The 55,959-nt window shown below is 71.8% G+C and carries 53 protein-coding genes, 1 pseudogene and 1 riboswitch (1 of these 55 cut by a window edge); of the genes and pseudogenes, 31 read left to right on the forward strand and 23 right to left on the reverse strand.

Annotated elements, in window-relative coordinates; all coding sequences use genetic code 11:
- The first annotated feature begins 111 nt into the window (after positions 1 to 111).
- Positions 112 to 1,515 carry an aminotransferase class V-fold PLP-dependent enzyme gene (locus tag ACIBJC_RS24210; protein ID WP_399295748.1) on the forward strand — a complete coding sequence of 468 codons (1,404 nt, stop codon included), beginning with the start codon at positions 112 to 114 and terminating at the stop codon, positions 1,513 to 1,515.
- A 23-nt stretch (positions 1,516 to 1,538) separates the two neighbouring features.
- Here the strand turns inward: ACIBJC_RS24210 and ACIBJC_RS24215 are convergent, their stop codons facing one another.
- Positions 1,539 to 1,820, reverse strand: coding sequence for an Lrp/AsnC family transcriptional regulator (locus tag ACIBJC_RS24215; protein WP_399295750.1), 282 nt, complete (start codon positions 1,818 to 1,820; stop codon positions 1,539 to 1,541).
- Entirely contained in the window at positions 1,817 to 2,491 is a 675-nt protein-coding gene (locus ACIBJC_RS24220) for a rhomboid family intramembrane serine protease (protein ID WP_399296042.1), read from the reverse strand. The genes ACIBJC_RS24215 and ACIBJC_RS24220 overlap by 4 nt, the downstream gene beginning before the upstream one ends.
- Positions 2,492 to 2,678: 187 nt before the next feature.
- Here ACIBJC_RS24220 and ACIBJC_RS24225 point away from each other — a divergent pair, with 187 nt between their 5' ends.
- The 5 genes from ACIBJC_RS24225 to ACIBJC_RS24245 all read left to right on the forward strand — a co-directional run bounded on the left by ACIBJC_RS24225 (position 2,679) and on the right by ACIBJC_RS24245 (position 8,475).
- On the forward strand, positions 2,679 to 2,930 hold the full coding sequence (locus tag ACIBJC_RS24225) for a hypothetical protein (RefSeq protein ID WP_329825984.1): 252 nt from the start codon (positions 2,679 to 2,681) through the stop codon (positions 2,928 to 2,930).
- 37 nt (positions 2,931 to 2,967) lie between these two features.
- A complete protein-coding gene (locus ACIBJC_RS24230; RefSeq protein WP_399295752.1) occupies positions 2,968 to 4,332 on the forward strand; it encodes an NYN domain-containing protein in 1,365 nt (454 codons plus the stop codon).
- Positions 4,333 to 4,794: 462 nt separating this feature from the next.
- Positions 4,795 to 5,841: an NlpC/P60 family protein gene (locus ACIBJC_RS24235; RefSeq protein WP_399295754.1), complete on the forward strand. Its 1,047-nt coding sequence runs from the start codon at positions 4,795 to 4,797 to the stop codon at positions 5,839 to 5,841.
- Between the two features lie 277 nt (positions 5,842 to 6,118).
- Entirely contained in the window at positions 6,119 to 7,171 is a 1,053-nt protein-coding gene (locus ACIBJC_RS24240; protein WP_399295756.1) for an NlpC/P60 family protein, read from the forward strand.
- A 32-nt stretch (positions 7,172 to 7,203) separates the two neighbouring features.
- The gene (locus ACIBJC_RS24245; protein ID WP_399295758.1) at positions 7,204 to 8,475 is read left to right on the forward strand and encodes a hypothetical protein; all 1,272 of its coding nucleotides are present in this window, start codon (positions 7,204 to 7,206) and stop codon (positions 8,473 to 8,475) included.
- Here ACIBJC_RS24245 and ACIBJC_RS24250 read toward each other — a convergent pair.
- Positions 8,432 to 9,679: a glycosyltransferase 87 family protein gene (locus ACIBJC_RS24250; RefSeq protein WP_399295761.1), complete on the reverse strand. Its 1,248-nt coding sequence runs from the start codon at positions 9,677 to 9,679 to the stop codon at positions 8,432 to 8,434. The two genes, ACIBJC_RS24245 and ACIBJC_RS24250, sit on opposite strands and share 44 nt — an antisense overlap.
- Before the next feature lie 144 nt (positions 9,680 to 9,823).
- Between ACIBJC_RS24250 and ACIBJC_RS24255 the strand changes: the two genes are divergently transcribed.
- Positions 9,824 to 10,978 carry a glycosyltransferase family 4 protein gene (locus tag ACIBJC_RS24255; protein ID WP_399295763.1) on the forward strand — a complete coding sequence of 385 codons (1,155 nt, stop codon included), beginning with the start codon at positions 9,824 to 9,826 and terminating at the stop codon, positions 10,976 to 10,978.
- A 61-nt stretch (positions 10,979 to 11,039) separates the two neighbouring features.
- Here ACIBJC_RS24255 and ribD read toward each other — a convergent pair whose 3' ends face one another.
- The gene (gene ribD / locus ACIBJC_RS24260) at positions 11,040 to 11,945 is read right to left on the reverse strand and encodes a bifunctional diaminohydroxyphosphoribosylaminopyrimidine deaminase/5-amino-6-(5-phosphoribosylamino)uracil reductase RibD (protein ID WP_399295765.1); all 906 of its coding nucleotides are present in this window, start codon (positions 11,943 to 11,945) and stop codon (positions 11,040 to 11,042) included.
- A 2-nt stretch (positions 11,946 to 11,947) separates the two neighbouring features.
- Positions 11,948 to 13,420 carry a hypothetical protein gene (locus tag ACIBJC_RS24265; RefSeq protein WP_399295767.1) on the reverse strand — a complete coding sequence of 491 codons (1,473 nt, stop codon included), beginning with the start codon at positions 13,418 to 13,420 and terminating at the stop codon, positions 11,948 to 11,950.
- Positions 13,421 to 13,612: 192 nt separating this feature from the next.
- Between ACIBJC_RS24265 and ACIBJC_RS24270 the strand changes: the two genes are divergently transcribed.
- The gene (locus ACIBJC_RS24270) at positions 13,613 to 13,864 is read left to right on the forward strand and encodes a hypothetical protein (protein ID WP_399295769.1); all 252 of its coding nucleotides are present in this window, start codon (positions 13,613 to 13,615) and stop codon (positions 13,862 to 13,864) included.
- Positions 13,865 to 14,019: 155 nt separating this feature from the next.
- Positions 14,020 to 14,199, forward strand: coding sequence for a hypothetical protein (locus ACIBJC_RS24275; protein ID WP_399295771.1), 180 nt, complete (start codon positions 14,020 to 14,022; stop codon positions 14,197 to 14,199).
- 316 nt (positions 14,200 to 14,515) lie between these two features.
- Here the strand turns inward: ACIBJC_RS24275 and ACIBJC_RS24280 are convergent, their stop codons facing one another.
- Positions 14,516 to 14,689: a hypothetical protein gene (locus ACIBJC_RS24280; RefSeq protein ID WP_399295773.1), complete on the reverse strand. Its 174-nt coding sequence runs from the start codon at positions 14,687 to 14,689 to the stop codon at positions 14,516 to 14,518.
- Positions 14,690 to 15,064: 375 nt separating this feature from the next.
- Complete coding sequence (locus tag ACIBJC_RS24285; RefSeq protein WP_399295775.1) at positions 15,065 to 16,861, reverse strand: AMP-dependent synthetase/ligase; 1,797 nt, start codon at positions 16,859 to 16,861, stop codon at positions 15,065 to 15,067.
- Positions 16,862 to 17,191: 330 nt separating this feature from the next.
- Between ACIBJC_RS24285 and ACIBJC_RS24290 the strand changes: the two genes are divergently transcribed.
- The 6 genes from ACIBJC_RS24290 (at position 17,192) to ACIBJC_RS24315 (ending at position 22,409) form a co-directional block, all read left to right on the forward strand.
- Entirely contained in the window at positions 17,192 to 17,959 is a 768-nt protein-coding gene (locus tag ACIBJC_RS24290; RefSeq protein WP_399296044.1) for a metallophosphoesterase, read from the forward strand.
- 73 nt (positions 17,960 to 18,032) lie between these two features.
- The gene (locus tag ACIBJC_RS24295; protein ID WP_399295777.1) at positions 18,033 to 18,479 is read left to right on the forward strand and encodes an SRPBCC family protein; all 447 of its coding nucleotides are present in this window, start codon (positions 18,033 to 18,035) and stop codon (positions 18,477 to 18,479) included.
- 6 nt (positions 18,480 to 18,485) lie between these two features.
- Positions 18,486 to 19,724: an ArsA family ATPase gene (locus tag ACIBJC_RS24300; RefSeq protein WP_399295779.1), complete on the forward strand. Its 1,239-nt coding sequence runs from the start codon at positions 18,486 to 18,488 to the stop codon at positions 19,722 to 19,724.
- A gap of 89 nt (positions 19,725 to 19,813) precedes the next feature.
- Positions 19,814 to 20,383, forward strand: coding sequence for a DUF5304 domain-containing protein (locus tag ACIBJC_RS24305; RefSeq protein ID WP_399295781.1), 570 nt, complete (start codon positions 19,814 to 19,816; stop codon positions 20,381 to 20,383).
- A 66-nt stretch (positions 20,384 to 20,449) separates the two neighbouring features.
- Positions 20,450 to 21,391: an ROK family glucokinase gene (locus ACIBJC_RS24310; RefSeq protein ID WP_399295783.1), complete on the forward strand. Its 942-nt coding sequence runs from the start codon at positions 20,450 to 20,452 to the stop codon at positions 21,389 to 21,391.
- Positions 21,392 to 21,647: 256 nt separating this feature from the next.
- On the forward strand, positions 21,648 to 22,409 hold the full coding sequence (locus ACIBJC_RS24315) for an endonuclease/exonuclease/phosphatase family protein (protein WP_399295785.1): 762 nt from the start codon (positions 21,648 to 21,650) through the stop codon (positions 22,407 to 22,409).
- A gap of 55 nt (positions 22,410 to 22,464) precedes the next feature.
- On the opposite strand, the gene ACIBJC_RS24320 is transcribed toward ACIBJC_RS24315, so the two are convergent.
- On the reverse strand, positions 22,465 to 23,319 hold the full coding sequence (locus ACIBJC_RS24320; RefSeq protein ID WP_399295787.1) for a hypothetical protein: 855 nt from the start codon (positions 23,317 to 23,319) through the stop codon (positions 22,465 to 22,467).
- Entirely contained in the window at positions 23,312 to 24,091 is a 780-nt protein-coding gene (locus ACIBJC_RS24325) for an alpha/beta hydrolase (protein WP_399295789.1), read from the reverse strand. Before ACIBJC_RS24325 ends, ACIBJC_RS24320 begins: the two co-directional genes overlap by 8 nt.
- Positions 24,092 to 24,276: 185 nt before the next feature.
- Here ACIBJC_RS24325 and ACIBJC_RS24330 point away from each other — a divergent pair, with 185 nt between their 5' ends.
- The 4 genes from ACIBJC_RS24330 to ACIBJC_RS24345 all read left to right on the forward strand — a co-directional run bounded on the left by ACIBJC_RS24330 (position 24,277) and on the right by ACIBJC_RS24345 (position 28,206).
- Positions 24,277 to 24,990 carry a lysophospholipid acyltransferase family protein gene (locus ACIBJC_RS24330; RefSeq protein WP_399295791.1) on the forward strand — a complete coding sequence of 238 codons (714 nt, stop codon included), beginning with the start codon at positions 24,277 to 24,279 and terminating at the stop codon, positions 24,988 to 24,990.
- 75 nt (positions 24,991 to 25,065) lie between these two features.
- Positions 25,066 to 26,313, forward strand: coding sequence for a MacS family sensor histidine kinase (gene macS / locus ACIBJC_RS24335; protein WP_399295793.1), 1,248 nt, complete (start codon positions 25,066 to 25,068; stop codon positions 26,311 to 26,313).
- A 74-nt stretch (positions 26,314 to 26,387) separates the two neighbouring features.
- Entirely contained in the window at positions 26,388 to 27,032 is a 645-nt protein-coding gene (locus tag ACIBJC_RS24340; protein WP_399296046.1) for a response regulator, read from the forward strand.
- 145 nt (positions 27,033 to 27,177) lie between these two features.
- Positions 27,178 to 28,206: a 6-phosphofructokinase gene (locus ACIBJC_RS24345; RefSeq protein ID WP_399295795.1), complete on the forward strand. Its 1,029-nt coding sequence runs from the start codon at positions 27,178 to 27,180 to the stop codon at positions 28,204 to 28,206.
- Positions 28,207 to 28,289: 83 nt separating this feature from the next.
- Here ACIBJC_RS24345 and ACIBJC_RS24350 read toward each other — a convergent pair whose 3' ends face one another.
- Positions 28,290 to 30,191, reverse strand: coding sequence for an anthranilate synthase family protein (locus tag ACIBJC_RS24350; protein WP_399296048.1), 1,902 nt, complete (start codon positions 30,189 to 30,191; stop codon positions 28,290 to 28,292).
- A 356-nt stretch (positions 30,192 to 30,547) separates the two neighbouring features.
- On the opposite strand from ACIBJC_RS24350, the gene ACIBJC_RS24355 reads away from it, so the two are divergent.
- Positions 30,548 to 31,900 carry a class II 3-deoxy-7-phosphoheptulonate synthase gene (locus ACIBJC_RS24355; protein WP_399295797.1) on the forward strand — a complete coding sequence of 451 codons (1,353 nt, stop codon included), beginning with the start codon at positions 30,548 to 30,550 and terminating at the stop codon, positions 31,898 to 31,900.
- Positions 31,901 to 32,064: 164 nt separating this feature from the next.
- The gene (locus tag ACIBJC_RS24360) at positions 32,065 to 32,334 is read left to right on the forward strand and encodes a bacterioferritin-associated ferredoxin (protein WP_399295799.1); all 270 of its coding nucleotides are present in this window, start codon (positions 32,065 to 32,067) and stop codon (positions 32,332 to 32,334) included.
- Between the two features lie 25 nt (positions 32,335 to 32,359).
- On the opposite strand, the gene bfr is transcribed toward ACIBJC_RS24360, so the two are convergent.
- Positions 32,360 to 32,839, reverse strand: coding sequence for a bacterioferritin (gene bfr, locus ACIBJC_RS24365; protein WP_382888602.1), 480 nt, complete (start codon positions 32,837 to 32,839; stop codon positions 32,360 to 32,362).
- A 156-nt stretch (positions 32,840 to 32,995) separates the two neighbouring features.
- Here bfr and ACIBJC_RS24370 point away from each other — a divergent pair, with 156 nt between their 5' ends.
- Positions 32,996 to 33,628 (forward strand): sulfite oxidase-like oxidoreductase, encoded by a 633-nt coding sequence (locus tag ACIBJC_RS24370; protein WP_399295802.1) that lies wholly within the window; start codon positions 32,996 to 32,998, stop codon positions 33,626 to 33,628.
- 111 nt (positions 33,629 to 33,739) lie between these two features.
- Here ACIBJC_RS24370 and ACIBJC_RS24375 read toward each other — a convergent pair whose 3' ends face one another.
- From ACIBJC_RS24375 to thiO, 5 genes are all read right to left on the reverse strand, one after another.
- A complete protein-coding gene (locus ACIBJC_RS24375; protein ID WP_329826007.1) occupies positions 33,740 to 34,594 on the reverse strand; it encodes a deoxyribonuclease IV in 855 nt (284 codons plus the stop codon).
- A 6-nt stretch (positions 34,595 to 34,600) separates the two neighbouring features.
- Positions 34,601 to 36,544, reverse strand: a complete 1,944-nt coding sequence (gene pknB / locus ACIBJC_RS24380) for a Stk1 family PASTA domain-containing Ser/Thr kinase (protein WP_399295804.1) — start codon at positions 36,542 to 36,544, stop codon at positions 34,601 to 34,603.
- Between the two features lie 131 nt (positions 36,545 to 36,675).
- Positions 36,676 to 37,470, reverse strand: a complete 795-nt coding sequence (locus ACIBJC_RS24385; protein ID WP_329826009.1) for a thiazole synthase — start codon at positions 37,468 to 37,470, stop codon at positions 36,676 to 36,678.
- Between the two features lie 5 nt (positions 37,471 to 37,475).
- Positions 37,476 to 37,676, reverse strand: a complete 201-nt coding sequence (gene thiS / locus ACIBJC_RS24390) for a sulfur carrier protein ThiS (RefSeq protein ID WP_399296050.1) — start codon at positions 37,674 to 37,676, stop codon at positions 37,476 to 37,478.
- 11 nt (positions 37,677 to 37,687) lie between these two features.
- On the reverse strand, positions 37,688 to 38,944 hold the full coding sequence (thiO, locus tag ACIBJC_RS24395) for a glycine oxidase ThiO (protein ID WP_399295807.1): 1,257 nt from the start codon (positions 38,942 to 38,944) through the stop codon (positions 37,688 to 37,690).
- Positions 38,942 to 39,055, reverse strand: a riboswitch (TPP riboswitch). Its footprint overlaps the gene before it by 3 nt.
- Positions 39,056 to 39,149: 94 nt before the next feature.
- On the opposite strand from thiO, the gene ACIBJC_RS24400 reads away from it, so the two are divergent.
- From ACIBJC_RS24400 to ACIBJC_RS24420, 5 genes are all read left to right on the forward strand, one after another.
- Positions 39,150 to 40,397, forward strand: coding sequence for an NAD(P)/FAD-dependent oxidoreductase (locus ACIBJC_RS24400; RefSeq protein WP_399295809.1), 1,248 nt, complete (start codon positions 39,150 to 39,152; stop codon positions 40,395 to 40,397).
- 191 nt (positions 40,398 to 40,588) lie between these two features.
- On the forward strand, positions 40,589 to 40,954 hold the full coding sequence (locus ACIBJC_RS24405; RefSeq protein WP_399295811.1) for an Rv2175c family DNA-binding protein: 366 nt from the start codon (positions 40,589 to 40,591) through the stop codon (positions 40,952 to 40,954).
- A 105-nt stretch (positions 40,955 to 41,059) separates the two neighbouring features.
- Positions 41,060 to 41,710 carry a thiamine phosphate synthase gene (gene thiE / locus ACIBJC_RS24410; RefSeq protein WP_399295813.1) on the forward strand — a complete coding sequence of 217 codons (651 nt, stop codon included), beginning with the start codon at positions 41,060 to 41,062 and terminating at the stop codon, positions 41,708 to 41,710.
- Between the two features lie 112 nt (positions 41,711 to 41,822).
- On the forward strand, positions 41,823 to 42,740 hold the full coding sequence (gene metF / locus ACIBJC_RS24415) for a methylenetetrahydrofolate reductase [NAD(P)H] (protein ID WP_329826014.1): 918 nt from the start codon (positions 41,823 to 41,825) through the stop codon (positions 42,738 to 42,740).
- Between the two features lie 12 nt (positions 42,741 to 42,752).
- Complete coding sequence (locus ACIBJC_RS24420; RefSeq protein WP_399295816.1) at positions 42,753 to 43,736, forward strand: hypothetical protein; 984 nt, start codon at positions 42,753 to 42,755, stop codon at positions 43,734 to 43,736.
- 78 nt (positions 43,737 to 43,814) lie between these two features.
- Here ACIBJC_RS24420 and ACIBJC_RS24425 read toward each other — a convergent pair whose 3' ends face one another.
- From ACIBJC_RS24425 to ACIBJC_RS24435, 3 genes and pseudogenes are all read right to left on the reverse strand, one after another.
- Positions 43,815 to 45,308, reverse strand: a complete 1,494-nt coding sequence (locus ACIBJC_RS24425; RefSeq protein ID WP_399296052.1) for a phytoene desaturase family protein — start codon at positions 45,306 to 45,308, stop codon at positions 43,815 to 43,817.
- A 25-nt stretch (positions 45,309 to 45,333) separates the two neighbouring features.
- Positions 45,334 to 45,924, reverse strand: a complete 591-nt coding sequence (locus ACIBJC_RS24430) for a DUF4126 domain-containing protein (RefSeq protein ID WP_399295818.1) — start codon at positions 45,922 to 45,924, stop codon at positions 45,334 to 45,336.
- Between the two features lie 522 nt (positions 45,925 to 46,446).
- Positions 46,447 to 47,055, reverse strand: a pseudogene (locus ACIBJC_RS24435) (TetR/AcrR family transcriptional regulator).
- Between the two features lie 156 nt (positions 47,056 to 47,211).
- On the opposite strand from ACIBJC_RS24435, the gene ACIBJC_RS24440 reads away from it, so the two are divergent.
- From ACIBJC_RS24440 to ACIBJC_RS24450, 3 genes are all read left to right on the forward strand, one after another.
- On the forward strand, positions 47,212 to 47,751 hold the full coding sequence (locus ACIBJC_RS24440; RefSeq protein ID WP_399295820.1) for an SAV_6107 family HEPN domain-containing protein: 540 nt from the start codon (positions 47,212 to 47,214) through the stop codon (positions 47,749 to 47,751).
- A 94-nt stretch (positions 47,752 to 47,845) separates the two neighbouring features.
- On the forward strand, positions 47,846 to 48,631 hold the full coding sequence (locus ACIBJC_RS24445; protein WP_399295822.1) for a methyltransferase: 786 nt from the start codon (positions 47,846 to 47,848) through the stop codon (positions 48,629 to 48,631).
- 308 nt (positions 48,632 to 48,939) lie between these two features.
- Entirely contained in the window at positions 48,940 to 49,338 is a 399-nt protein-coding gene (locus tag ACIBJC_RS24450; protein ID WP_329826021.1) for a DUF3040 domain-containing protein, read from the forward strand.
- Positions 49,339 to 49,466: 128 nt separating this feature from the next.
- Here ACIBJC_RS24450 and ACIBJC_RS24455 read toward each other — a convergent pair whose 3' ends face one another.
- The 4 genes from ACIBJC_RS24455 to ACIBJC_RS24470 form a co-directional block, all read right to left on the reverse strand.
- Complete coding sequence (locus tag ACIBJC_RS24455; RefSeq protein WP_399295825.1) at positions 49,467 to 51,893, reverse strand: DUF3488 and DUF4129 domain-containing transglutaminase family protein; 2,427 nt, start codon at positions 51,891 to 51,893, stop codon at positions 49,467 to 49,469.
- Positions 51,890 to 53,248, reverse strand: a complete 1,359-nt coding sequence (locus ACIBJC_RS24460) for a DUF58 domain-containing protein (RefSeq protein WP_399295827.1) — start codon at positions 53,246 to 53,248, stop codon at positions 51,890 to 51,892. Before ACIBJC_RS24460 ends, ACIBJC_RS24455 begins: the two co-directional genes overlap by 4 nt.
- Positions 53,248 to 54,309 (reverse strand): AAA family ATPase, encoded by a 1,062-nt coding sequence (locus ACIBJC_RS24465; protein WP_399295829.1) that lies wholly within the window; start codon positions 54,307 to 54,309, stop codon positions 53,248 to 53,250. The genes ACIBJC_RS24460 and ACIBJC_RS24465 overlap by 1 nt, the downstream gene beginning before the upstream one ends.
- A gap of 233 nt (positions 54,310 to 54,542) precedes the next feature.
- Entirely contained in the window at positions 54,543 to 55,169 is a 627-nt protein-coding gene (locus ACIBJC_RS24470; protein WP_399295831.1) for a beta-class carbonic anhydrase, read from the reverse strand.
- A 282-nt stretch (positions 55,170 to 55,451) separates the two neighbouring features.
- On the opposite strand from ACIBJC_RS24470, the gene rsmH reads away from it, so the two are divergent.
- On the forward strand, positions 55,452 to 55,959 hold the 5' portion of the coding sequence (gene rsmH / locus ACIBJC_RS24475; RefSeq protein ID WP_399295833.1) for a 16S rRNA (cytosine(1402)-N(4))-methyltransferase RsmH. It continues 449 nt past the right edge of the window; the window shows 508 of its 957 coding nt (coding positions 1-508); its start codon is at positions 55,452 to 55,454; its stop codon lies off the right edge, out of view.

Consider the following 55,959-nt stretch of genomic DNA (forward strand, 5'->3'; position numbering starts at 1 on the left):
TCCGTTCCGTGCGTCGAGGCATCCCCCGCATCCGGCGCCGCTCCGTCATGGAGTCGTGGAGCCGTGCGGGTCCTGAAGCCGTTCCGACTTTCCTCGCCGGGAGACAACGCCATGTCCGCACGCCCGAACGCCGCCGCCCCCACTGCCACCGCCGTCGCCGACGACCCCGCCTGTGGAGCGCCGCTCCCCGTGCTCGGCGCCGATGTGACCGTCCCCCTCGTCACCGGCGGCGAGGTGACGTACGCGGCCCTCGACTACGCGGCCAGCGCCCCGGCCCTCCAGCGGGTGTGGGACGACGTCGCCGCGTACGCCCCGTACTACGGCAGCGTCCACCGCGGCGCCGGCTACCTCTCGCAGCTCTCCACGGACCTCTTCGAGAGCAGCCGCCGCACGGTCGCGGAGTTCCTCGGCTGCCGCGCCGGCGACCAGGTCGTCTTCACCCGCTCGACCACCGACTCGCTCAACCTGCTGGCCGCCGCGCTGCCCGCCGACTGCCAGGTCTTCGTCTTCGAGACCGAGCACCACGCGTCCCTGCTGCCCTGGCGCGACGCCCGGGTCACCTACCTCGACGCCCCGCGCACCACGGACGAGGCCGTCGCCACCCTGGAGCGCGCGCTCGCCTCGCGCGACCCGCAGGGCCCGGCGCTGGTCTGTGTGACGGGTGCGTCCAACGTGACCGGTGAGCTGTGGCCCGTACGAGAGCTGGCCGCCGCCGCACACGCCCACGGCGCCCGGATCGTGCTCGACGCCGCGCAGCTCGTACCGCACCACGCCGTGGACATCGCGGATCTCGGCGTCGACTGGATCGCTTTCTCCGGCCACAAGCTGTACGCGCCGTTCGGCTCCGGGGTGCTCGCTGGTCGCGCCGACTGGCTCCAGGCGGCCGAGCCGTACCTCGCGGGCGGCGGCGCCAGCCGCAAGGTGGCGCGCCGTGCCGACGGCGGCGTGGACGTCGACTGGCACACCACGGCCGCCCGGCACGAGGCGGGCTCGCCCAACGTCATCGGCGTCTACGCGATCGCCGCCGCCTGCAAGGCGCTCACCGAGGCCGGCTTCGACGCGCTGGCCGCGCGGGAGCAGCGGCTGGTCGCCGAGGTGCGCGCCGGTCTGGCGGAGGTGCCCGAGGTCAAGGTGCTCTCGCTCTTCGGCGACGACGCGGCGCGGGTCGGCGTGCTGTCGTTCGTGGTCGAGGGGTGGAACAGCTCGCACTTCGCCGCCGCGCTCTCCGCGGAGTACGGCATCGGCGTACGGGACGGTCTGTTCTGCGCCCACCCGCTGGTCAGGACCCTGCTGGGCAGCGACCCGCAGGACCCGGGGGAGTGCGGCGCCCCGGAGGCGGAGCCGGGCGAGCGCTCGCTCAACGCGATCCGGGTCAGCTTCGGCGCGGGGACGCCGGACGAGCACGTGGAGCGCTTCGTGCGGGCGGTGCGGGAGCTGGTGAGCGACGGCGCGCGGTGGAACTACCGTACGGAGGAAGGCCGTTGCGTCCCGGACCGGGACGGCGCCGCCGCGTAACCCTGTACCTGCCGGAGGCGGTCCTACGCGTCGAGTCCGATCGCGAAGGCCGCCTCCAGGTCGTGCTGGGAGTACGTACGGAACGCGACGTGGGTGTCCGTGCCCTCGACGCCCTCGATCTTGCTGATCCGGCCGGGGATCACATCCGCCAGATCGTCGTGCCGGGCGACCCGGACCATGGCGATCAGGTCGTACGTACCGGTCACCGAGAAGACCTCGCTGACGCTGTCCAGCGCCGCGATCGACTCCGCGATCTCGGGGATCCGGTCCACGCTGGTCTTGATGAGCACGATCGCGGTGATCACGGTTGGCGTTCTCCCTCGGTGGCCGCTGGCTGGGCTCTCACTCTATCGGTACGCCAGTACCGTCCCCAGGCGTAGAGGAAGCCCGCGCCGAAGCCCACGAGGTGCGCCAGATAGGCGATGCCGGGGCCCTCTCCGGCGCCGTGCGCGGCCAGCCACTGGAGCACGAACCAGAAGATCAGCACGATCCAGGCGGGGAAGCGCAGCGGCAGGAAGAAGAGGAACGGGAAGAGGCTGGTGACCCGTGCCCGGGGGAAGAGGTACAGGAACGCGCCGAGCACCCCGGAGATCGCGCCCGACGCCCCGACCAGGGTCTGGGAGGAGGCGGCGTTCGCGAGCGCGTACACGAGGAGCGCGAGGGCGCCGGTGGCGAGGTAGAAGAGCAGGAACGCGGCGCGGCCCATCCGCTCCTCGGCCATCGCGCCGAAGACATGCAGGAAGAGCATGTTCCCCAGCAGGTGCAGCCAGCTCCCGTGGACGAAGAGCGCGGTGAACGGGGTGAGCAGGGCCCGCGGCTCGCCGTGCGTCAGCTCGCTCGGGATGACGCCCCACCGCTCGAAATAGGCGCTCTGCGCGGCCAGCAGCGCGTCGCCCTTTCCGTACGCGGGAGTGAATCCCGAGAGCGGGCTGAGGAGGAAGGCCAGACAGCACAGGGCGATCAGCCCGTAGGTCACCAGGGGCGCTCCGTACGCCGTACGCCTTTTGCTCACGGACAGAGCATGGCGTACCGGTCCCTAACGGTGCAGAGCGCCTCGCCGGGGCGCGGGGGAGCCGCGAGGCCGTAGGGTTGCCGGGTGCCATCCGCGGTTCGACGCCGCACCGCGGGGCACCGCATAGGGACGAAGAAAAGAGGACGGCACGATGGCAGCAACTCCGACGGTTCCGCAGCCCACGGCCTCCACCCGGTGGCGCTGCACCTTGTGCGGCAATCTGACCCGGTTCGATGTGACGCGCTCGTCGAAGGTCGTCGAGTACGTCCATCTGGACCTGGCCGGGGAGCCGAAGGTCGAGGAGCGTGAGGTGGTCAGTGAGACCATCGAGTCGGTGCGGTGCCGTTGGTGCAACGCGGTGGATCAGATCGAGCTGGTGGACAGGCCGGGTGCCGGTTCCTGAGGGAGCCGCCCGTAAGGGGTGGATGGGGTGACGGATCGTGGAGCAGCCCGCGAGTGGCGCTGAGCCGGCCGGTGCGGCCGGCGGTGACGCCGCGGAAACGCTCGACCGCCCGCTCCCCGACGGGGTACGGCGCCGGGTCGTCGCGCTCGTCTCGGACGCCTTCGGCGGGCTGACGGTCACGGAGCTGCCCGCCCAGCTCCGGCAGTACGCGCGCTTCGCCCCGAACAGGCGTGCGAAGTTCGCGGGTAACGCGATGGCCGCCGCGCTGGAGAGCGACCCCGTCTTCCGGCAGCGGATCGGCGAGCGGATCGGCCAGGCCCAGCCGGAGCTGGCCGCCGCCCTGGAGTCCGGATCGCCCCCCGCCGCAGCTGATCCCGTCGATGTGGCCGCCGCCGCGTACGTGCTCAGGCCCCCCGGATGGGTGAAACTGGTCGCCGCCGCCGGCGAGGAGGCGCAGCGCGCCGACGCCGAGCGCGCCGACGAGGAGAACCGGCGCGAGCTGGAGCGGCTGCGCGAGGAGCTGGCCGCAGCCAGGTCCCTCACCAAGACCGAGACGGAGCGGCTGCGCACGGAGCTGGACACCGCGCGCAAGGAGACCGAGACGCTCCACCGCAAGCTGCGCAGCGCGCTGAGCGATGTGAAGCGCGGCGAGGCCGCCCTGCGCCGTACGCACGCGGAGTCCGAGGCCCTCCGGGCGGAGAGCGCGGCCCAGGTGTCGGCGGCGGAGAGCGAGACGCGCCGGATCAGGGCGCGGCTCGCGGAGGCGGAGTCGGCGGTCGAGTCGAGCCGCAGGGCCGCCCGCGAGGGGCGCTCGGTCGAGGACATGCGGCTGCGGCTGCTGCTGGACACGGTGCTGGAGTCGGCCCAGGGGCTGCGGCGCGAGCTGGCGCTGCCGCCCGCCGCGAGCCGGCCCGCGGACACGGTCGACGCGGTGGAGCCCGGCCGGATGTCCCCCAAGGATGTGGCGGCGCGCGCGCTCTCCGATATGGATCCGGCGCTGCTCGATCAGCTTCTGGCGCTTCCGCAGGCGCATCTGATCGTCGACGGCTACAACGTGACCAAGACCGGTTATCCCACCATGCCGCTGGAGAAGCAGCGGCTGCGGCTGCTGGGCGGGCTCGCCATGCTCGCCGCGCAGTCGGGCGCCGAGATGACCTGTGTCTTCGACGGCGCGGAGCTGGTCGCGCCGGTGCTGCTCGCACCGCCGCGCGGGGTGCGGGTGCTCTTCTCCAAGCCGGGGGTGACCGCGGACGAGCTGATCCGTCAGCTCGTCAGGGCGGAGCCGCCGGGCCGGCCCGTGGTGGTGGCCTCCACCGACCGTGAGGTCGCGGACGGGGTCGCGAAGGCCGGCGCCAGACCGGTCGCGTCCGCCCTGCTGCTGAAGCGGCTTTCGCGCGTCTAGCTGACGTCCGGTCAGCTCTGGTCATCTCTGGTCATCCCTGGTCGGATCTGTCCTGACCGGGTCCGCTCTGGCGGTCTCTGCCTGCCTCTGACTACCTCTGGCTGTCTCTGGCTATCTCTGGTCAATCAACAGTGGCAATGACCGAATTGGGCGCTACTTGTATGGGCGTGGCGTCAAATGTCCGCTACTGCATGTGTATTGCCGCTCTGCTGTCTGTAGGGCGCTTGTAAATAATGTGCTTCGTGACAGAGTTTTTCCTTGCAAGGATTTGAACTGATCACAAGAAGGTCACTAGGGTCAGGCCTCGAACCTTCGCACGGTTGATCACCCATCCGGGGTGGCAGTGAAGGAACCGCCGTTTTCGCGCAGTTCGGCCCAGTTCGCGGGGGAGCCGTGCGCGCGAAGCCGGGACTGACGTCCCCAAGGACCGGCAGGCGGCTGAGGAAGAAGGAGCTCGCCTCCGTGGCGTCCCACCGTCGTCCCAAGCCCCCGAGCCGTACCCGGGTGACCGTGCTCACCGCGACCGCCGCCGCTGCCGTCGCGCTCTCCTCCCAGGCCGCCAACGCCGCGCCGACGCCGAGCAAGGCCGACGTCAAGGAGAAGGTCGACAAGCTCTACGAGGACGCCGAGAAGGCCACGGAGAAGGCCAACGGGGCCGAAGAGGCGCAGGACAAGCTGGAGAAGCAGGTCGGCGCCCTCCAGGACAAGGTCGCCCGTGGCCAGGACGAGCTCAACGAGATGCGCGACGGCCTCGGCCTGATGGCCAGCAGTCAGTACCGCACCGGCGGTATCGACCCCGCGCTCCAGCTCTTCCTCTCCTCCGACCCGGACAGCTACCTGGAGAAGGCGTCCACGCTCGACCAGGTCAGCGGCAAGCAGGCCGAGTCGCTCAAGCGGATCCAGGACAAGCAGCGGACCCTCGCGCAGCAGCGCCAGGAGGCCCAGGGCAAGGTCAAGGACCTCGCGGACACCCGCAAGGTGCTCACCGAGAAGAAGAAGGAAGTCCAGGGCAAGCTCGCCTCCGCGCAGAAGCTGCTCAACTCGCTCACCGAGAAGGAGCGGGCCGACCTCGCCAAGGCCGAGGAGGAGCGCGCCAGCCGGGGCAGCGGCGGCGGCTCGACGTCCTCCCGCACCGACCTCGGGGACACCCCGGCCTCCTCGTCCCGCGCCGCCGCGGCGTTCGCCGCCGCGCAGGGCAAGATCGGCACGCCGTACGTCTACGGCGCCTCCGGCCCCAGCTCCTTCGACTGCTCCGGGCTCACCTCCTGGGCGTACGCGCAGGCCGGTGTCTCCATCCCCCGGACCTCCGAGTCGCAGGCCAACGCCGGTACGCGGCTCTCGCAGAGCCAGCTCCAGAAGGGTGACCTGGTCATCTTCTACGGCGACCTGCACCACGTCGGCTTCTACGCGGGCAACGGCCAGGTGCTGCACGCGCCCAAGCCGGGCGCCAGCGTCCGCTACGAGGCCATCGGGAACATGCCGTTCCAGTTCGGTGTGCGCATCGCCTGACCGCCGGGCGAGCGTGGGCCGGCTGTTGACGTCCTGACCGTCATCTCCGGCTCGACACCCGCCCATTCGGGGGAATTCCCACCCCACACGCTGACACCCGCGCCCCGCCGATGACCTTGAGGTCTACGGCGGGGCGTCACTTTGTGTGCGCGGGGCGGTCGTTGGCCGCTCCGTGATCGCCCGGCTACTGTCTGCTCCGCGCAGCACCGGCCAGCGGTCCGCCCACCGGGCGGCAGGGCTGCGCCTGCGCGTACAGCGGAAGGGAGTTCGGCTTCCCGTGGTGTCCCATCGCCGTCCCTCACAGTCCGGCCATGCTGCTCTGCGTTCCGGCACCCGTGGCAGCGCCGTCGCCGCCGTGTCCCTCGCGGCGGCCACGACGGCGGTGGCGCTCGGCGCCGCCCCGGCGGGCGCCGACCCACAGGCGACGCCCGACGCGACCCGGGCCCAGGTCGACCGGCTCTTCGAGCAGGCCGAGCGGGCCACCGAGCGGTACAACAAGGCGGGCGAACGCGTCACGGAGCTGCGGACCCTGCTGGACACGGCGCAGGACAGCGCCGCGCGCGGCCAGGAGCGCGTCAACGCGATGCGCGGCGCGCTCGGTTCGCTCGCCGGCGCCCAGTACCGCTCCGGCGGCGTCGACCCCACCCTCGCGCTGCTGCTCTCCTCCGACCCGGACGGCTATCTGGAGAAGGCCGCCGTCCTCGACCGGGTCGGCGCCCGCCAGTCCGGCGCCCTGAAGGAACTCGGCCTGGCCCAGCGCGGCCTCGGGCAGGTACGCAGCGAGGCCGCCCGCGACCTCGCCGAGCTGGAGCGCAGCCGGGCCGCCGTCGCCCGCCACAAGCGCACCGTCGAGGGCAGGCTCGCCGAGGCCCGCCGCCTGCTCAACACCCTGACCGAGGCCGATCGCGTCTCCTACGACCGGGCCTCGCGCTCCGACCGGGGCGACCTGCCCGGCGCGCTCTCGGGACCCGGGGCGCCCGCCACCGGGCGGGCCGCCGCGGCCGTCCAGGCCGCCCAGCGCGCCGTCGGGCGGCCCTACGTGTGGGGCGCCAACGGGCCCTCGGGCTTCGACTGTTCCGGGCTCACCCAGTGGGCGTACGGACAGGCGGGCGTCGGCCTGCCGCGCACCTCCCAGGCGCAGCGGTACGCCGGAGCCCGCGTACCGCTCTCCCAGGCGCGTCCCGGCGACCTGGTGGCGTACCGCGACGACGCCAGCCACATCGGGATGTACGTGGGCAACGGCCAGGTGATCCACGCCCCGTACCCCGGCGCCTCCGTGCGCTACGACCCGGTCGGCATGATGCCGGTCTCCTCCGTCACACGCGTCTGAGGCAGGGGCAACGGCCCCGTACGATCGGCGGCGTGGCAGGTCAGGAGCGCAGGGGCGGTGCCGCCGCCGGCAGTGGCGGCACCGGTGGCGGGGTGGGGCGGCGCGCCGTTCTGCCGCTGCTGGCCGGAGTGCTCCTGGCGCCCGGCTGTACGGCCCCGGCGCGTGCCCCCGACCCGGCCGCGACGGCCACGGACGGGATCCGCCGGACCCTGGACCGCCGGGCCGCCGCCGTCCTGGACCGCGACGAGGCCGCCTACCTGGCCGCCGTCGACCCCGCCGCGTACGCCCTGCGCGCCACCGCGCGCGCCGAGTTCAGGAATCTCGCCGAGGTGCCCCTCGGCTCGTGGGCGTACCACCTCACCGAGGTACGGCGCTCCGGCGCCCGCGCGACCGTACGCGCCGAACTGCGCCACCGGCTCACCGGTCACGACAGCGCGCCCGTCACCGCGCCCCGCGCAATGGAGCTGACCGAGCGCGCGGGCCGCTGGTACGTGAGCGCCGACCGCCCCGGCGACGGGGGCGGCGCCCAGCTCTGGGAACAGGGCGCGGTACGGGCCGTGCACGGCGCCCGCGGCCTCGTCCTGGGCGTCGGGCAGGACCGGGCGCGGCTGCGGGAGATCGCGGCCGTCGCCGACCGCGCCGTACCGGCCGTCGACGCCGCCTGGCCGGGCCGCTGGGCGCGCCGGGTGGTGCTGCTGGTGCCGGAGGACCTGACGGCCATGGGAGGGCTCCTGGGGGCGCCCGCCGCCGGTTACCGGGGCATCGCCGCGGTCACCACGGGCGAGACCGACGGCGCGGGCGCCTCGCCGGCCGACCGGGTCGTCGTCAACCCGGAGGCGTACGGGGAACTCGGCGCCCACGGCCGGGAGATCGTACTGACCCACGAGACCACCCACGTGGCGACCAGGAAGGCCACCTCCGCCGCCACCCCGTCCTGGCTCTCCGAGGGCTTCGCGGACTGGGTCGCGTACCGGACCACCGGCCTGACCGCCGGGCGGATCGCCCCCGAACTCCAGCGCGCCGTACGCCGCGGCGACGCGCCCGCCGCGCTCCCCTCCGACGAGGACTTCGCGTTCGCCGGAGACGCGGACCGGCTGGCCCGCGCGTACGAGAGCGGCTGGCTGGCCTGCGACCTGATCGCCGCACAGTGGGGCGAGGAGAAGCTGACCGCCTTCTACCGCGCGGTAGGGACTCATCCGGGCCGCGGGGGCGCCGTGGAGAAGGCCGCGCACGATGTCCTGGCCACCACCCCGGAGCGGCTCACGGAGCTGTGGCGCGATCGGGTGCGGCGGCGTCTGGGCTGACGTCCGGCGCCGCGGCGGCGCGCCGGGGCCCGGAGACCGTCTCCCGCCACAGCCGCAGACAGGCCAGCAGCGTCGCGGCGACGAGCAGACCGTTGCGTACGAACAGCAGCAGCACCCCGAGCGGGTCCCCGGACACGACATGGGCGAACCCCAGCGGGAATTCGAGCAGGGTCACCGCCGACGCGACCACGACCAGCGAGGCGGGCAGCGCCATCCGGCTCGCCCGCAGCGTCAGACACACCGCGGCGAGCCCGACCAGCCAGAGCAGGTACTGCGGGCTGATCACCCGGCTCGTGGTGGTGAACAGCAGCACCGCAGCGAACGCCGCGTCCGGCGCCGTACGGGCCGAGTACGTACGGGCGCGCAGCCGCCACACCAGCAGCCAGCCCAGGGCCAGCACGGACAGGGCCAGCGCCACGGAGCTGACCAGCGGGACGTACGGTCCGACGAACTCCACGGACCCGTAACTGAGCTGCACGCCCCCCTCCCAGCCGAAGTGCCGCCACACCTGGAACACCAGCGCGCCCAGCGACTCCACCTCCGTGCCCCGGTCGCGCTGGAAGGTGAGGAACGCCAGCGCCCCGGGGAGCGCCGCGCAGGCGACCGCGACCAGCAGGGCCGCCGTCAGTGCCGCGCTCGTCCACGCCCGGCGGGTGGCCCGCCCCGGCTCCGTCCCCACCAGCAGCAGCGCCGGCCACACCTTCAGCAGCGCGCCGAACGCCGCGAGCGCCCCCATGAGCCTCGGCCGCCCCACCCCGGCGAGCAGCGCGGCCACCGCCACCGCCGTCACCATCACGTCGTACCGGGCGTACGCGGTCGGCCCCAGCAGCGGTACGCCCGCCACCCACACCCACGCCCCGCGCGCCGACCGGTCCGCGCCCCGGGCCGCGCGCAGCAGCAGCCCCAGGACCAGCGTGTCGCAGAGGAACGCCAGCACGAAGAAGGCCGACGCGTACCCGAGGAACGGCAGCACGGCGGGCGAGGCGATCGCCAGCGCGGCGGCGGGCGGATACTGCCAGGTCACGTCCGACAGGGGATACGTGCCGGACCTCAGCACCTCGTACCAGCCCCGGTAGATCACCGAGACGTCGCTGGTGACATCGGGCCCCGGCACGGTGACGACCTTGAGAACACAGAGCAGCAGAGCCGCCCTGGTGAGGGTCCACACCGCGACCGCCGTCCGTGTGCCGTGCGCGCCCGTCATGACCGGCCCTTCCCTGTTCCGTGCGAGCCGACCGCCGTCCGTTTCATCCCTGATTGCGGAAGTCGGCGGACGCCATGATGCCCGCCCCCGCTGTGCGAGAGCCACGAGGCGGGGCCGCGTCGCGGCCCGGTACTGTCGGCGGCGATGCACAAGACATTGATCGTCACCAATGACTTTCCGCCCAGGCCGGGCGGCATCCAGGCGTTCCTGCACAACATGGCGCTGCGCCTGGACCCCGAACAGTTCGTCGTCTACGCGTCCACCTGGAAGCGGGGACGCGAGGGCGTCGAGGCCACCGACGCCTTCGACGCGGAGCAGCCCTTCACCGTCGTACGCGACCGCACGACGATGCTGCTGCCGACCCCGCGCGTCACCCGCAGAGCCGTCGGGCTGCTGCGCGAGCACGGCTGCGAGTCGGTCTGGTTCGGCGCGGCGGCCCCGCTCGGTCTGATGGCGCCCGCGCTGCGCCGGGCGGGCGCGCGGCGCCTCGTCGCCACCACGCACGGCCACGAGGCGGGCTGGGCGCAACTGCCCGCCTCCCGGCACCTGCTGCGGCGTATCGGGGAGTCCACGGACACGATCACCTATCTGGGTGAGTACACCCGGTCGCGGATCGCGCCCGCACTCACTCCCGAGGCCGCCGCGCGGATGCGGCAACTGCCGCCGGGCGTCGACGAGAAGACCTTCCACCCCGACTCGGGCGGCGCAGCGGTGCGCGCCGCGCTCGGGCTCACGGACCGGCCCGTCGTCGTCTGCGTCTCCCGGCTGGTGCCGCGCAAGGGCCAGGACACGCTGATCCTCGCGATGCCCGCGATCCTGGCGCGGGTGCCTGACGCGGTCCTGCTGATCGTGGGCGGCGGCCCGTACGAGGCGGACCTGCGGAAGCTGGCCGGGACCACGGGCGTCGCCGCCTCCGTACGCTTCACCGGCGCCGTCCCCTGGGCGGAGCTGCCCGCGCACTTCGGCGCGGGCGACGTCTTCGCGATGCCCTGCCGCACCCGCCGGGGCGGACTCGACGTGGAGGGCCTGGGCATCGTCTACCTGGAGGCCTCGGCGACCGGCCTCCCGGTCGTCGCGGGCGACTCGGGCGGCGCGCCCGACGCGGTGCTGGACGGCGAGACGGGCTGGGTGGTCCACGGCGGCCCGCCGGAGACGGCCGCCAGGGAATCGGCCGACCGCATCGTCGCGCTGCTCCAGGACCCGGAACTACGGCGCAGGATGGGCGAGCGCGGCCGGGCCTGGGTGGAGGAACGCTGGCGCTGGGACCTGCTGGCGGAACGGCTGCGGCTGCTGCTCTGAAGGGCGGGGGCTGGGTGCTGTCCCTCCCTCTTCCCGCTGAATTCCCTTCTCCTGCCGTTCCTCAGCGGACGGACGGCAGGAGACGCCCCACCATGCGCACGTAGCCGCCTTGTGACGTGACGTCGGTCAGCCGGTAACCCTCTGGGATCGCTATGGGGCTCTCGCCGGGAGTCCATGAATGCGGCGTGCTCGGAATATAAGAAATCACCTGATCCACGGCGCCTACCGCGTGAAGGGTCCTAGCGTATTCGGATGCGCCGCGAACGAGTACGGTTCGCGCGCCTGCCTCGCCGAGCATGTGGAGCACTTCGGCAGGTTTTCCTTTGAGTGGTTCGCTCGGAACCTGGAACGCCTCGGTGCTGTGGCTCCCCGGGTTTCCTTCTTCGATTTTTCCGTCTTGATGGACGACGAAGTCGTAAGCTTCTCGAATTGCTCGCACTTCATTGAATTCTGCACCGGCGGCATCGCGTGAATTCGGGGTGCCGTCCGGCTCGCCTTCGTATATCCAGGTGACAAAAGGGCGGTCGTGCTTCAGCGAAGCCAGCCATGGATCCAGCACCAGCAGTGCTTCATTCTTGAGGAAGTCCTGTTCCACGTCCACCCCCGCCTCACGCAAGAGGGCGGTGCCACCCGCTCCGCGAGACGTGGGGTCCGTGACAGCAATGATTACTCTGGTCACTTTCGCGGTGATCAGTGCTGCGCGGCACGGGGGAGTTCGGCCGAAATGGTTACACGGTTCCAGGGTGACGACGGCTGTCCCGCCTTGAGCGCGTTCTCCTGCTGCGGCCAGCGCGTTCACCTCTGCGTGCGATTCTCCCTTGCGTACGTGGTATCCCTCGCCAACCGTTTTCCCCTCGATATCGAGGATCACACACCCAACGGGCGGATTCGGGCTGGTGGATCCCAGGCCCTGAGCGGAAATGGCGATAGCGCGCCGCATGGCAGCGAATTCACGAGCGGTTGCCATGTTCAGAACCCCGACTCTTCCTTGATTGTCTCAAGCAGCTCGGATACGGCGCGCGACGCAGGAGCCGCGCGAAGCGTGTTAGCGGCAGCCATCGTCTCATCCATCGTTCGCGCTGACCCTGAACTGCGTGCGATATCTAGGGCGGATGTGGCTTGCGTGGCTGCTTCGTCGTACGCCTTGATTCCGGCGTACGCCATGGCCAACCGTGCCTGAGCTAGTCCCCGGTCGCGTTGATACGCGCCTGGAAGCTCGGCCAATGCCCTTTCGAAGACCGGGGCTGCAAGGTCCGGTCGGTCGAGAGTTAGCCAGCAATTTGCTCGCTGGATCTCAAGATAACTCGGCGTGCAGAAATCGCCATGTCCTGAACGGGCGTCGCCTTTGGTCTCCGATAGGGCTGCGAACCCATGAGCATCGTCCAAGAGGCGATGGCAGGCGACTTCATTCCCGTCCAATGCGTATCCGTGTGCTTCTTGTTGCATGGCTGCGGCCCGCATGGGCTTCGTAAGCGTAAGTCCGCTTCGCTGGGCAGCTCTCGCGAGGCTGATGGTCTGAGCCGCGTTCTTTCGGGTGGTTGCTTGTTGGCTCTTTCGGAACAGGGTCCATGCGACCATTGCCTGATCGCCGGATTCGGTTGCCCATTCCATGGCTCGACTCGTCCATTTCGCCGCACTTTGAATATCAACCGAGTCCTCGTGTAGCCACGCGGCGGACTCGCCATACTGTGCTGCTAGTCTCAGTAGGTCGATGCGCTGGTCGCTTCTTGCATTCTCCAGGAGTGTTTCAAGAAGAGAGATTTGTTGATGAACCGATGCGAGTGTATGGCGCGGTCCGAATAGGTTGTCGGCCTTGACTAGTACGTGCCACATTTCCCCGAGATGTTCGATGGCCGCCTCTACGCGCATGTCATCGAACTTCGGCAGTGGAGCAGGTTCAAGGTCGGGAATCTCGTAGGTTGTCGGAGCGACCATCGGGTAAGGGCCGTGCGCAGCGGCACCCACCGCACCTGTCAGCAGCGTACGTCGATTTACCGCCACGACCCGCCTCCTGCCCTCGATCCACAGCGAAACCAGGACCACATCGGATGCTGGAGGAAGAGGATCCGTTCGCATCTCTTGGTCCGGGGCAGCATAATCCGGACAGCCGGGTCGATCGATATTCTCCGGGGAACCCTCCCACGGTCGGCGTGGCAGTCCGAGCATGTCGCCCGGGATACCGAAGCCGTCCGCTACGCGTTCGATTACTTGCTGTCCTCGAATTCCGCGAGCGCCTCGGATGACGTCGCTGACACGTGAGCTGGTCATCTTGCCGACGGCTGCGGCTATGGCCGCGTGGCTGGAGCCCGTCCGCCTGTTGACGAGGCGGAAGATCTCTTGGAAATCCCTTACAGCGCAGGCGCGTCGCATCACATCGCTGTTCAACAGCGCTTCGGGAATGGTCAACGGATAACCACTTCGCCGCGTTTCGCGATCGCCCATGGCCTCCCCCTTGCGATGACGGAAGGTGATCTCTCCCCAGAGTAGCCCCGGAGTTGCAACGGGGTTCCCCGAAGTTGCAAGTGGGGTTCCCCGTTCGAGTGCCCGCCAGGGAGCCGCTCTTGGAATGGTCATGAAGTGGCACGCACGTGCCGAACGACCGGATGGCCCGGTCGCGTTCAGGGAGGGTGCCTGATGGACAGTGACAACAGGAGCGAGGCGCGGGATCTGCTGTCCCGTCTGTCCGACGCGTTCGGACGGGGCGGTGTCTTCGTACTCGGCAAGGAACCCGTAGCGGAAGGCGCGGACCTGGCCCCCGGTTCGGCTCTCAGGTGGCCCAAGTGCGAGTGCGGCAAACCCGTCTGCCCCGACTATGAGCCCGGTGACCAGCGGATCAGCGCCAGGTTGGCCGACCGGAACAAGCGCAGCAGCAGGGGTGGAGTGTGACCTGCGTTCGTGAATGGTTCCGGGGCAGGACCACGTCGGTGCAGATGTGGTGGGGGTTGCGCGGTCAGTTCTCCGCGCCCGTACTTCTCCTGAGCCGGCGCCGACGGAGTATCGTCCGGGAGAACAGGGAACTGCATGCTGATCCCGATTACGCAATGTCGCAGCTTCAGATGTTACGCGAACGAATCGTGCTGCGCCGAGAACGCGACGCGGCCGTAAGCGAACTTGAAAAGGTACGGCAAGAGTTGATCGCGAATGAGCTTCGCATACTGGATGACGGTGTTCTGTTTGAACGGATCTTCGGAAGTCCGCCGAAAGCCGGGTATGAAGAATGAACCAACCGGACGATGCGGTAGCCCCGGCCGGTTGGTTCTTCTGTGCAGTGGGTGCCTGGGTGCCCAGGCAGCTTCGGATCGCGTCAGCGGGAGCAGCCGCTGTGGGTGCAGTGGGACCCGGTCTCGTACACGCCGTTGTTGTCGTAGAAGTCGACGTATACGTCGGTGGCTCCGCCGACGACGTCGGCGGACAGGGTGAAGCCGTGTCCGACCGTGCCGTTGCAGGCGCTCCGGAGCTCTGAGTCCAGGAAGGAGTTGCCCGCCCAGGTGTAGTGGATGACTTCCCGACAACCGGAGGCGGCGTGGAGTTCGCGGCCTACCTGGACCGAGCGGTGTACCAGATCAGGCTGCCCTTGAAGTAGGAGTTGCCGTAGGAGACGTTGTACGCCGTCTCCGGGTCGGCTGCGACCTGCGCATGTGCGGTTGAGGTCGCTCCGGCCGCCAAGGCGGCGGCTGCGCCGACCACAGAAAGCGTACGCAAGATCCGCATCTTCTCTTCTTCTCCCCCATATACCGATGTGTGGTTGCATCGGATAGTCGACCACCCGGGCCGACTCCATTCGACTCGAAAGCACTGTTGTTCACCGACTGTTCAGGACGCTGCCGGCCGGGGACCTCCCCCGGCCGCCCCCTCCGGAGGGTCTTCGCGCGGCGGAAGGTCGGGTTTCAAGGGTGGCCGAAGGCCATCGGCTTGCCGACGCGACGTAGGAGCGCCCTTTACTCCCGGCCTGGAGCCGCGATCATCAGAGCTGAAGGGGGAGGCCCTGCGCCGTCCAACGCACCCCGGGGAGGGGGACCACGGTGTGCGGTACCTGCCCGCCCTGGACTGCGATGACGCGGCCGACGGCATCCAATGGCCAGACCCTCAGGTCTGGTAGATCGCCTCGATCTCGTCCGCGAAGTCCTTCGCCACCACGTTCCGCTTCAGCTTCATCGACGGCGTGATGTGCCCCGCGTCCTCCGTGAACTGCGCCGTCAGCACGCGGAACTTCCGTACCGACTCCGCCTTCGACACCGCCGCGTTGCCCTCGTCCACCGCCCGCTGGACCTCCGCCAGCAGCTCCGGGTCGAGCCGCAGCGTCGCCGCGGTCGAGGCGGCCGGTTTGCCGTGGTCCTTCGCCCAGCGGGTGAGGAACTCCTCGTCCAGGGTGATCAGGGCGCCCACGAACGGGCGGCCGTCGCCGACGACCATGCACTCCGCCACCAGCGCGTGCCCCCTGATGCGGTCCTCGATCACCGCGGGGGCGACGTTCTTGCCGCCCGCCGTGACCAGGATCTCCTTCTTCCGGCCCGTGATCGAGAGGTAGCCGTCCTCGTCGAGCGTGCCTATGTCGCCGGTGTGGAACCAGCCGTCGGCCAGCGCCTCCGCCGTCGCCGCCTCGTTGTTCCAGTACCCCGTGAACAGGTGCTCGCCGTGCAGCAGCACCTCGCCGTCGTCGGCGATCCGGACGACCGAGCCCGGCAGGGGCTGGCCGACCGTGCCGATCTTCTGGCGGTCCCACGGGTTGAACGAGGTCGCCGCGCAGGACTCCGTCAGGCCGTACCCCTCCAGCACCGTGAAGCCGATACCCCGGTAGAAGTGGCCCAGCCGCTCGCCCAGCGGGGCGCCGCCGGAGATCGCGTACTCGCCGCGCCCGCCGAGCACCGCGCGCAGTTTCCGGTAGACGAGCCGGTCGAAGACCGTGTGGCGGATCCTGAGCCCCAGGGACGGGCCCCGCGGGGTGGAGAGCGCGCGGCTGTACGCGATCGCCGTGTGCGCCGCCTTGTCGAAGATCCGGCCCTTGCCGTCCGCCTGCGCCTTGGCGCGCGCCGCGTTGTAGACCTTCTCGAAGACGCGCGGCACCCCGAGGATCAGCGTCGGACGGAAGGCGGCCAGCTCTTCGGTCAGGTTCTTGATGTCCGGTACGCAGCCGAGTTTGATCGGCGCCATCACGGCCGCCACCTCGACCAGCCGCCCGAAGACATGCGCGGCGGGGAGGAAGAGCAGGACGGAGCACTCGCCGGTACGGAAGAGGGGGTTGAGGCGTTCCACCGCGTTGCCGCACTCCGCGAAGAAGCTGCGGTGCGTCAGCACACACCCCTTGGGGCGGCCGGTGGTGCCCGAGGTGTACACGATCGTCGCCGGGTCGTCGGCCTTCGCCGTCGCGGCCCGCTCGTCGACCGTCGCGTCCGTGACCTCCGCGCCCGCGGCCGTCAGTTCCGCCACCGCGCCCCGGTCGAGCTGCCAGACGTCGCGCAGCGCGGGCAGCCCGCCCCGTACGGACGCGACCGACGCGGCGTGCTCGTCGCTCTCCACGATCGCCGCGACCGCGCCCGAGTCACCGAGGATCCACTGCACCTGCTCGGCCGAACTGGTCTCGTACACCGGGACGGTGACCGCCCCCGCGCTCCAGATCGCGAAGTCGAACTGCACCCACTCGAAGCGGGTGCGCGACATCAGCGCGACTCTGTCGCCCGGCCGGATGCCCGCCGCGATCAGCCCCTTCGCGACGGTCCGCACCTCCGCGAGGAACTGCGTGGCGGTGACATCGGTCCAGGCCCCGGCCACCTTGCGGCCCAGAACCGCGACATCGGGGTGCTGAGCGGCATTGCGGCGGATGAGATCCGTCAGATTGCCGTCCGAGGGGACCTCGTACAGGGCCGGAAGGCCGAACTCGCGCAAGACTGCTGCTCCTCATCGGGCGCCGGCGCCACGGCGTTGTGCGTGCCGGCTGCGGTCCAAGATCGGGCAGGTGCTCGACGGGACGAGCACGACTGGACTGCCCGGACGTTACCCATCGGTACTTCCCACCGATAGGGTTTTCCGGCCAGATGTTCCTTGCGTCACATCGCCTTTGACGGTACTTCGCGCACAGTAGTCCACCCCTCTCGCACCGCGAAAGTAACCGCAGGTCCGGCACCGTCTACGCGGGGAACCTCCGACCGCCGTAGGGGAACCCCCGCACCACCGCGGGGGAGAGGCCCTAGGGTGATCGCCATGGCGGGTAAGGGCATGCGGGTCAATGTGGTGAGCGACGTACACGGCAACGCGAGGGATCTCGCGCGGGCGGGGGACGGTGCCGACGCGCTCGTCGTGCTCGGCGATCTCGTGCTCTTCCTGGATTACGCGGACCACTCGCGCGGGATCTTCCCCGACCTCTTCGGCGTCGCGAACGCCGACCGGCTCGTGGAGCTGCGCACCGCCCGGCGCTTCGACGAGGCCAGGGAGTTCGGCCGCGCGCTGTGGGGCTCGCTCGATCTCGACCAGGAGACCGCGATCCAGCAGGGCGTACGGCGTCAGTACGCCGAACTGTTCGCCGCCCTCCCCGATCCGACGTACGCCACCTACGGCAATGTCGATATCCCCTCCCTCTGGCCCGAGTACGTACGGCCGGGCACCACCGTGCTCGACGGCGACCGGGTCGAACTCGGCGGCCGGGTCTTCGGCTTCGTCGGCGGCGGGCTGCGCACCCCCATGCGCACGCCGTACGAGATCTCCGACGAGGAGTACGCCGCCAAGGTCGAGGCGCTCGGCGAGGTCGACGTCCTCTGCTCGCACATCCCGCCGGAGGTGCCCGAGCTGACGTACGACACCGTCGCCCGCCGCTTCGAGCGCGGCAGCCGCGCCCTGCTCGACGCCATCCACCGCACCCGCCCCCGGTACGCGCTCTTCGGTCATGTCCACCAGCCGCTGGCCCGCCGGATGCGTGTGGGGGCCACGGAGTGTGTGAACGTCGGGCACTTCGCCTCGACCGGGCGGCCGTGGACCATGGAATGGTGACCGTCGCACTCGCGATAGCCTGCACACCACAGACCCAGAAGCCGGAACAGCACCGGCACCGGAGGACACGGCGATGGCGGAACACACCAGTTCGAGCATCACGATCGAGGCGGCACCGGCCGACGTCATGGGCGTGATCGCCGACTTCGCCCGCTACCCGGACTGGACCGGCGAGGTGAAGCAGGCCGAGGTGCTCGCCACCGACGACCGGGGCCGCGCCGAGCAGGTCAGGCTGGTGCTGGACGCCGGCGCCATCAAGGACGACCACACCCTCGCCTACACCTGGACCGGCGACAACGAGGTGAGCTGGACCCTCGTCAAGTCCCAGATGCTGCGCGCCCTCGACGGCTCCTACCTGCTCAGGTCCGTCGCCGGCGGCCACACCGAGGTCACCTACCGGCTGACCGTCGACGTCAAGATCCCGATGCTCGGCATGATCAAGCGCAAGGCGGAGAAGGTCATCATCGACCGCGCCCTCGACGGCTTGAAGAAGCGCGTCGAATCCGGCTCGGGGGCCTGACCCCGGATGCGTACGGTCCTCGTCACCGGTCCCGGCGGCGCGGGCCGTACCACCATCGCCGCCGCCACCGCGCTGGCCACCGCCCGCCGCGGCGGACGCGTCCTGCTGCTCTCCGCCGACCCCCTCGACGACCTCCTCGGCCTGGACCCGGGCACGGTGGGTACGGACCCGGCCCCGGTGAGTACGGACCCGGCCCCGGTCGGTGCGGCCTCGGCCCCGGTGGTGGGCTCCGGCGGACTGTGGGCCGCCCGCGTCGACCCCGGCGAACACTTCCGTACGGAAACCCTCGCCTTCCAGGAGCGCGTCGCCGCCGGACTCGACCTGCTCGGCGCCCGCCCCCTCGCCGGCGAGGAACTCACCACGCTCCCGGGCAGCGAACAGTCCGCCCTGCTCCAGGCGCTGCGCCGGGCCGCCGCCGGTGACTGGGACACCCTCGTCGTCGACCTCCCACCGCTGCGCGAGGCCCTCGCCCTGCTCGCCCTGCCCGAACAGCTCCGCCGCTATCTGCGCCGGCTGCTGCCCCAGGAACGCCAGGCCGCCCGCGCGCTGCGCCCGATGATGGCCCAGCTCGCCGGGATACCCATGCCCGCGCAGTGGCTGTACGAGACCGCCGCCCGCTGGGACACCGAACTGGCCGCCGTGCAGCGGCTGATCGAGGACCCGGCGACGACCGTACGGCTGGTCGCCGAGCCGGGTCCCGCCGCGGCACGGGCGCTGCACACCGCGCGGACCGCGCTCGCCCTGTACGGGCTGCGCGCCGACGCCCCCGTCCCCAACCGCCTGCTGCCGCACGACACGGCCGACCCCTGGCTCGCGACACTCGTCGCCCAGCAGCGCAAGTACCTCGCCGAGTGGCCGGCGGACCGGCGGCCGGTCGGGCATCTCGGCCGCGATCCGCAGGGGCTCGACGATCTCGCGCTGCTGGACGCCGCGGGTTCGGAGGTGGCGGGAGAGGCGGGGGAAGAGTCGGCCGGCGAGGCGGCCGGGATCTCCTGGCCGGTCGAGGACCGGCTCGCGGAGGAGAACCTGCTGGTCTGGTGCGTGCCGCTGCCCGGCGCCGTCAAGAGCGAACTGAACCTGGTCCGCAAGGACGACGAACTCCTGCTGACCGTCGGCCCGTTCCGGAGAATCGTTCCGCTGCCCTCCGCGCTGCGCCGCTGCACCGTCACCGGCGCGGCCCTCACGGACGGGGTGCTCAGGGTGAGATTCGCCCCCGACCCCACTCTGTGGCCGCGCGGACACTGAACGGCGTACCTCCGTTCGGGTACCGTCGAAGGTACGAACCCTTCCGCTGCCCATGGCGGAAGGCTCTGCCCCTGACGCAGGAGTACGCCATGAGCGACGCCACCGAGCGCCCCGCCGCCGACTCGGACGCCTGGGCCACGGCATGCGCGGAAGACCTGGAAGCGGAGAAGGCGCGCCGCCGGGCCGCCTACGGGCCCCCGCCCGGCTCCGCCGCCGACGAGCTGCGCAAGCTGTTCGACGCCGTCGCCGACAAGGTCTCCACGTTCCAGAGCCCGCTGCTCGGCATGGCCGCGCAGGGCGCCGTCCAGCAGTTCGTCCAGCAGGCCAAGCAGGCCGTCGAGCCGGTCATCGAGCGCAACCCCGGGGTCTTCGACCACCTCGCGGCGGCGGGCGGCGAACTGCTCGCCGCGTACCGCTCCGCCGTCGAGGGCCAGGAGGCCCGCTGGACCCAGGGGCCCTCGTCCCCGTCGTCTCCCTCGTCCGCCTCTGCGCCGTCGTCCCCCTCGTCCTCCGGAGGACCGGACAGCGCGCAGCCGGACACCGAACAGCCCGGCACCGAACAGCCCGGCACCGTACGGCCGGACACGAAGAAGTCCGAGGACCCCACCGATCCCCGCGACGAGAAGCCCGGTCCTGACGGCCGCATCGACCTGGACTGACCGGTCGGGCACCCACCCTCGGGTACCGTTGCCCGTAGCGGGGCTCGACCGAAAACTGAGGGACACATGGGACTCACCATCGGCGTCGACATCGGCGGCACGAAGATCGCGGCCGGCGTGGTCGACGAAGAGGGCACCATCCTGGAGACGCACAAGGTGCCCACTCCGCAGACGGCCGAAGGCATTGTCGACGCGATCTGCGCGGCTGTCTCCGGCGCGGGCGAGGGGCAGCAGATCGAGGCCGTCGGGATCGGCGCCGCCGGTTACGTCGACGACAAGCGCGCCACCGTCCTCTTCGCGCCGAACATCAACTGGCGCCACGAACCGCTCAAGGACAAGGTCGAGCAGCGGGTCGGGCTCCCGGTCGTCGTGGAGAACGACGCCAACGCGGCTGCCTGGGGCGAGTACCGCTTCGGCGCCGGACAGGGCCACGAAGACGTCATCTGCATCACGCTCGGCACCGGTCTCGGCGGCGGCATCATCATCGGCAACAAGCTGCGCCGCGGACGCTTCGGTGTGGCAGCCGAGTTCGGGCACATCAGGGTCGTCCCGGACGGTCTGCTGTGCGGCTGCGGCAGCCAGGGCTGCTGGGAGCAGTACGCGTCGGGACGCGCCCTCGTCCGCTACGCCAGGCAGCGCGCCAACGCGACACCCGAGAACGCGGAGACCCTGCTCGGTCTCGGCGACGGCACCATCGAGGGCATCGAGGGCCGGCACATCAGCGCCGCGGCCCGGGCCGGCGACCCGGTGGCCATCGACTCCTTCCGCGAGCTGGCCCGTTGGGCGGGCGCCGGCCTGGCCGACCTGGCCTCGCTGTTCGACCCGTCCGCGTTCATCGTCGGCGGCGGCGTCTCGGACGAGGGCGAACTCGTCCTCGACCCGATCCGCAAGTCGTTCCGGCGCTGGCTCATCGGCGGCGAGTGGCGCCCGCACGCACAGGTCCTCGCGGCCCAACTGGGCGGCGAGGCCGGGCTGGTGGGAGCCGCGGACCTGGCCCGCCAGGGCTGACCCGCACCCTCCCGGCCGCTCGGCCTTCCGGCCTTCCGGGCCTCTCCGGCCGGACAGGGAATCGCTCGGCATACGCGCCCGTCGCACCCCGCGGGAGGGGGCGGCGGGCGCGGTGCTGTGTGTTGTGTGCCGCGCGGTCCCGTGCGGGGCGGCGCCCGTTTCCGTACGCACCCACGTTTCCCTACGCGCCCACGTGTGCCCGTACGCGGGTGGCGTCGGCCCGTACGGACACGGCGCCTCCCGTATCCTCTGCGCCATGGCGACGCCCCCGCCCCCGCTCCCCGACTCCGGTACCGAGCCGGACGGTTCGGCCGTGATCCGGGTGCTCAGCTACAACATCCGCTCGATGCGCGACGACCGCACTGCGCTGGCGCGGGTGATCACCGCGTGCGCGCCCGATCTGGTCCTCGTCCAGGAAGCGCCCCGCTTCTTCCGCTGGCGCCAACAGGCCGCCTGGCTGGCCGCGCACACCGGGCTCGTGGTGCTCGGCGGCGGCGCCCCCGCGACCGGGCCGCTCCTCCTGTGCTCGCTGCGCGTCGCGGTCGAACGCGCCGAGGACGTCCTGCTGCCGCACACCCCCGGTCTGCACCGGCGCGGCTTCGCGACGGCGGTGGTACGCATCGGGCGCGCCCGCCTCGCGGTACTGAGCTGCCACCTCAGCCTCCAGGCCGCCGAGCGGTACGCGCAGGCGGGCATGGTGCTCGACCGGCTCGCGGCGATGGACGTACCGCACGCGGTCGTGGCGGGCGACCTCAACGAGCGGCCCACCGGCCGCGGTTTCCGGCTGCTCGCCGGGAAGCTCCAGGACGGCTGGGCGGTCAGCCCGTGGGGCGACGAGTACACGTCCACACCGGACCGCCCGCACCAGCGCATCGACGCCGTGCTCGCCACCGAGGGCGTCGACATCCTCGGCTGCGGGGTGCCGCGGGGGCTGCCCGGCGTCACCGAGGCCGATCTGCGGGCGGCCACCGACCACCTTCCGGTGCTGGCCGCCCTGCGCGTACCGGCGGCGCCGTGAGCAGCGCTCTCCGGCGGTTGTACGACCGCTGTACCACCGCTGTGCGACCGCGCAGCTATACGACCGCGCCGCGGCCCGGGTCGTCGCTCTCGTCGTCGTCCGGATCCATCCGCGCCACCAGCGTCGCGAACCCGCCCAGGAAGCCGCCGATGCAGAGCGTGGTCAGCCACCACGTCATGTCCCAGCTCAGCAGGACCGCGACCAGCATCAGCACCGGCCCGCCGATCACCGCGAGCCAGGCGAACCTGGCCGTCACGTCGGACTCGGGCAGCGGGGGCGGCTCCGGCGGGACGAAGTGGCCCTCCTCGTCCTCGGCGTTCCCGTCCTCGGGCTCCGCGAGCCGGTAGTCGCGCGGGCCGCCGGCCCCGGGGAGGGCGATGCCCGGCCCGCCGACGCCGGGCGCGAAGGTGATCGAGCCGCCCAGGACGGGCTTCCCGGCCTCCGAGCTGCTGTCCTCGCCCGTGTCGGCCGCGTCGCCTGTGTCGGCCTTCTGGCCGCCCTGGTCGTCTCCGTCGTTCTTCGCCCCGTCCCCGGCCGAACCCGCCGGCGCATCCGCTGCCAATGCCGGGGTCAGGGACGAGGCCGGGGTCGAGGTCGAGTTCGGGGTCAGGGTCGAGGCCGGTGGCATCGGGGGCTTCAGCAGCCCCGGAGGCTCCGACGCCTTCTTCCCCGCGTCAAGTCCGTCAGGTCCGTCAGGTCCGCCGGGTCCACCGTCGAGCCCGTCCGGGGCGTCCGCCCCGGGTCTCGTACCGTTCCGCTCGCCCTCCAGCAGCGCCAGGTCCTCGACCGACTTGAACGGCTTGGCGCCCGGCGGGTCCGCCGGCTCCTCCCCGTACCCGGCGACGATCGCCGCCCAGGCCGCTTCCTCGTCGATCGGCTGCGGTTCGCGGTTCGCGTCATGCTCAGCCACCGGTGGTGCTCCCCTTCTTCCCGACAGTCGGAGCGAGCCGGCCGATGAACGCGTGACTCTCCTCGAAAATCCGCTCCGCGTCATGGTCCAACGTCGCGACGTGGTAGCTCTGTTCCAGCAGGACCTCACGAACATCCGTCGAGGAGACCCGGCCGAGGATCCTGGCCGAGTCGGCCGGCGGCACCACATGGTCCACCGTGCTGTGCAGCAGCAACAGCGGCTGGTTGACCTGCGGCAGCTCCCCGTCCACCAACCGGAAGAAGTTCCGCAGCGAGTGCGCGCAGTGCAGCGGCACCCGGTCGTAACCGACCTCCGCGTTGCCCTGCTTGGCGATGTCGCTCGTCAGCCCCTTGGTCGTCGCGACGAGATGGCGGAGGACCGGCAGCGCGTACGCCGCCGCCCCGTGCACCTTGATCCCCGGATTGACCACGACGATCCCGCTGACCGCCCGCCCGTGCTTCGCGGCCAGCCGCAGCGCCAGCGCCCCGCCCATCGACAGCCCCAGTACGAAGACCCGCTCGCACCGCTCCAGCAGCTCCCGCAGCGCCCGGTCCACCTCCGCGTACCAGTCCTGCCACCCCGTGAGCCGCATGTCCTCCCAGCGCGTGCCGTGGCCCGGCAGCAGCGGCAGGGACACGGTCAGTCCTCGCCCGGCCAGGTACTCGGCCCAGGGACGGAGCGACTGGGGGGAACCGGTGAATCCGTGACAGAGGAGGACGCCGACCTCGCCGCCCTCATGGCGGTACGGCTCGGCTCCAGGAAGGACCGGCACCAGAGGTCTCCTGTTCGTGAGGCTCGGGAAGGTGTACTTCACCGTACGCGACCGGACCGACACCGACCAGGTCCTTCCGCCCCTTCCGCGGACCTCCCGGCACGCCCCGCGACCGGCCCGGAGGAGGAGAGGGCGGGCACCCCACGGGTTAAGGTCTGTCCACAGCACAACAGAAGGAATTCGAGTTGATCTACGGCGCAGTGAAGTTCTCCATCGGAGGGTCGCTGAAGCTTGCCTTCAGGCCCTGGGTGGAGGGACTTGAGAACATTCCCGCCGAGGGGCCGGCGATCCTCGCGAGCAACCATCTCTCGTTCTCGGACTCGTTCTTCCTCCCGGCGGTGCTCGACCGCAAGGTCACCTTCATCGCGAAGGCGGAGTACTTCACCTCACCCGGGGTGAAGGGCAAGCTCACCGCCGCCTTCTTCAAGGGCGTCGGACAGCTCCCCGTGGACCGCTCCGGCGGGCGCGGCGCGGGCGAGGCGGCGATCCGGAGCGGCATAAAGGTCCTGGAGAACGGCGAGCTCTTCGGCATCTACCCCGAGGGCACCCGCTCGCCCGACGGCCGCCTCTACCGGGGCAAGCCCGGTGGTCTCGCGCGCGTGACGCTCGCCACGGGGGCGCCCGTCATCCCCGTGGCCATGATCGACACCGAGAAGATCCAGCCGCCCGGCAAGGTCGTCCCCAAGCTGATGCGCCCGGGAATCAGGATCGGCAAGCCGCTGGACTTCACGCGCTACCAGGGCATGGAGGGCGACCGCTTCATCCTGCGGTCGGTCACCGACGAGGTGATGTACGAGATCATGAAGCTGTCCGGCCAGGAGTACGTGGACGTCTACGCCACGGCGGCCAAGCGGCAGATCGCGGAGGCGGCGAAGGCCGCGTCGCCCGCCGACAGTTAGGACGCGCCGGCACGGCGGGCCGGCCGTCGGCCGCGGGCCGGGTGCCCGGCGTACGCCAGGGGGAAGGCAGAGGACATGGCCAAGCGCGAGCGTGTGGTGCGGATGTCGGTCGAGCAGCCGCTGTGGCGCGCGCTGAGCGGCTACCGCGTACTGACGATGGTGTACGCGGTGCTGCTCTTCGTCTTCGAACGCAGCCGCTTCGAACGGCCGTGGGTCGCCGCGGCCTTCCTCGCCGTCCTGGCCGTCTGGACGCTCGTCACGCTCCCCAAGGTCGCCAACGCGGTGAGCTGCACCAAGCGCTTCCTGGGCGCCGATCTCACCATCGGCCTCACCGGCATCCTGCTCACCCCCTTCGTCGACGTCCAGGCCCGCTCCGTCGACGGGCTCACCCTGCCGTCGATATGGGTCGCCGGATCGGTCCTCGCCTTCGCCGTCAAGGGCGGCTGGCGGTGGGCCGCCTTCGCCTCGACCTTCGTCGCCGCGGCCAATCTGATCGAGCGCGGCCACCCCACCCTGGACACCGTCCACAACGTGCTGCTCGTGTGGGTCGCCTCCATCGCCATCGGTTACGTCGTGGAGGTCGCCCGCGCCTCCGAACGCACCCTCGCCCGCGCCCTGGAGATCGAGGCCGCCACCCGGGAACGGGAACGGCTGGCTCGTGACATCCACGACAGCGTGCTCCAGGTGCTCGCCATGGTGCAGCGGCGCGGTACGGCGCTGGGCGGCGAGGCGGCCGAGCTGGGCAGGATGGCGGGGGAGCAGGAGATCGCCCTGCGGACGCTGGTCTCCAGCGGGCTGGTGCCCACCTCGCGGACCTCGGAGGACACCGCGCGGGGCGCGGTCGTCCGTACGGTCGACGACGCGGCCGACCCCGCCGACCTTGCCGCCGGGGGACCGGAGGAGGGCGGCGAGTCCGGGCCGTGCGACCTGCGGACGCTGCTCGCGCCCTACGCGGGCTCCCGGGTCACCTTCTCCGAACCGGGCACCCCCGTCGTACTGGAGCCCGCCGCCGCCCGGGAGCTGGCGGCGGCTGTCGGTGCCGCCCTGGACAATGTGAACAGACACGCGGGCGCGGACGCCCGCGCCTGGATCCTGGTCGAGGACTGGGGGCAGGAAGTGATCGTGACCGTACGGGACGACGGCCCCGGCATCCCCGAGGGCCGGCTCGCGCAGGCGGAGGGGGAGGGGCGGCTCGGTGTCGCCCTCTCGATCCGCGGCCGGCTGCGGGACCTGGGCGGCACGGCCGAGCTGGTGTCGGTGCCGGGACAGGGCACGGAAGTCGAGTTGAAGGTTCCACGGGGACGGGGAAAGACGGAGCGATGAGCGAGCAGACCACGGCGGCGACCACCGGTCCCGGGACGGACGGCGGCAACGGCGGGAGCGGACCGATCCGGGTGATGGTGGTCGACGACCACCCGATGTGGCGCGACGCGGTCGCCCGCGACCTGGAAGCGGCGGGCTTCGACGTCGTCGCCACCGCCGGGGACGGCCCCCAGGCGGTGCGCCGCGCCCGGGCCACCACCCCCGGGGTGCTCGTCCTGGACCTCAACCTGCCCGGCATGCCCGGCGTCCAGGTCTGCAAGGAGCTGGTCGGATCCCTGGCCGGGCTGCGCGTCCTGGTGCTCTCCGCCAGCGGTGAGCACGCCGACGTACTGGAGGCGGTCAAGTCGGGTGCCACCGGCTATCTGCTCAAGTCGGCCAGTACGGAGGAGCTGACCGACGCCGTACGCCGCACCGCCGAGGGCGACCCGGTCTTCACCCCGGGCCTGGCGGGCCTGGTGCTGGGGGAGTACCGCCGTCTCGCCTCGGAGCCCGCGCCGGCCGCCTCCGACCAGCCGAGGGCGCCCGAACTGACCGACCGGGAGACGGAGGTGCTGCGGCTGGTCGCCAAGGGCCTCTCGTACAAGCAGATCGCCGAACGGCTGGTCATCTCGCACCGCACCGTGCAGAACCACGTCCAGAACACCCTCGGCAAGCTCCAACTCCACAACCGTGTCGAGCTGGTGCGGTACGCGATCGAGCGCGGCCTCGACGACATCTGATCCGCCGGCGGGCCCCGGCCCGCCGCCCACGGGTCCTCCACTCGCCCGCGAAACAGTGCCGTCCGCCCTCTGGTGGAACGGGACCGCCCCTGTGCACCATGCCGGGGTGACCTGAATCACCCCTCCTGGCGAAGGGACGTGTTTCATGCGGGTCGGAGTACTGACGGGCGGTGGCGACTGCCCCGGGCTCAACGCGGTCATCCGCGCCCTCGTACGCAAGGGCGTCCAGGAGTACGGCTACGGCTTCACCGGCTTCCGGGACGGCTGGCGCGGCGCGCTGGACGGCGACACCGTACGGCTCGACATCCCCACCGTGCGCGGCATCCTGCCGCGCGGGGGCACCATCCTCGGCTCCTCACGCACCAACCCGTTCAAGGAGGAGGACGGCGTCCGCCGGATCAGGGAGACCCTGACCGCCACGGACGTCGACGCGCTGGTCGTGATCGGCGGCGAGGACACGCTCGGGGTGGCGTCGCGGCTCTCCGACGAGCACGCGGTCCCCTGCGTCGGTGTCCCCAAGACCATCGACAACGACCTGTCCGCGACGGACTACACGTTCGGCTTCGACACCGCCGTCGGGATCGCCACCGAGGCCATCGACCGGCTGCACACCACCGCCGAATCCCATATGCGGGTCCTGGTCTGCGAGGTGATGGGGCGCCACGCCGGCTGGATAGCCCTGCACTCCGGACTGGCCGGCGGCGCGAACGTCATCCTCATCCCCGAGCAGCGCTTCGACGTCGACCAGGTCTGCGCCTGGGTGACCTCCCGCTTCAAGGCGTCGTACGCGCCGATCGTCGTCGTCGCGGAGGGCGCGATGCCCAAGGACGGCGATCTGGTCCTCAAGGACGGCTCGCTGGACTCGTACGGGCACGTCCGGCTGTCCGGCGTCGGCGAGTGGCTGGCCAAGGAGATCGAACGGCGCACCGGCAAGGAGGCCCGCACCACCGTGCTCGGCCATGTCCAGCGCGGCGGCACCCCGAGCGCCTTCGACCGCTGGCTGGCCACCCGCTTCGGCCTGCACGCGATCGACGCGGTGCGTGACGGCGACTTCGGGAAGATGGTCGCCCTGCGCGGTACGGACATCGTGCGCGTCCCGATGACGGAGGCGACGGCGCGGCTCAAGACGGTCCGGCCCGAGCTGTACGCGGAGGCGGGCGTCTTCTTCGGGTAGCGCCCGGCACGGAGCCCGGTGGCGGACCCGCCGCCGGGCGGCCGGGCTCCCGCGAGCCCGACCGCCCGCCCGGCAGGGCTCCGTCACCCCCGCCGTACCGCCGCTCCCGGCACCCCCGCCCCCGCCAGCAGCTCCGCCACGATCCCCGGGCCGTCCAGCGTCAGCACCGACTCCGGATGGAACTGCACCGACGCGAACCCCGCGCCCCGCAGCGCGTGCACCTCCCCGCTCGCCGCCTCCCGGCTCACCTCCACGCCCCGCGCCGCCAGCCGCGCCGCCGCCGCGTCGTCGCAGTGCGCGGTGAAGCTGTTGTAGAAGCCCACCGTCTCCTCCCGGCCGAACAGCTCGATCCGGGTCTGGAGCCCCTGGTACGGAACCCGCTTGCGTACGGTCCCCAGCCCCAGTTCCGCCGCCAGCAGCTCATGCCCCAGACAGACCCCGAGCACCCCGTGGCGCCGGCCGCCGGGCGCGTCCAGCAGCTCCGCCGCCAGCCCGCGCAGCAGCCGCATCTTCGGGTCCGCAGGGTCCGCCGGGTCGCCGGGACCGGGGCCCAGCACCACCGGCCCCACGCCGTCCGCGTGCCCGAGCACCGCCTCCCGCAGCCCCGCCTCGTCGTACGCCCGTACGGTCACGGCCAGCCCCGAGGAGCGCAGGAGGTGCGCCAGCATCGCGGTGAAGGTGTCCTCGCCGTCCACGATCAGCGCGTGCCCCGACAGCGCCCCGGCGGTCTCCCGCATCCGCAGCCAGAACGGGGCGAGATCCGCGCGCCGCGCGTCCAGCGCCGCCCGTACCCGCGGGTCGTCGGCGAGCCGGGGCCGCGCCGACTCCGCGCGCGGGCGCCCAGGACGTACGCCCAGTGCCGCCAGCACCCCCGCCGCCTTGGCGTGCGTCTCGGCGACCTCGCTCTCCGGCCGGGAGTGGCGTACGAGCGTGGCCCCGACCGGCACCCGCAGCGCGCCGTCGGCGTCGATGTCGGCGGTACGGATCAGGATCGGGGAGTCGAGGGTCCGGGCCCCGCCGGAGTCCCGCCCGAGGAGCGCGAGCGCGCCCGCGTAGTACCCCCGCCCGCCCTCCTCGTGGCGCTCGATGACCCGGCAGGCGTTCCGCACCGGCGAGCCGGTGACCGTCGCCGCGAACATCGTCTCCCGCAGCACCTCGCGCACATCGAGCGAGGAGCGTCCGCGCAGCTCGTACTCGGTGTGCGCGAGGTGGGCCATCTCCTTGAGCCGGGGGCCGATCACCACCCCGCCCCGGTCGCCGACGGTGCACATCATCTTCAGCTCCTCGTCGACGACCATGGAGAGCTCGTCGGTCTCCTTGCGGTCGCCCAGGAACTCCAGCAGCGCCTCGGGCTCCGGCCCTCCGGCCGGATAGCGGAAGGTCCCGCTGATCGGGTTCATCACGACGGTCCCGCCGCTCATCCGGACATGCGCCTCGGGGCTGGCCCCCACGAGCGTGCGCCCGCCGGTGTGGACGAGGAACGTCCAGTACGCCCCCTGCTCCCCGACGAGCAGCCGCCGGAAGAGCGCGAGGGCGTCGGCCCGGCCGAAGCCGGGGATCCGGCCCTCGAAGGTGCGCCGGATCACGAAGTTCGCGCCCTCGCCCCGGCCGATCTCCTCGTCGATGACCCGCCGCACGATCTCCGCGTACCGCCGGTCGTCGATGTCGAAGGCACCGCCCTCGACCCGTACCGCGTGCGCGGGCAGCCGGTCCAGCACCTCGCCGAGGGGCAGCTCGTACGTCTCGTCAGCGACCAGCACGGCCAGCGGCGTCCCGTCGTCCCGTACGTCGAAGCCGCGCTCCCTGATCTGCCGGAACGGCACCAGGGCCAGCGCGGTGCGGTCACCCGCCGGGAGGTCGGCGAGCCGCTCCGCCTCGTGCACGGGGCCGATCAGCAGCTCCACGGTGTCGTGGTCCCGGCCGGGGGTGCGGCGGCGCAGCAGGGCGAACGGGGGACAGCCGTCGTCCAGCAGCCGGTCGATCATGTCGCTCGTGGACGGGCGGGTACGGGAGCCGGCGCCGGTGCGGGAGCCGGTGCCGTCGCCTGTGTCGGTGTTCATCTGCGGTGTTCCTTCCTTCAGGAGGGGGAGGAACGGCCCGCTTCCCCGGCTGGGAACCTGGCATCCGGACCCGGAGAACACTGAAGGCCGCCCCTCGGGCGGCCTTCGCGATGCATGGTGCGCGCGTGAATCAGAGGGCCGCCGGGTAAGGGGGCCACCACCAGGTCTGATGCGATCGCGCGAACATGAGCGGCACATTAGCGCATGCGCCGGGGCAGCGGTCTGTTCCACACTGTGAGCGCCGCGCCGACCGGTGCGCCCGACCACGTAATCTGGAGCGCGTGACAGTGAACGCTGAGAACTCCGCCGACCATGTGCCGTCCTGGCAAGATCTTCCCGCTGCCCAGCAGCCGGAGTATCCGGACCGGGAAGCCCTGCGTGAGGTCGTGGCCGAGCTGGAGAGCTATCCGCCGCTGGTCTTCGCGGGCGAGTGCGACCAGTTGCGCGCCCGGCTGGCGGCCGTCGCCAAGGGGGAGGCGTTCCTGCTCCAGGGCGGCGACTGCGCCGAGGCGTTCGACGCCGTCTCCGCGGATCACATCAGGAACAAGCTGAAGACCCTCCTCCAGATGGGCGCGGTCCTCACGTACGCCGCGTCCGTGCCGGTGGTGAAGGTCGGCCGGATCGCCGGGCAGTACTCGAAGCCGCGCTCCAAGGGCACCGAGACCCGCGACGGTCTGACCCTGCCGACGTACCGGGGCGACTCGGTCAACGGCTTCGCCTTCGACGAGAAGTCCCGGATCCCCGACCCCGAGCGCCTCAAGCGGATGTACCACGCGTCCGCCGCGACGCTGAACCTGGTGCGCGCCTTCACCACCGGCGGCTACGCCGACCTGCGCCAGGTGCACGCCTGGAACCAGGACTTCGTGAAGTCGTCCCCGTCCGGCCAGCGCTACGAGCAGCTCGCCCGCGAGATCGACAACGCGCTGAACTTCATGAAGGCGGCGGGCACCGACCCGGCCGAGTTCCGCACCGTCGAGTTCTACGCCTCGCACGAGGCGCTGCTGCTGGACTACGAGTCGGCGCTGACCCGGGTCGACTCTCGGACCGGCGGGCTCTACGACGTCTCGGGCCACATGGTGTGGATCGGTGAGCGCACCCGTCAGCTCGACGGCGCGCACATCGAGTTCGCCTCGAAGATCAAGAACCCGATCGGGATCAAGCTGGGCCCGACGACCACCGTCGACGAGGCGCTGACCTACATCGACCGCCTCGACCCGGACCGCGAGCCCGGCCGGCTGACCTTCATCGTCCGGATGGGTGCCGACAAGGTCAGGGACAAGCTCCCCGAGCTGGTCGAGAAGGTGACCGCCTCCGGCGCCACGGTGGCCTGGGTGACGGACCCGATGCACGGCAACACCTTCGAGGCGGCCTCCGGCCACAAGACCCGCCGCTTCGACGACGTGCTCGACGAGGTCAAGGGCTTCTTCGAGGTCCACAAGGGACTCGGCACGCACCCGGGCGGCATCCATGTCGAGCTGACCGGTGACGATGTCACCGAGTGCGTGGGCGGCGGCGACGAGATCTTCGTCGACGATCTCCACCAGCGCTACGAGACGGCCTGCGACCCGCGGCTCAACCGCAGCCAGTCGCTGGACCTGGCCTTCCTGGTCGCGGAGATGTACCGCGACCAGTAGCCCGCCAGGGGCGGAAACGCGACGCCGGTGGGGCACGGATCGAATGTGATCCGTGCCCCACCGGCGTTTCCCGGACTTTTCCGAATCGGACCGGGCGGGTAAGGTTAGGTTAGCCTCACCGACCTCGTCGGGGGCGACCCAGTCAGGAACGATCCCGCCGGGAGGTGAACCGCGTGTACGTCTGCTCATGTTTCGGGATCACCGAGACACAGGTGAGGGAACATGCGGCCGCCGGTGCCTGCACACCCCGCCAGATCGCGTCGGCCAGTAAGGCCGGCACCGACTGCGGCTCGTGCGTACGGCAGATCCAGTCGCTCCTGGGACGTGGCGGATGCCCCCGGCGTGAACTGCTGGAGCAGGCCACTCCCGCCCTCGGGGAAGCGGGCGCCCCGGCTGTCGCCGCGATCGCGGCCGTACTGCCCGAGGCCGCGTAGCGCTGTCCAGCCGTCCGGCCGGCTGCTAGCTGTCCGGCTGCTCGATGAGCTGGGCGATGTAGAGCGGTTCACCGAGTTTCTCGATCAGCTCCAGTTGGGTGTCGAGATAGTCGATGTGATGCTCCTCGTCCTCCAGGATCGATTCGAAGATGCCCTTGGACGTGTGGTCGCCCTTGGAGCGCATCACGTCGATACCGCGCTTGAGGCGGTCGATCGCCTCCACCTCGACCTGCCGGTCCGCCTGGAACATCTCGGTGACCGTCTGGCCGACCCGTACGTGGAAGAGCCGCTGGTAGTTCGGCAGCCCCTCCAGGAACAGCAGCCGGTCGGTGAGGAGTTCGGCGTGCTTCATCTCGTCGAAAGACTCGGCCCTGGTGTACTTGGCGAGCTTCGTCCAGCCGAAGTTCTCCTGCATTTTCGAGTGGAGAAAGTACTGGTTGATCGCGGTCAGTTCGGCGGTCAACTGCTCATTGAGGAATTCAATGACCTCGGGGTCGCCCTGCATCGCGCAGACTCCTTCCAAGCCGGTGACGGAGCAGAATGCGCGCATCCTCGCACCGTGATCAGGAGGCCGTCCAGTAAGTGCACGCTTAGTAGGAGTTGCCGGAATCGACGTGTACCTGGTCATCACCACCCCTCCCGGTCTGTCACCATGGAAGGCATGGGTCAGCCGGAGAGCCTGGAGCGCCGGGAGCCGGAAGAGTCCGAGCTGCCGCCCGGACAGCGGCTGCAGCGCGGCTGGCCGGTCACCCATTACGGCCCCGTACCGAAGTTCCGGCAGGAACGCTGGGAGTTCCGGGTCTTCGGCGCCACGGCCGACGGTGACAAACACTGCTGGAACCATGAGGAGTTCTCGGCTCTGCCGTTCTCCACGGTGGTCGCGGATCTGCACTGCGTCACAAAATTCAGCATGGTGGGGGCCGAATGGGGCGGGGTGCCCGCCCGTACGATCGTGGAACTCGCACCACCGGCGCCGAACGTCACGCATGTGATGGTCTGGGCCGAGTACGGCTTCAGCTCGAATCTGCGGCTCACGGACTTCGTCTCCGACCGCACGATCTTCGCCACCCACAAGGACGGCGAATTGCTCACCGCCGAACATGGATTTCCGGTACGGCTCGTCGTTCCCCAGCTCTACGCCTGGAAGGGCCCCAAATGGGTCCGCGGCGTGGAATACATGACCGCCGACCGCCGGGGTTTCTGGGAGGAACGCGGCTACCACAATGTCGGCGACCCCTGGTCCGAGCAGCGCTACTCCTACCAGGAGATCCCGGGAGACGGCCCGGAGCTGTGACGGCGCGCGGGAGCCCTGCCCCTGCTCGGTGACGGCGCGCGGGAGCCCTGCCCCTGCTCGGTGACGGCGCGCGGATCCTGAGGCTGACGCGCGGATCCTGAGGCTTGTGGCTCAGCCGTCGCGCAGCTTCTTCAGCCGCGCCACGTCCGCCGCGTGCCCTTCCTTGCCGCCCGGCGTCTCGATCACCAGCGGTACGTTCGCGGTCGCCGGATGCGAGAACAGCTCGCGGAACGGCTCCTCCCCGATATGGCCGGCGCCGATGTTCTCGTGCCGGTCCTTGTGCGCGCCCGCCACGTCCTTCGAGTCGTTGGCGTGGATCAGCTTGAGCCGGCCCTCACCGACCGTGTCCACCAGGAGGTCCAGCGTCTGCCGCATCCCGTGCGGTCCGGCGAGATCGTGGCCCGCCGCGAAGATGTGGCAGGTGTCCAGGCAGATCCCCAGCTTGGGGTGGGAGTCCAGCGCCTCGAAGTACGGGCCGAAGTCCCAGGTCCGCGAGCACAGTGAGGAGCCCTGGCCCGCCGTCGACTCCAGCAGCAGGAACGGGTCGTCGTCATGGGTCAGCTCGTCCAGGAGCGGCAGCATCCGCTCCCGTACCTGCGCGAGCGCCACCTCGCGCGGCCGGCCGCCGGTCGCGGACCCGGTGTGCACGACCACGCCCAGCGCGCCGATCTCCCGACCGCGCCGCAGGCTGTGGCGCAGCGACTCCACGGACTTCTCTGCGGTCGCCTCCGTGTGCGAGCCGAAGTTGATCAGATACGGGGCGTGCACGTACGCGGGCATCTCCGCCGCCTCGCACGCGGCGCGGAACTGCTCGTCCTGCGCCGGATTCCCGGCGGGCGTCGCCCAGCCGCGCGGATTGGCCGCGAAGACCTGGACGGTCTCCGCGCCCAGCTCGCGCGCGTACGCCAGACCGGTCGTGGCGAGCCCGCCGGCCACGGGGACATGGCCGCCGACAGGGTTGCGCATCTTTTTCTAGAGTCCCTTGGTCTTGATGGTGATCGTGGAGCCCTCAGGGGCCTGTTCGCCGCCGGCGACGGACTGCTCGCCCACCGTGTCCCCCAGGAACGGGAAGTTCCGCTCGACCTTGACCTCGAAGCCCGCGTCCTCCAGCGCCTTCCTCGCGTCGACGGTCTTCTGCCCGGTCACATCCGGTACGGAGACCATCCGCGGGCCCTTGGAGACGGTCAGCGTGACCGTGTCGCCCTGGGCGAGGCGGGCCCCCTCCGCCGCGGACTGCCGGGCGATGGTGCCCGCGTCCTGCGGTGCGTTCACCCGCTCGGGGGCGATCCTCACCGTGAGCCCCGCGTTCTCCAGCTCGGAGGTGGCGTCGTCCACGGACTCGCCGGTCACATCGGGCATGTCGATCGGGGCACCCTTGCTGACCAGCAGCGCGACCCCTGAATCGGGCCGTACGTCCGCGCCCGCCTCGGGCGTGGAGCTGATGACCGCGCCCCGCGCGACATCCTCGTCGAACTTCCGCGTGACGAGCCCGGAGGCCAGTCCGGCCTTCTTCAGCGCGGACCGCGCCTCGGCCAGCGACGTGCCGGCCAGCTCGGGCACCTGGACGATCTTCGGGCCACGGGAGATGACCAGCGTCACGGGACCGCTGCCCCGGACCCGGGAGCGGGGCTCAGGATCCGTGCCCATGACCGTGCCCCGGTCGAAGGAGTCGCTGAAGTCCCGGGCAACCTTCGCGTCGATCCCCTCGTCGCCGAGCCGCTTGCGCGCTTCCTTCTCCGTCTGCCCGAGCAGCGAGGGCACCCGGGTGAACTGGCCGGAGTTGATGTACCAGACGCCCGACCCCACCCCGAGGACCAGCAGCACAGCGACGATCGCCGCGAGCACGCCCCGCGACGGCATGCCACGGAGCCCACCGGCCCCGCCGCGCGTCCGGCCGGGCGGCGCCGCGGAGTCAGAGGGCGGCATCTCCAGCCTGCTCGTGTGCCGGACGGGCTCGTCGTCCGGCTCCTCGACGGGCCGGATCCGGGGGATCACCGCCGTACGCCCGTCGGAGCCCGCGCCGTCCTCCGCCTCGGGCCTGGCCTGCGGCGGTACGGCGTCGAGCTGTGCGTCGGTGAGCGCCGCGCGGGCCGCCCGGGTCAGCGCCAGCAGCGCGACCGCGTCGAGCGGACGCTCCTCGGGGTCGCGCGCGGTGGCCGCGGCGACCAGCCGGTCCAGCTCGGGCGCGAGCCCGGGAACGGCGGCGGACGGGGCCGGTACGTCCTCGTTGAGATGGCGGTAGAGGACCTGCGCCGGGGTGTCCCCTGAGTGCGGCTTGGCGCCGGTCAGCATCTCGTGCAGGACGACCCCGCACGCGTACACGTCGACCCGGGTGTCCGACGTGCCGTGCTCGATCTGCTCCGGCGCGAGGTACGAGACCGTGCCGAGGACGGTCCCGGTGGTGTTGGTCACATCGCCGACGCCCCTGACGAGCCCGAAGTCGGCGACCTTGACCCGGCCGTCGTCCCCTATCAGCACGTTCTCCGGCTTCATGTCCCGGTGGACGAACCCGGCCCGGTGCGCGGCGCCGAGCGCGGCCAGCACGGGCTCCAGGATGTCCAGCGCGGCCCGCGGGCGCAGCGCCCCGCGCTGCCGTACGACATCGCGCAGGGTGCACCCCGCGACGTACTCCATCGCCAGGTAGACGTACGCGCCCTCCGCGCCCTGGTCGAAGACCGCGACCACATTGGGGTGCGCCAGCCGCGCCACCGACTTGGCCTCACGGATGAAACGCTCCACGAAGGAGACGTCCGCCGCGAGCGCCGGATGCATCACCTTGAGCGCCAGGACCCGGTCGAGCCGGGTGTCCACGGCCCGGTAGACCGTGGCCATGCCGCCGACCGCGATCCGCGCGTCGACGCGGTAGCGGCCGTCGAGCACCTGCCCGACGATGGGGTCCTGAAGGGTCGTATCCACGCTGGTGAGTCTACGAGTCGCCACCGACACCCCCGTAGGCCCGGGTCGGACCGGACACACGACTGAAGCCGAGCTGTGACAGGCCCAGAGGAGGCCCGTACCGGGTCGGCCGCCCCGCTGTGACGTCCCGGTCAGAAGGCGGGCCGCTCCGGGTCGAGCGCCGCCACCCCGTCCAGCGGCGAGGACGCCTCCGCGAAGTGGCGCCGGGGGATCCGGCCCGCACGCCGCGCCAGCCGGCCCGCCGTCACCGCGTGCCGCATCGCCTCGGCCATCAGCACCGGCTCCTGGGCGCGGGTGACCGCGGACGCCAGCATCACCGCCGCGCACCCCAGCTCCATCGCGAGCGCCGCGTCCGACGCGGTGCCCGCGCCCGCGTCCAGGATCACCGGGACCCGGGCGCGCTCCACGATGAGCTGGAAGTTGTGCGGGTTGCGGATGCCCAGCCCGGAGCCGATGGGCGAGCCCAGCGGCATGATCGCCGCGCACCCCACGTCCTCCAGTTTCGCCGCGAGGACCGGGTCGTCGTTGGTGTACGGCAGGACCGTGAACCCGTCGTCCACCAGCGTCTCCGCGGCGTCCAGCAGCTCGACAGGGTCGGGCAGCAGGGTGCGTTCGTCGGCGACGACCTCCAGCTTGATCCACTCCGTGCCGAGCGCCTCGCGGGCGAGCCGGGCGGTGAGGACGGCCTCACCGGCGGTGAAACAGCCAGCCGTGTTGGGCAGCGGACGGATGCCCAGCGTCTTCAGCACGGAGAGCACGGAGCCCTGCACGGTGGGGTCGAGACGGCGCATCGCGACCGTGGTGAGTTCGGTGCCGGAGGCGATCAGTGAACGTTCGAGGACATCGAGGCTGGGCGCCCCGCCCGTCCCCATGATCAGCCGGGAGGCGAAGGTGGTGGAGCCGATGGTGAGAAGGTCGTCGGCCATGTCCGTCAGCCTCCCTGGACCGCGGTGAGGACTTCCACCCGGTCGCCGTCGTTGAGCGCGGTGCCGGACCAGCGGGTACGCGGGACCACCGTCTCGTTGACGGCGGCGGCCACCCCGGAGCGCGCCGGAGTGAGGGTCGCGACGACGGTGTCGAGCGTGGTCGCGGGGGCGAACTCGCGTGGCTCGCCGTTGACGGACACGTACATCACGGCGGTGTTCATACGGGCTGCTCCAGGGAGGCGGACGGGGAACCGGTCGCGGTAGGGGAGCCGGACGCGGCGGGGGAGAAGCGCAACGGGGTGAAGGGCGCGGCCTCGGGCGGCAGTTCACCGGTCGTCAGGACGGTCGCCAGCACCTCACCGGTGACCGGCGTCAGCAGCACCCCGTTGCGGTAGTGGCCGGTGGCCAGCGAGAGCCCCGGCAGCACGGTCGGCCCCAGCAGCGGCGCGTTGTCCGGCGAGCAGGGGCGCAGCCCCGCGCGGGTCTCGGTCAGCGGCAGCTCGGTGATGCCGGGCACCAGCTCGTGCGCGTCGCGCAGCAGCTCGTACACCCCGCCCGCCGTGACCGTCGTGTCCCAGCCCAGCTCCTCGCTGGTCGCGCCGACGACCAGCTCACCGTTCTCGCGCGGCACGAGATAGACCTGGGAGCCGCGCACCACGGCCCGTACCGTCCGGGACAGGAAGGGCGCGTAAGGGCGGGGCACCGCCAGCCGCAGCACCTGCCCCTTGACGGGCCGTACGGGCGGCACGGCCTCAGGGGGCACGCCCGCCAGCCCGCCGCTGAGGCTGCCGCCCGCCAGCACCACCCGGTCCGCGCCGAGCACGCCGCCGTCGGCCAGGACGGCGCCTGCGGCCCGGTCCCGTACGACGGAGAGCCGCCGCGCCCAGGAGCGGTGGAAGACCACCCCGGCCCGTTCGCAGGCCGTCAGGAGCGCCGCCGCGAGCCGCCGCGGATCGATCTGGTGGTCGCCGTCGACCCGCAGACCACCGCGTACGCCCGGCGCGAGCATCGGCTCCAGGCGCCGGCATTCGCGCCCCGTGAGCCACTCGGACGTCAGCCCCGAGCGCACCTGGAGGGCGTGCAGCTCACGGAGCTGGGCGCGGTCGTCGGAGTCCAGGGCCACGGCGAGCGTGCCGCACGCGCGGTAGCCGGTGTCCCGGCCGCTCGCCTCCTCCAGCTCCGCGACGAACGCGGGATAGCGCTCGGCGGAGGCGAGGTTGAGGCCGAGCAGGGTCTGCTCGCCGTGGTGGAGTTCGGTGACGGCGGCGAGCATGCCCGCCGCGACGCGCGCCGCGCCGCCGCCCGGATCGGGGTCGGCGACAGCGGTCCGCAGCCCGCGCTGCGCCGCCCGCCAGGCGGTGACCAGACCGATGATCCCGCCCCCGACGACGAGGACGTCGTACCCCGTGGAGGCGGACGCCCCCTGTGTTCCGTGGGGCGGTTGTTCCAGAGGTGATCGCTGGGATGACTGCATGGGCGTCCAGCCCCTCCCTTCGCCGGCATGACCCGGATCAGGTTCGTACGGTCGGAGGCCGCTCCAGCCTCCCTCTCAGCCCGGTGCGTCCGGACTCCCGCGAGGTAGTGTCGACGGAAAGCCTAACGCGCGGTCCGCCGCCCGGTAAGGGAGTGTCGGCCGTGGCCCGTTCACGAGGCGGACACCGCCTCTCTAAGGTGGCCGGGTGAGCGAACTGACGCAGGGACTCGGGCGGGACGGGCGGACGGACGAGCCCGGAGTGGTCGTCGTCGGCGCGGGCATGGCGGGCGTACAGACCGCCGTGGCCCTGCGCGAGAAGGGGTACGACGGCCGGATCACCCTGATCGGCGAGGAACCGCACCCGCCCTACGACCGGCCCCCGCTCTCCAAGGCCGTCCTGCTCGGCCAGGCCGAAGGCTCGGCCTTCGACATCGACTTCGCGGCCCTCTCCGTAGACCTCAGGGTGGGCCTGAAAGCCACCGGGCTGCGGCCGTCCGCCCGGGAGATCGACACCACCGCCGGGCCCGTCCCGTACGACGTGCTGGTCATCGCCACCGGCGCCGAGGCCGCCGTACTGCCCGGCACGGAGGGCATGCCCGCTGTCCATCCGCTGCGCACCCTCGACGACGCCGAGCGGCTGCGCCCCGTGCTGGAGCGGCGGCAGCGGGTCGTCGTCGTGGGCGCCGGGTGGATCGGCGCGGAGTTCACCACCGCCGCCCGCGAGGCCGGGTGCGCCGTGACGGTCGTGGAGGCGGCCGACCGGCCGCTCGCCGGCGCCCTGCCGGCCGAGGTCGCCGCGCCCATGACCGGCTGGTACGCGGAGAGCGGCGCCACGCTGCTGACGCACGCCCGCGTGGCCGGCGTCGAGGCGGGCACGGTGGTCCTGGCGGACGGCCGCCGGCTCCCCGCCGACGCGGTGGTCGTGGGCATCGGCGCGCGGCCCGCGACGGCCTGGCTCGCCGGCTCAGGCATCGCGCTGGGCGCGGACGGATCGGTCACCGCGGACGAGCGGCTGCGCACCTCGCTGCCCGACGTGTACGCCGTCGGCGACTGCGCGTCCTTCCCGTCCGCGCGCTACGGCGAACGGCTGCTCGTCCACCACTGGGACAACGCGCTCCAGGGGCCACTCACGGTCGCCGCGCAGGCCGTCGGGGAGACCGACCCGGTCTACGACCCCGTGCCGTACTTCTGGTCGGAGCAGTTCGGCCGCTTCGTCCAGTACGCGGGCCACCACCCGGCGGCCGACACCCTGGTGCGGCGCGGCGACCCCGCGGGGGCGGCCTGGTCGGTGGTCTGGCTGCGCGACGGCGTCCTGGTGGCCCTGCTGGCCGTCGGAAGACCCCGTGACCTGGCCCAGGGCCGCAAGCTGATCGAGGCGGGCGCGCGCCTGGACCCGGAGTCGGCGGCCGATCCGGCGGTGCCGCTGCGCAAGGCGGTACTCCGGGCGCTCTGAGCGATCCGTGCTTTTCGGGCTTCCGGGCTTCCGTGCTTGTCGGGCTTCCGGGCTTGTTGGACTTCTCCCGGGGCCGCCCACCGGGTTTTCCGGGTGCGCGGAGGGCCCGAAGGGCCGATACGGCCTGGTTTCGACCCCGTCCGGGGTGGCTCGGGGTGCCCAGTGTCAGTCCGGGATGGCACGCTTGTCCTGTGACCGAGATTGACGCAAAGATCGATGCTCTCGTCCCCGCCTGGCTTCACCTGCCCGATATCGCCGAAATGCTCGATGTCGAGGTGACGCGCGTGCGGCAGTTGGTCAAGGAAGGCCAGCTCATCGCCGTGCGCCGGGGTGAGAACAGGACGCTCCAGGTGCCCGCGGCCTTCCTTGACGGCAACAAGGTCGTCAAGGGCCTCGCCGGGACCCTGACGCTCCTGAGGGACGACCACTTCACCGACGAAGAGATGCTCGAGTGGCTCTTCACCTCCGACCCGAGCCTGCCCGGCACCCCCGCGCAGGCGCTCAGCGAGAATCGCGGTACGGAGGTGAAGCGCCGGGCTCAGGCGCTCGCCGTCTGACGGCCTGACCGTCCGTGGACGGGCGGCGCCGTCGCCCGTCCACGGAGGTCCGACGCGGATCCAGGAAGCAGTTACACGACGCGGAACCAACGGGGGGACCTACCCATGCCCACGCCCCACGAGGCACTGTCCGACGCCCGGCTCTACCTGTGCGTGGACGCCCGCAGGCGGCAGGGGGACCTCCCCGAGTTCCTCCACGCCGTACTGGCGTCCGGCGTGGACATCGTGCAACTCCGCGACAAGGGCATGGAGGCGGGCGAGGAGCTGGACCACCTCCGGGTCTTCGCCGACGCCTGCCGCCGCCACGGCCGGCTGCTCGCCGTGAACGACCGCGCCGACGTGGCGCACGCCATCGGCTCCGACGTCCTCCACCTCGGCCAGGGCGACCTGCCCGTCCCGGCGGCCCGGGCCATCCTCGGCACCACCCCGCTGATCGGCCGCTCCACCCACGCCCCGGCCGAGGTGGACGCGGCGGTCGCCGAACCCGGCGTGGACTACTTCTGTACGGGCCCCTGCTGGCCCACCCCCACCAAGCCGGGCCGCCACGCCCCGGGGCTCGACCTCGTGCGGTACGCGGCGGCGAGCGGCACGGACCGCCCGTGGTTCGCGATCGGCGGCATCGACGCGGGCAACCTGGACCAGGTGCTGGACGCCGGGGCCCGCGGGGTCGTCGTCGTACGGGCGATCACGGAGGCCGACGACCCGGCCGAGGCGACGGCGGCCCTGGCCGCGCGGATACGGGAACGCGCCTCTTGACCGGAGCGTGACTTGCCCCGGAAGGGGTCCGAGGGCGGACACCTTCCCGGCAATACCGTTAAAAGCCCCACGTCCGGTTGGGTGGCCGCCACGCCCTCGATAACCTGCACGTATGGCCCTTGGCACAGCTTCGACCCGATCGGATCACGCGCATACGGTGCGTGACCTGCTCGCGACCGGAAAAACCTCGTACTCCTTCGAGTTCTGGGCGCCCAAGACCGAGAAGGGCGAGCGGAACCTCTGGAACGCGCTGCGCAGAGTCGAGGCGGTCGCCCCGAGCTTCGTCTCGGTGACCTACGGAGCGGGCGGCTCCACCCGGGACGGCACGGTCAGGGCCACGAAGCGGATCGCCGCCGACACCACCCTCACCCCCGTCGCGCACCTCACGGCCGTCGACCAGTCCGTGGCCGAGCTGCGCAACATGGTCGGGCAGTACGCCGACGCCGGGATCCGCAACATCCTCGCCGTACGGGGCGACCCGCCCGGCGACCCGATGGGCGAGTGGACCGAGCACCCCCAGGGCGTGCGGTACGCCGCCGACCTGGTCAGGCTCATCAAGGAGTCCGGGGACTTCTGCGTCGGTGTGGCCGCCTTCCCCGAGATGCATCCGCGCTCGGCCGACTGGGACACCGACATCCGGCACTTCGTCGCCAAGTGCCGGGCCGGCGCCGACTACGCGATCACCCAGATGTTCTTCGACCCCGAGGGCTATCTGCGGCTCCGTGACCGGGTCGCCGCCGCGGGTTGCGCGACCCCGATCATTCCCGAGATCATGCCGGTCACCAGTGTGAAGATGCTGGAGCGATTGCCCCAGCTCTCCACCGCGGTCTTCCCGGCGGAGCTGAAAGAGCGGATCCTCTCCGTCAAGGACGATCCGGTCGCTGTACGCTCCATTGGCATCGAGTTCGCGACGGAGTTCTGCGCCGGACTCCTGTCCGAAGGCGTACCTGGCCTTCACTTCATCACCCTCAACAATTCCACGGCGACGCTCGAAATCTACGAGAATCTCGGACTGCACGAGCAGTCGTGACTAGGGGCGGGCATGGGCTTGGCGGTCCTCTACATCGCATTCGGCATCGTTGCCCTCTGGCTGCTGGCCGAGGTGCTGCTTCAGTACAAGGCGCGGCTGCGCTGGCGGATACTCGCCTTCACCGGGTTCATGGGCGTGGTGCTCGGTGTGCTGATCGCGTCCGTCCCCGTCATCGCGCTCGGCACGATCGCCTTCGCGGTGGGCCAGACGTATGTGACGCTCTCCTACCGCAGCGGCTTCTCGACGGGGTGGGCCATCGGCGGCAGGCCGGGGGCCAGCCGCCGCCGCAAGGCCGTCGGCGAGCAGGCCGCCGACCGCGAACCCGCCCTTGAGGTCTCGGACCTGGAGTACGAGCAGGTGGCCCCGGCAGCCCCGGCGGCCGGTCCCGCGTCGGTGTACGCCACGGAGCCCCTGCCCGACGACACCGGGCAGTACGGCGTGTACGACGACGCGGTCCAGGACCCGCGCACCGCCTCGCGGACCGACGCGTCCTCGGACGGGGCCGACCCGGGCGGATACGGCGGCGGTTACGACGCCTACCCCGGCTACGGGACGCAGCCGGCCGGCCAGGACGTCTACGCGGCACACGACGCCTACGCCCCGCACGACACGTACGCGGCCCAGGACCAGTACGCCGGGCAGGGCGGCTACACGGCTCAGGACACCTACGCCGCGAGCCAGGACGCGTACGGCTACGGCTCCGGCGACCAGCAGTACGCCGCCTACTCCGACCCGTACGGCGGGGGCGGCACGGCCAACGGCGGCCAGCAGTACGACGCGTACGACAGCTTCGGCGGCCGGCAGCAGTACACGGCGCCGTACGGAGACCACGGCGACCAGCAGGGTTACGGCAACGACACCCCGCCCGGCGGGGTATGGGTCCCGCAGCAGCGCGAGCGCCAGGACGACCCGTTCCCCCCGGCACCGGGCGAGAAGCCCCAGCAGGGGTACGACGCGGGCTCCGGCTCCGGCTACAACGACCAGTACCGCTACTGAGGCCCGTACCCCGGGCGACCGCCCGCCCGCGTCACGCCCGCACGACGCCCGCGTACGTCATACCCGCGTACGCCACGCTCACTGCGAGCCCCGGAACTCCGCGCCCTCGACGATCAGTCCGGCGACCAGCGCCCCCGACATGCCCGCGTGCGCGAGCCCGCCACCGGGGTGCGCCCAGCCGCCCGCGCGGTAGAGCCCCGGCAGCCGCGTGGTGTTCGCCGGGTGCAGCAGCGCCCCCGCCGCCCCGGCCAGCGCCGGCGGCGGGACCGCGCCGCCCTCGGCCCCGGTCAGCGCGGCCGTGTCGGCGGGCGTCCGCACCTCGTGCCACAGCAGCCGCTCCGCCAGCCCGGGCAGGGCGGCCTCCGCCGCCGCCATCAGCACCTCCGCGTACCGCGCGCGCAGCGCCCCGTCGGACCAGTCGACCGGGCCGTGCGGGGCGACCGTCGCGGTGAGCGTCACCGCCTCGTGCCGGTCGTCGGGGCGCGTCGCCGCGTCGTCGGGCCGCAGCACCGTGACCGTCGGCCGCTCCGCGATGCGTCCGCCGAAGACGGCGGCGGCCTCGGCCGCGCCGTCCGGTGCGTGCACCACCGTGCGGTGCGCGGCGTCCCCGTCCCGGCCGCCGCGCAGCGCCAGCAGCACCGTGAACCGCCCGGGCACCGCCGCGCCGCGCCGCTCCCGTACGGCTCCTTCCCCGGGCCCGTCGAGATCCCGCGCGACGAGGCGGCCTGCCGCGACCCCCGCCACCACCGCGTCGGCCACGACGAGGGTGCCGTCCGCCAGTTCCACACCAGTCGCCGCGCCGTCCTTCTCGACGATCCGCGTCACCTCGGCGCCGAAGACGAACTCCACCTTGCGGGCCAGACACCGCTCGTACACCGCACGGGCCAACTCCCGCATGCCGCCCCGCACATACCAACTGCCGAAGGTCTGCTCCAGATACGGCAGCACCGCGGCGGACGCCGGGGCGTGCCGCGGGTCCAGCCCGTACGACAGGGCGTATCCGTCGAGCAGGGCCGCCAGCCGCGGGTCGCCCAGCTCCCAGGCGCCGATCTCCGCGACCGTGGCGGCCTGCCGGGCGCCGCGCAGCAGCCGGCGCTGCCGCAGCGCCGGATACGGGTCGCGCCCGAGCGCCCGCGGGTCGCTCCACAGCGGCTCCTCCAGCAGCGGCCTGCGCGTGCGGTCCCAGGCGTCCCTGGCGCGGCCGAGGAACTCCGCCCACCGCTCACCGGCGCCCGCGCCGAGCGCCGCGTCCAGTGCGGCGACGGCGCCCGCCCGCGACGCGTTCGGCAGCGTGACGTCCGTACCGTCGGCGAAGACGTGCCGGCTCGCCGGGTCCACCTGGTCGAGCCCCACGCTCCGCTCCAGGGACTCTCTGCCGGTCTTCACGAACAGATCGCGGTAGACCGCGGGAAGGTGCAGCAGCCCGGGGCCGGTGTCGAAGACGAAGCCGTCCCGCTCGAACCGGTCCACCGCCCCGCCGTACGTCCCTGAGCGCTCGTACACCGTCACCCGGTGGCCCGCCACGGCCAGCCGGGCAGCCGCGGCCATGGCGCCCATCCCGGCGCCGACCATCACCATCCGTCCCATGCCCGAGACTCTAGCCAGTGCTGCTGACAGTCCGGCGCCGCGCCCTGCGTCGCAGGAAGCGGCGGATCCTGGTGGCCAGGAAGAACACCGTCGCGACGCCCGCCACCAGCAGGGTCCCCGCGATGACCGCGGCGGCGACCGGATGGAACAGCGCGAAGATGACGATCGCGGCGACGCCCAGGTCCTCCGCCGTACTCACCAGGACGTTGCTCAGCGGTTCGGGGGAGGTGTTGATCGCCATCCGGGTGCCGGCCTTGACGAGATGGCTCACCAGGGCTGTCGAGCCGCCCACGGCGCCCGCCGCGAGCTCCGGCAGCGAGCCGCTCTGTCCGGCGAGCAGCGCGCCGACCACCGCGCCCGCCACCGGTCTGAGGACCGTGTGCACGGAGTCCCACACCGAGTCGACGTACGGGATCTTGTCCGCCACCGCCTCACAGAGGAAGAGCACGCCCACGACGATCAGGACGTCGGTGCGCTGCAGTGACGCGGGCACCTCGTCGGTCAGCCCGGTGGCGCCGAAGAGGCCCAACAGCAGCACCACCGCGTAGGCGTTGATGCCGCTGGCCCAGCCGCTCGTGAAGATCAGGGGAAGTACGGACACGGACGCGATCGTAGCCGTGCGGCCGGGAGTGGGGACGCGTACGGAGACCTGAGTACACGTACCTAGTAGGAGAGATGAGTAGGGACGCGGATGGGCCGCGACCTGCGCGAACGGAAGAGTGGAGCCCACGGAAGGGGCGCGGTACCGGTACCGCCGGCACGGGGCGGCGGAACGGGTGCGGCTCCCTGGACGTGACGGGGGTGCGGAACGGAGGGCCCGGCGACCACGGGGGATCCACAGAGGATCGGTGGAGGGCGGGCCCTCCGGCACCACGGGGGAACGGGGTGGGTACCAAGGGGAAGGGAAGGCCAAGAGGGAAGGCTGGGGGAGAACGGGGGAAAGCAAGGGGGATACGGGGGGAACGCAGGGGGGACGGGGGAACAGGGGGACAAGGGGGGATACGGGGGAACGCGTCGGTCCGGTGCGGCTCATGGGGGATGAGCCGCACCGGACCGACGCATTTCCGTATGCGGGAGCCCCTTGTCCCGCGTCGCCCCTTGTCCAGCCCTGCCGGGCCCCGTCTCAGTGCCCGGCGACGCGTCCGTGCAGCAGTCGCGAGAGCGCCACGTGCACCTCGTCGAGCGAACGCTCAGGCTGGAACGCCTTCCAGTCCAGCGCCGCCACGAGCACCATCCCCACCAGCGCCGCCGCCGTCAGCGGCACATCGATCTCGTCGCTCAGCTCACCGGCCTCGACGGCCCGCACCAGGACCGCCTCCACCACCGCGACCGCCTGCTGACGTACCACCAGCAGCGTCGACTGTCAGGCCCGGTTGGTCCGCCACAGCTCCGCCACGTAGAGCTGCGTGAAGGCCGGATAGCGGTCGATGAAGACCAGACCCGCCCGGATCATCGCGTCCAGCGACTCGACCGGGCCGCCGCCGCGCGCCGCCGTACGGTCGGCCGCGTCCTTCAGGGACACGGTGAGCAGCCCGACGCCGTGCCGCAGCAACTCCTCGAACAGCTCCGTCTTGCTCTTGAAGTTGTAGTAGACGGTGCCCTTGGCCACCCCGGCGCGCTCGGCGATCTCGTCCACCGTCGTCGCCGAGAAGCCCTGCTCCGCGATAAGGGTCACGGCGGCCTCGTAGAGCTTCTGCCGAGTGGCCCGGCGGCGGGTGCTGGTGCTGTCCATGGCGACGATTGTCACAGGTGCTCCCCGGCCACCGCGGCGCGTCCGCGCGTTTCCGCCATTCGGGGCGAAGTCGCAGGTCAGGCCGATTGTCAGTGGTACCCGTCACGATGGACACATACGGCCACGAAGCCGTCACACGACGACAGGAGGTTCGTCATGGCCAGTTCCTACGCACGTGCCGCACACCGGCGCCGTACCGACGGCCCTGCACCCTCACTGACCGGACCACCGAGCGACGTCCACCCCGTCCAGCGCCGGGCCACCGCACCGCCCGCCGCCCTCGATCTGCTCGCGCAGGCGCGCGGCGGACTGGACGAGGCCGCCACCCTGGACACTCCGAACGAGCGCTACGCCACGGCCCACCTCGCCGCCCTGCGCACCGCCGCCGCGGTCCTCGCGGCCCGTGGCCGCCCCGAGACCACCCCGCGGCGCCGGCAGCGGATCAGGAGCGTCTGGGAGGTCCTTCCCGAGATCGCGCCCGAGCTGTCCGAGTGGGGCGGACTCTTCGCCGCGGGAGCCACCCGCAGGGCCCGCGCCGAGGCCGGCATACAGGGCGCGGCCAATGGCCGCGACGCCGACGACCTGCTCAGGGCCGCCGGGATGTTCCTGCGCCTGGTGGAGCGCCTGCTCGTGCTCGATCCGGTGCTGCCCCAGCCCCGCGGGGAACAGCCACGGCCGGGCGATGCCGCTGGATGACCAGGCAGGACGGCCGAGGCAATAGGGTGGGCGCAGTCTGTCCTGTTCCACGCCCCGCCGCCAGGGGCGGCACCGCGCCGAGGAGTCAACTGCCGTGTCGGATCCTTCCCCTGTCATCGGTGGGGAGACGCCATCGCGCCCCCGCGGCTCCCTCCGTACCGCCGTGGTCTGGGAAGTCCTCAAGGACGCCCTCGACCGCCGGGCCGAGGCGGCGGGCACGGACGCCCTGGACGTCCTCGACACCGGAGGGGGAACGGGTAACTTCGCGGTGCCCGTCGCCCGTCTGGGGCATCGGGTGACCGTGGTCGACCCCAGCCCGAACGCGCTCTTCGCCCTGGAGCGCAGGGCGGCGGAGGCCGGGGTCGCCGAGCGTGTCCACGGGGTGCAGGGGGACATCCACGGCCTCTTCGACGTGGTCGGACGCGGCGGCTTCGACGCGGTGCTGTGCCACGGCGTCCTGGAGTACGTGGACGATCCCGCCGAAGGCGTACGGAACGCGGTCGACGCCCTGCGCCCCGAGGGCGAGCTGAGCCTGCTCGCCGCGGGGCTGGGCGGCGCCGTGCTGGCCAGGGCGCTCGCCGGGCACTTCGCGGAGGCCCGGCAGGCGCTCACCGACCCGGCGGGCCGCTGGGGCGAGGCCGATCCGGTGCCCCGGCGGTTCACCGCCGAGCTGCTCACGGAGCTGGTCGCCGGGGCCGGTCTGCGGATCGGCGCCGTCCACGGCGTCCGGGTCTTCGCCGATCTGGTGCCCGGAGGCCTCGTGGACACCCAGCCGGGGGCCCTGGACGCCCTGCTGAAGCTGGAGGCGGCAGCCGCCGAGCTGCCCGCGTTCCACTCCGTGGCCAGCCAGCTCCACGTTCTGGGCGAGAAAAGGAGCTGACCGCCAACGGTCGGGGAACCCCCGGTGAACCGTCCGGAACGCCCCGTACATGGCTGATCAGCGACGCAGCTCCGCATGGAGTGCGCCACAGGCCCCCCAGTGGGGCTCCGGGCGCCGTATGATCGGGGTACACCATCCGGCATGACGGATCGATGGTTGGGGAATCAACGCCTCAGCGACCGAGCCGACATGGCGGCCCGGAATGGCGATTTGGCGTTGAGGGCGGGTTTCACGGGGGCGATTCCCTGCCTATCCTTGAAGGAGCCGCATACCGGTCGCCCCCCGCGACCGACGACTAGGAGGACTCCGTGCCGCTCTCGGAGCACGAGCAGCGAATGCTCGAGCAAATGGAGCGAGCGCTGTACGCCGAAGATCCCAAGTTCGCGACAGCGCTTGAGGGAAGCGGGCTGCGTACGTACACCCGGCGACGGGTCTACCAGGCAGTCGCAGGCTTCCTGGTGGGTATCGCGCTCCTCATGGCCGGAATGGTCGCCCAGCAGATCTGGATCAGCGTGGTGGGGTTCCTCGTCATGCTGGGCTGTGCGGTCCTGGCGGTCACCGGCTGGCGCAAAGCGCCCAAACCAGGTGAGCAGCAGCAGGCGGCGGGCGGCGCACCCGCCGACCGGCGCCAACCGAGACAGCGCCGCTCCATGATGAATCGGATCGAGCAGCGGTGGCAGCGCCGCCGCGACGAACAGGGGCAGTAGCACCAGCCCTGTCGCAGAGCTTCACCGAGCGACAGCAGGCCGGGACAGTAAGGCTGAGGGGCGGACGCTTCAAGCGTCCGCCCCTCAGCCTTGTCCGTCTTCTCCGTCCCGGCTCGACCTGGCCCGTCTCAGCCGCGCTGTCGCGACGGCCGCAGGCGCGTCGTGGCCGTGGCCATCCGGCGGGTGAGTTCCAGGCGCCGGTCCGTCCACCGTGTGGCGAGCGCACGCCACTGCTCCGCCGCGTACCAGATCACCCGAACGGACGAGCGAGGCGCGAGCAGTGCGCGCAGCCGCGTCCACCGGTCGGCCGAGGCGCTCAGGCCCTGCCGGATCAGTCGGGCGTCCTCGGCGAGCCCCACGCCGGGCCGTGGCACCGGCGCGTACAGCACCTGCTCCACGGATCCGGCCATCCGGTGCACGGCCTCGGCCGCCTCGCCGTCCAGCCCACCCAGCCGGACGATCCGCCCGGCCATCTTCCTGGGGGTCTGCGACTCGTCCGGTGGTATGCCGTGGTCCCACGCCGTATCGGTGACTTCACGCCAGGCCGCGAGCGTCCTGTCCGTGGCGTCCGCCGGCGACCGCCCGCCGGAGCCGAACCGCCGCGCCCTGACCCGTGTCCGCCACAGCAGGGGCAGCAGCGGCAGCAGCAGCACCGCCAGCGAGCCCGCCACCACGGCGAGCACCGTTCCGGTCGGGGTGCCCTGGTCCGTCGGCGGCAGGACGCCCGCGTCCGCCGTCGGGTCGCACTCGCCCTGCCGCCGGGCCTGCGCCGGGCAGCTCTCCGAGGCCGACGGCTCCGTGGACGGCGCGGCCGAGGTGTCGGTGGATTCGCTCGCCGAGTCGCTCGGGGTGTCGGTCGGGACCTCGGGACGGGTGTAGTCGGGGGTGCTGCCCCGGCTCGGCGTCGGCTCGAAGCGGGTCCAGCCGACCCCCTCGAAGTACAGCTCGGGCCAGGCGTGCGCGTCCCGCAGGCCGACCGACATCGAGCCGTCCGGCTGCGCGGTGCCCGGGGTGAAGCCCACCGCGACCCGCGCCGGGATGCCCAGCGTGCGGGCCATCGCCGCCATCGAGAAGGAGAAGTGGACGCAGAAACCTTCCTTGTTCCGCAGGAAGCGGGTGATCGCCGCGACGCCGGTGCCCGAGTCGACGGCCGTGTTGTACGAGAAGCCGCCGTCCAGCGCGAACCAGTCCTGGAGCTTGACGGCCTTCTCGTAGTCGTTCGTCGCCCCCGCCGTGACCTCCCGCGCCGTCGACCTGACGACCTCCGGCAGCACCGAGGGCACCCGCGTGTACTCACGGCGCAGCGCCGACGGGGCCTCGGGCGCCTCGGCGAGCTGCTGCCTGCTCGGGGTCACCTGGAGGCTGGTGACCTCGTACCGCGCGCCCCGCGTCGACTGGCCCCGGTCGCCCACCAGCGTCCGGCCCGTGGGCTCGAAGCGCCAGCGCCCGTCGATCTTCACCTTGGAGGCCGGGTAGGGCATCGGCAGATAGTTCTGCCGGTACCACCCGGCCGCCGAGATGGTGGTCCTGATCTCCGTGGTCTCGACCTCGCTCCGCAGCCCGGGCGCGGAGGGCAGGGTGTCCGGCACGTCCTCCACACCGCGCTGCGAGAACCGCCAGGACGTGCCGTCGAACCTGTCCAGCGCCATGATCCGCAGATACAGATCCTGGGTGTCCTTCGCGTTCGTCCGGTAGCGCAGCGCCTCGCGGTCCTCGGGCTGGTTCAGATTGTCCTGGAGCGACACCAGCGGGTTGACCGCGGAGATCGTGCCCCCGCCGCCCACCCCCGAGCCGTTCCCTGCGCCCGCGCCGGCCAGCAGCCCGCCGTCCAGGGCGGGCAGGGCCGCCGGGACCGCGAGCGCGACGCCCAGCGCCACCACACCGATCCTGCGGCCCGTACGGACCGGGGCCCGCCCGGTCGGGTCGAAGGCCGACGCGAACCGGCCGGCCGGGCGCGGCGCGCCCCCGAAGACCCTGCCCCACTGGGAGAGCCGGTCCCGGCCCTCGGCCAGGAGCAGCAGCAGATACCCGGTGGCGGCCAGCAGGAACCACAGCCACCCCCCGGCCCCTCCGGAGAGCCCCGCGGCGACCGAGTAGAGCGCGAGCAGCGGCAGCCCCGCCGGGGCGGCGCTGCGGAAGGTCACCGCGATCGCGTCCACCGCCAGCCCGATCACCAGCACGCCGCCGATCAGCATCAGCCGGATGCCCTCGGTCGCCGGGGCCGGTATCGCGTACCGCCCGACGTCGTCGCCGCCGGAGGTCAGCAGTCGGCCGAACTCCCGGACGGAGTCGGGCGTCGGCACGAAGCCGAACAGGGCCTGCTCCTTGGTGAAGACCAGGGTGAGCAGCAGCAGGACCGTGACCGTCTGGAACACGACGGTCAGCGCCCGCGCCAGCGGAACCCGCCGGGCCAGCGCCCCCACCCCGCTCACGACGCCCACCATGAACGCGCACTGCACCAGCCAGGTGGGCGACTCGACCAGCGGGGTCAGCGCGCCCGCCGCCATCAGCGTGGCGGCGAAGGCGCACAGCGCCAGTCTTCCGTGAGCGCTCATGACCATCCTCCGGAGAAGCCTGTCGTACCGCCCGCGACGGCCGATTCCGAGTGCTGGTGGCCGGCCTGCCGCCACAGGTCGGCCAGCGCCGCGCCGGAGGGCACGGCCAGGGCCGTCCACCCCGTCTCGCGCAGTTGCCGCAGCCGCTTCTCGGCCTCGGCGCCGTCCCTCGGACCCTGCGTCCAGCCGGAGGAGTCGAGGACGAAGGCGACGGCCGCGCCGCTGCGCTGCCGCATCCGGGCGGCCACCGCGGTCTGCTCCTCGTCCAGATCGCCGAAGAACGCCACCAGCAGCCCTTCGGTGGAGCCGCGCAGCACGTCGTACGAGCCGGAGAGGCCCGCCCCGTCGGAGTGGTCGACGACCGCGAGCATGTCCATCATCAGCCCGGCCGAGTCCGCGGAGTCCTGGGTGGCGCCCGCGAAGCCCTCCGCGCCCTGGCCGGGCACCGAACCGCCGGTGTCCGTCAGCAGCCGTACCGCGAAGCCGCGTTCCAGCATGTGCACCAGCGCGGAGGCCGCCCCGGACACCGCCCACTCGAAGGCCGAGTCGGGCCCTGAACCCTGGTAGGCGATCCGCCGGGTGTCCAGCAGGACCGTGCAGCGCGCCCGCTGCGGCTGCTCCTCGCGGCGCACCATCAGCTCGCCGTAGCGGGCGGTGGAGCGCCAGTGCACCCGGCGCAGGTCGTCGCCGTGCCGGTATCCCCGCGGGATCACGTCGTCGTCACCGGCCAGTGCCAGCGAGCGCTGGCGCCCGTCGCCGTGGCCCGCGGCCTCGCCCGCGAGCCGTACCGGCGGCAGCGGTTCGGTGCGCGGGATGACCGTCAGGATGTCGAACGCGCTGAACGAACGGGTCAGCTCGCACATCCCGAACGGGTCGCTCAGCCGGAGCTGGAGCGGTCCGAGCGGGTAACGTCCGCGCAGATCGGAGCGGACCCGGTAGGACACCTCACGGCGGCCCTCCGGCTCCACCCGGTCCAGCACGAAGCGGGGGCGCGGCCCGAGCACGTACGGCACATGGTCCTGGAGCATCAGCAGCCCGGTGGGCAGCCGTGTGACGTTGTCCATCCGCAGATGCACCCGCGCCTCGGCCCCCGCCGGGACCCGTGAGGGCGCCAGCCGCCTGCTGCCCGCCACCCGGTAGCGCGTGCGGTACAGGACCGCCACGCAGATCAGCGGCAGCACGGCGAGCAGCAGTCCCACCCGCAGCAGATCCGACTGGCCGAGGACGTAGGCGCACACGGCGGCGGCGATACCGGCGGCGAGGAACGACCGGCCGCGGGTGGTCAGTCCGGACAGGGCGGCCCGCACCCCGCCCTTCTCCTCGCCGTCCCCGGCGGCCGGCCCCCCGGACGCCATCACAGCCGCCGGGCGCCGGACTGCTGGCCGAGGAGCGCCCCGCCGGGCCCCGCGGGTCCGCCGACCACCGGGCGGCCCGCGGCGGTCCGTCCGCCGTCCGCCGTGGGCACCGGGGTCCGCTGGAGGATGTCCTGGACGACCTGCTCCGCCGTACGCCGGTTCAACTGGGCCTGGGCCGTGGGCAGCAGCCGGTGCGCCAGCACCGCCGACGCCAGCGACTGCACGTCGTCCGGGAGCGCGTACTCCCGCCCGGCGAGCGCCGCCGCGGCCTTCGCCGCGCGCAGCAGGTGGAGCGTGGCGCGCGGCGAGGCGCCGAGTCTGAGATCCGGATGGTTACGGGTCGCCCCGACCAGCTCGACCGCGTAACGCCGCACGGACTCGGCGACATGGACCGAGCGTACGGCGTCGATCAGTTTGACGATGTCGTGCGCGTGCGCCACCGGCTGGAGGTCGTCGAGCGGGGAGACCCCGCCGTGCACGTCCAGCATCTGCAACTCGGCCTCCGCGCTCGGGTAGCCGATCGACACCCGGGCCATGAAGCGGTCGCGCTGCGCCTCGGGCAGGGGGTACGTGCCCTCCATCTCGACCGGGTTCTGGGTGGCCACCACCATGAACGGGCTGGGCAGTTCGTAGGTCTGCCCGTCGATGGTGACCTGACGCTCCTCCATCGACTCCAGCAGCGCCGACTGGGTCTTGGGCGAGGCGCGGTTGATCTCGTCGCCGATCACGATCTGCGCGAAGATCGCCCCCGGTTTGAACTCGAAGTCCCGCCGCTGCTGGTCGTAGATCGACACCCCGGTGATGTCGGAAGGCAGCAGGTCGGGCGTGAACTGGATACGCCGCACCGAACAGTCGATGGAGCGCGCGAGCGCTTTGGCCAGCATGGTCTTGCCCACGCCGGGAACATCCTCGATCAGAAGATGGCCCTCGGCGAGGAGCACGGTCAGCGAAAGCCGTACGACCTCAGGCTTGCCCTCGATCACACCCTCCACCGATGCGCGCACACGCTCCGCTGTGGTGGTCAGATCTGTGAGGCTCGCTCGATCGTCATAGGTCGTCACCCGGCCCTCCTCGGCCCTTTCAACGGGCCGATGCTCATCAGACGGCCCGGCCCTCCCCGAAACACGGACACCGTCTCCGGAAGGTTCCGGAGCGGTGTCCCACACGCATTCTCGTCGCCGTTACCGCTTCGTGTCATCCGCCTGTGGATAAGTCGGTGGGTCCCTGTCTGCTTTGCTGCCTTTCGGGGCCGGTCAACGCCCCCGTTCCATACGTACGGGCAGGGCGGTCCTGCTCAGCCCGCGGGATCGATTTCCCGCAGCAGTCCGGTCTTCACGTCGAAGACGAAGCCGCGTACGTCGTCGGTGTGCGGAAGGAACGGCGAGGTTCGTATGCGCTGCATCGACTGCCGCACGTCCTGATCGACGTCACGGAACGCCTCGACGGCCCACGCGGGCCGCTGGCCGACCTCCATCTCCAGCTCGTGCCGGAATTCCTCGGTGAGGCTCTCCAGACCGCAGCCGGTGTGGTGGATCAGGACGACACTGCGTGTCCCCAGCGCCCGCTGGCTGATGGTGAGCGAGCGGATCACGTCGTCGGTGACGACACCCCCCGCGTTACGGATGGTGTGACAGTCGCCGAGCGAGAGACCCAGCGCGTCGTGCAGGTCGAGCCGGGCGTCCATGCAGGCGACCACGGCGACCTGGAGCACGGGCCTGGCGTCCATGCCCGGATCGCTGAATCCGGACGCGTACGCGCTGTTCGCGTCGATGAGGCGGTCGGTGACGGTACCGCCGGTGCGGGCCGCACCGGCGGGGGCCCCTGAGGGCTCTGCGGGGAGATGTGCGGAAGTCGGCATACCTGTGACGTTAGTCGTCACCGGTGGGGGAAGCCCGCTGTGGGAGGGGACAAAGAACGCCATCGCGGCTTGGTGTGAGCTAACCCACAAGGTCGAGTACCCTGCGGCCGAACGGGTGAAGAACGGCGTTCGCGGACCGACAGCTCGAACACCCCGCGACGCGCTGACCGGCCGGGTGGCCCGGAACCACCGGGAAGCGTGGACTAAAGTGGCGCGAAGTTCACGGACACATCCTGAACACGTGCCAGAACGCATCCCCGAATTTTCCCGCATAACGCGGCGTACGTGCGGCTCGGCCCCTTCCCGCTCGGTGGTACGTACGACCGTCCGTACTTGAGAGGGCGCATGAACCAGGTCCGGCATGTACCGGTGATGCTCCAGCGGTGCCTCGACCTGCTGGCCCCCGCCCTCGCCGAGCCCGGCGCCGTCGTCGTCGACTGCACCCTCGGCCTCGGCGGACACAGCGAGGCGCTGCTCGCCTCCTTCCCCGCCGCACGGCTCGTCGCGCTCGACCGCGACCAGGAGGCGCTGCGGCTCTCCGGCGAACGCCTCGCCCCCTACGGGGACCGGGCCACGCTCGTGCACGCCGTCTACGACGAACTGCCCGACGTCCTCGACCACCTGGGCATCCGCCGCGTCCAGGGCGTCCTCTTCGATCTCGGCGTCTCCTCGATGCAGCTCGACGAGGCCGACCGCGGCTTCGCGTACGCCCAGGACTCGCCGCTCGACATGCGGATGGACCAGACGACCGGCGTCAGCGCCGCGGAGGTCCTCAACACCTACCCGCCCGGCGAACTGGTGCGCATCCTGCGCGCGTACGGCGAGGAGAAGCAGGCCAAGCGCATCGTGTCCG

The organism is Streptomyces sp. NPDC050509 (assembly GCF_044457965.1).
In the GTDB taxonomy this organism is placed as follows: Bacteria; Actinomycetota; Actinomycetes; order Streptomycetales; family Streptomycetaceae; genus Streptomyces.

Coding starts and splice junctions, on each gene's coding strand:
- ACIBJC_RS24250 (WP_399295761.1), bottom strand. CDS start 9,679: ATGACGGGCGCGCACGGCACACGGACGGCGGTCGCGGTGTGGACCCTC.
- ACIBJC_RS24420 (WP_399295816.1), top strand. CDS start 42,753: ATGGGCTTGGCGGTCCTCTACATCGCATTCGGCATCGTTGCCCTCTGG.
- ACIBJC_RS24265 (WP_399295767.1), bottom strand. CDS start 13,420: ATGGGCGATCGCGAAACGCGGCGAAGTGGTTATCCGTTGACCATTCCC.
- ACIBJC_RS24385 (WP_329826009.1), bottom strand. CDS start 37,470: ATGGCCGACGACCTTCTCACCATCGGCTCCACCACCTTCGCCTCCCGG.
- ACIBJC_RS24295 (WP_399295777.1), top strand. CDS start 18,033: ATGGCGGAACACACCAGTTCGAGCATCACGATCGAGGCGGCACCGGCC.
- ACIBJC_RS24315 (WP_399295785.1), top strand. CDS start 21,648: ATGGCGACGCCCCCGCCCCCGCTCCCCGACTCCGGTACCGAGCCGGAC.
- ACIBJC_RS24350 (WP_399296048.1), bottom strand. CDS start 30,191: ATGATCGACCGGCTGCTGGACGACGGCTGTCCCCCGTTCGCCCTGCTG.
- ACIBJC_RS24270 (WP_399295769.1), top strand. CDS start 13,613: ATGGACAGTGACAACAGGAGCGAGGCGCGGGATCTGCTGTCCCGTCTG.
- ACIBJC_RS24305 (WP_399295781.1), top strand. CDS start 19,814: ATGAGCGACGCCACCGAGCGCCCCGCCGCCGACTCGGACGCCTGGGCC.
- ACIBJC_RS24460 (WP_399295827.1), bottom strand. CDS start 53,248: ATGGCGTCCGGGGGGCCGGCCGCCGGGGACGGCGAGGAGAAGGGCGGG.
- ACIBJC_RS24370 (WP_399295802.1), top strand. CDS start 32,996: ATGGGTCAGCCGGAGAGCCTGGAGCGCCGGGAGCCGGAAGAGTCCGAG.
- ACIBJC_RS24470 (WP_399295831.1), bottom strand. CDS start 55,169: ATGGCGTTCTTTGTCCCCTCCCACAGCGGGCTTCCCCCACCGGTGACG.
- ACIBJC_RS24255 (WP_399295763.1), top strand. CDS start 9,824: ATGCACAAGACATTGATCGTCACCAATGACTTTCCGCCCAGGCCGGGC.
- ACIBJC_RS24340 (WP_399296046.1), top strand. CDS start 26,388: ATGGTGGTCGACGACCACCCGATGTGGCGCGACGCGGTCGCCCGCGAC.
- macS (WP_399295793.1), top strand. CDS start 25,066: ATGGCCAAGCGCGAGCGTGTGGTGCGGATGTCGGTCGAGCAGCCGCTG.
- ACIBJC_RS24345 (WP_399295795.1), top strand. CDS start 27,178: ATGCGGGTCGGAGTACTGACGGGCGGTGGCGACTGCCCCGGGCTCAAC.
- ACIBJC_RS24280 (WP_399295773.1), bottom strand. CDS start 14,689: ATGCGGATCTTGCGTACGCTTTCTGTGGTCGGCGCAGCCGCCGCCTTG.
- ACIBJC_RS24290 (WP_399296044.1), top strand. CDS start 17,192: ATGCGGGTCAATGTGGTGAGCGACGTACACGGCAACGCGAGGGATCTC.
- ACIBJC_RS24275 (WP_399295771.1), top strand. CDS start 14,020: ATGTCGCAGCTTCAGATGTTACGCGAACGAATCGTGCTGCGCCGAGAA.
- thiE (WP_399295813.1), top strand. CDS start 41,060: ATGCCCACGCCCCACGAGGCACTGTCCGACGCCCGGCTCTACCTGTGC.
- ACIBJC_RS24425 (WP_399296052.1), bottom strand. CDS start 45,308: ATGGTCGGCGCCGGGATGGGCGCCATGGCCGCGGCTGCCCGGCTGGCC.
- ACIBJC_RS24375 (WP_329826007.1), bottom strand. CDS start 34,594: ATGCGCAACCCTGTCGGCGGCCATGTCCCCGTGGCCGGCGGGCTCGCC.
- ACIBJC_RS24300 (WP_399295779.1), top strand. CDS start 18,486: ATGCGTACGGTCCTCGTCACCGGTCCCGGCGGCGCGGGCCGTACCACC.
- bfr (WP_382888602.1), bottom strand. CDS start 32,839: ATGCAGGGCGACCCCGAGGTCATTGAATTCCTCAATGAGCAGTTGACC.
- ACIBJC_RS24225 (WP_329825984.1), top strand. CDS start 2,679: ATGGCAGCAACTCCGACGGTTCCGCAGCCCACGGCCTCCACCCGGTGG.
- ACIBJC_RS24455 (WP_399295825.1), bottom strand. CDS start 51,893: ATGAGCGCTCACGGAAGACTGGCGCTGTGCGCCTTCGCCGCCACGCTG.
- ribD (WP_399295765.1), bottom strand. CDS start 11,945: ATGGCAACCGCTCGTGAATTCGCTGCCATGCGGCGCGCTATCGCCATT.
- ACIBJC_RS24210 (WP_399295748.1), top strand. CDS start 112: ATGTCCGCACGCCCGAACGCCGCCGCCCCCACTGCCACCGCCGTCGCC.
- thiS (WP_399296050.1), bottom strand. CDS start 37,676: ATGTACGTGTCCGTCAACGGCGAGCCACGCGAGTTCGCCCCCGCGACC.
- metF (WP_329826014.1), top strand. CDS start 41,823: ATGGCCCTTGGCACAGCTTCGACCCGATCGGATCACGCGCATACGGTG.
- ACIBJC_RS24440 (WP_399295820.1), top strand. CDS start 47,212: ATGGCCAGTTCCTACGCACGTGCCGCACACCGGCGCCGTACCGACGGC.
- thiO (WP_399295807.1), bottom strand. CDS start 38,944: ATGCAGTCATCCCAGCGATCACCTCTGGAACAACCGCCCCACGGAACA.
- ACIBJC_RS24310 (WP_399295783.1), top strand. CDS start 20,450: ATGGGACTCACCATCGGCGTCGACATCGGCGGCACGAAGATCGCGGCC.